The sequence below is a fragment of the Marinimicrobium sp. genome (genome assembly GCF_002695945.1).
In the GTDB taxonomy this organism is placed as follows: Bacteria; Pseudomonadota; Gammaproteobacteria; order Pseudomonadales; family Cellvibrionaceae; genus Marinimicrobium; species Marinimicrobium koreense.
This window is the reverse complement of the sequence record NZ_NZQP01000010.1, coordinates 1-44,571: the sequence shown is the minus strand read 5'-3', so window position 1 is coordinate 44,571 and position 44,571 is coordinate 1. Positions and strand designations below refer to the sequence as shown.

Sequence of the window (44,571 nt, the reverse complement as noted above, 5' to 3'; positions counted from 1 at the left end):
CGTAATGTCCTTCGTAAGCCGGGTTGGTGCCTTCGAAGCCGGTGTTGACCACCTGCATGCGCTGCATCCAGGCTTTGGCCGACGCAGGAAAATCGAACGAGGTGATTTCCCGCTCAAAACGCTTGGCGCCCTCACCCGGAAATTCGTAGCGAAAGGCCACGCCGTCATCGGAGGCGCGCAGACGAATCACCAGAGGCTCACCCTCGGCGTTGGCAAAACGCAGCGTCTGCTCGTTGGCCCGGTAGTGAATGTCGAGCTGTTTGCCCTGGTGCATTTCATAGTGGTCTTCCACCAATGTCGGCTCGGATGCGCTCGTCAGAGACAGACCTTGTTCAAAAGCAGCGCTCTGTAAACGGATGCCCAGATCCGACGGCTCGAGCACGGTTCGCTCGTCATGAAAAACCTGATATTCCGGCGCCCCCTGGGCGTTCAGCGAAACACTGACCCGGACACTACCGTCCGGACTGCTCAATGCAACGTTATTGCCTGGGCCGCTGCCAGTATTTGAGCAGGCGCCCAGACAAAGGGCCAGCATGGCCAGACTCAAAACGGATTTGTTCATGTTGCTACTCCCAATATGAAAAAAGGCCGGGGCTACCCCGGCCAGCCAGCATTAAAACTCCGCCCGTACCCCCACGGTATAACGGGGACCGGTCTGCTCTCGCAACAGAATCTGGTTGTCGTAACGCCCTACTTTCTGATACTTCTCGTCGGTAATATTTACCCCTTCGAAAAATACCGACAGGCTGTCGCTCAGACTATAGCTTACCCGCGCGTCGATCTGCTCATAGTCTTCGACATAGGTGGGCTCGCCCCCGAAACCGACCGCCGTTTGCAGAAAGCGGTCGCGCTGATTCCANGCCAGGCGGGCTTCAAAGTTGCCCCGCTCNTAAAANCCGACGATATTGTAGGAGTCNCCCAGCCCTTCGAGCGCNAAGGTCTGGCTGATATCACCGGTGTCGAGTTCAGCGTCGCTATCCACGAGCGTCGCGTTGGCGGTAAAACCAAAACCGCTCCAGNCANCTGACAGATAATCAAAGGTGTGCTGNAAACCCAGCTCAACCCCGTCAACGGTAGCATCTTCCAGNTTATCCTGNGTGCTTACTTCAAACACCGGATTACCNTCAAACAGATTATCCTGATCCTGAATTTCAAACTCCTGNCGCAGAACGGTNTTGACCAGGAAATTTTCAACCNGCTTCTGGAACAGCCCCACCGTCAGGTAACCGCTCTCCTGGTAATACCACTCATAGGCAAGGTCCAGATTGTCTGATGCGTAGGGCTCGAGATTCGGATTACCACTACTCGCCTGCAGGTTCCCTGGACGTGCGGTACCGATGGTAGTGCGCGGAGACAGGGCACCGAACGGCGGACGAGTCAGTGTTTGCGACGCGGCAAAACGAATGACCATATCGTCGTTCAGGTTCAAACGGTAATCCAGTGTCGGCAGAAAATGATCATAGGTGTTNTTGGCACTTACCACCTGCTCGTTGCCATCCACCACGTCATAGGCGGTGGGGTCACTGGGGATTTCGCGAAGATCGAGCAAAGGCGCGGAAATGCCGAACGGCGTAGTCTCCGTCTCCACGTAGCGAACACCCGCATTCAAGCTCCAGGGCATGTCACCCAGTTCACCCTGGAAATTGAAGTTGGCGTAGACCGACATTACCGTCTCATCGATTTCCGTTGAACTGGACTGCAACACCAATGCATAGCCATTGCTTTCATCCAGCGCCGCCTGGGTGGTGCCGGGCTCAAGACCGGCTGCCTCGTCTCTTGCAGCCGCTGCCTCCGGGGTTTCCAGCCAGGAGATGAGGGCATCCAGATCAGCAGTTTGCCAGGTGGCAGGGACATCAATGTCGCCATCCATGTAGTTGCCACCCTCAGCGACTATGGCCAGCAGGTCGTCGGGCACATCCGTCTGATAACCGCAATAAATACACGGGTTATCGGAAGTCCGACTGGTCGTGCTCTCCGACTCATCGGAATAATGGGCACCGAAGGTGACGGTTTTCAGGTGCTCAAAGTCGGCCTGCCACTCAAAGTCCACCCGTTGCTCAAACAGGTCGTGCTCGATATCCGCCGCACCGCCCAGCGGTCCGCCACCAATACCGCGCATGAAAAAGTGGGCTTTAGACAAACTCGTATCATTGATCTGGGCGTCCGTCACACCGCTATAGGACGGCATACCGTTCTCATCATAACTGAGCGTAAAACCGTCATCCCGGAAGCCAATCACACCCACATTGGTGCCGCCAGCGCCGCCGGACTCCGCTTTGGAATAGCTGGTATCAAACGCCACATTCCAGCCCGGCGCCAAATCCCAANCGGCGTTAAAACCAAACGCCTGGGACTCGGACGGCCGGCTACGCTCGGCCATAGTGAAATCGGTCGCCGCATTCTGGTTTTGCGTAAACGTTGTCGCCGTACGATTTTCATCGAACGTGGCGTCCGTAATAATGGAAGGCGTCACAAAGAACGTCAGAGTGTTGGACTGAGTCTGTACGTCAAAGTCGTTGAACATGGCGTCCAGCGTAAAGGTCAGATCGTCAGTCGCCTGGAACTGAAACGTACTGTTGATGTTGATGCGCTCACGCTGCTCATCAATGGGGCTGATATTCAGAACCTGGGGAATGAAGAACTGGTCGTCCGCCGAGTAGCCCTGGTCCGCCAGATCATCGGCAATCAACGTCAGACCATCGCGCGGCGCGGTAAGAATGCCGTCGGTGAGGAAACGTTCAATACGATTCTTCCGCTCTTCGTAGGTTACCGATAACAGCGCCCCCATGCGCCCATCCGCAAAGGTGTTGCTTACCATGCCGAACAGCTCGGGGGTGCTCTCNCCGGACAGATCCTCATGCAGCATCTTGGCCGAACCCACCGCCTTGAAGCTACCGATATCCAGCGGGCGCGGCGTGTGCATCACAATGGTGGAGCCAATACCACCGGACTGCAGACGCGCCTGAGCGCTTTTGTAGACGTCCACCCGCGAAACCAGCTCGGCGGGCAGNTTGTCAAAGTTGAACGACCTCGCGCCGGTGTCAGACACCTGTCGACGACCGTTAAGCAATACCGTATTGAATTGAGGACCAAAACCACGCACCGTGACGCTNTGCCNTTCCCCGCCACTTCGATCNATAGAAACGCCGGTAATTCGNTGAAGGGATTCGGCAATATTGGTATCCGGGAATTTACCCAGNCTCTCCGAGGCAATGGAATCCACCATGGCATCGGAGTCTCGCTTGATATCCATCGCCTGCTGAAGGCTGGAGCGAATACCGGTAACCAGCACTTCCTCCATACTGGTTTCCTGAGAAGCCGACTGAGCGGAAGCCTGGGCGCCGGCAAACAGTATNGTGGCAATNGTNCTACTGAGAATGGTNTTTTTCGCTATCATATTGGGACTCTCCTAAGCATTGTGTTTATTTGGATTATTAAACGCTAGCTCCGGNCGATTCACGTGNTCCGGTTGGCGCGGAACACTTAACCGTCCGGCCCGGCGATGCCGAACTGGNCGACACCACGTTAGGCGAGAGATCAAAGACTAGAGAAGCGNTCGTCAACCTACGCGAACTCTGATCCATCGCTGTAGGCTACATTAGGGGGAGGNGGGNTGGNCGTCTTGTATCTTATCGCACAAAAATAGTACTTTTTCGACAAATACAATAAATATTATAATTGANTGGCGTATAGCGCGAAGAAAGGGGTGCCACCCGCTAGCTGGCACCCAAACTCAACGCTCGCGACTTAGTGGCTGAAGCGGAAGCTCATCCGGGTGTGGTAGGTGTCTCCCGGACGCACAATCGTNGACGGGAAACGATCCTGNTTGGGCGAGTCAGGAAANTGCTGNGGNTCGACNCAGAAGGCGCCGTGACGAATCTGTTTTTGGCCTTTTCCTTCCACCGAACCGTCAAGAAANTTGCCGGTGTACAGCTGGAAACACGGCTCTTCNGTCCAGACCTCCAACACACGTCCGGAAACCGGCTCTTCGGCCCGCGCGGCAAGCACCTCACCCTGCNCACCCTGANGGTCGACGACAAAATTATGATCATAGCCACCGTTGGCGCGCTTTAGCTGAATNTCATCNNCGTCAATTTCNGCCCCAATGGNTTTGGGCTTACGGAAGTCGAAGGCCGTACCGGCCACCTCAACCAGAGGCCCTTCCGGTATCAATTTGTCACTGACCGGGGTGTACTTGGACGCGTTCAGGGTAAGCTGATGGTCGCGCACGGTGCCCTTACCCGCCAGATTGAAATAGCTGTGCTGAGTCAGGTTGACCGGGGTCGCCTTGTCCGTGGTAGCACGGTAGTCGGTNATCAATTGATTGTCATCGGTCAGCCAATACTCCACGGTGACNGACAAGNTGCCCGGATANCCCTGATCNCCATCGGGNCTGACCAGNCTCAGGCGNACGCCGGCACCACGGTCATCCTCAAACGGCTCGGCATCCCAGAGTTTTTTGTCAAAGCCCTCAACCCCGCCATGCAGATGGTTCTCACCATCGTTCTGATCCAGGCGATACTCAACGCCGTCCAACTCAAAGCGGCCGCCCGCGATACGGTTGCCAAAGCGGCCAATCAGCGCCCCGAAATANGGGGAATCCGTCAGATAAGGGGCAAGTTCATCAAACCCCATAACCACGTCGGCNACNTTGCCGTNCCGGTCCGGCGNGAACAGNTGGGTAATGATGCCGCCGTAGTTGATCAGGCGGACTTCCATCCCCTTGCTATTGCGCAAAATGAATTGNGTGACCTCACGGCCATCGGGAAGNCTTCCGAACGGGGCGGATTGAACGGGCATAGATCAGATTCCTCTGAATNGGTAAAAGTCGGCGGTCAAAGGTGAATGGTATAACAGCAGGCGGCCNGGAGGCCAGACACAAAAAAGGCCAACCCCGCAGGGTTGGCCAAGTTCGGTTTGAACGGTACGCAACCTTGATGGTTGCTCGCGCTCCTTAGAAGGAGTAGCGAGCGCCCAGGGCAAAGGTGCGGCTGATCTGCCAGTTACCGAAGGTATGCAGATCACTGTTGCCGTAACGGCTCTGGTANACCTCATCAGTCAGGTTGGTTGCATCAAAAGTCAGCACCAACTCATCGGTCGCGTTGTAGCTGAACTGGAAGTCCAGAGAGCTCTGCGGGTCGCGGTATACGCCCAGCGGGTTGGCGAACAAAGCAGCCTCATTGTTGTTGAGGAAGTCTTCACGCCATACATAAGCCAGACGGGCGTCAAAAGTATCGCGCTCGTAAGCCACCGCTACGCTGTAGGATGTGTCAGACACACCAAACATCGGACCCACTTCGTAGCTGGTCACTTCACCTTCGCTGTTAGTAACCGGGTTAACCTGCTCCGAATCCAGGAAGGTGAAACTGGACTGGACACCCAGACCGTCCCAGTAGCCTTCGAGGTTCTCGGGGAAGTAGTTGAACCCGATTTCCACACCTGACAGCTCACCATCTGACGCATTATCCGGCTGAGACAGAATNAAAGTATCTGTTTCATAACCTTCAATCTGGCGGTTCACTCGGTTACGGAAACCAACAACCAGGCCTTCGATGTCGCGCTGGAANAGAGTTACGTAGGCATTGCTGGCATCACCGAAGTACCACTCCAGAGACAAGTCGTAGTTCTGGGAAGTGGTCGGCTGCAAGTCGGCGTTACCGCCAGTCGCAGTACCATAACCAATGTTGGTGATATCGTCGAAGTAGTTGATGGTCGGATTCAGGTCCCCAAATCCGGGCATACGCAGCGTTTCACCGTAGTTAAAGCGCGCGATCAGCTCATCAGTAAGGTTGTAGCGCAGAGACAAGAAGCTCAGAAGCTCCTGGTTGTCTGTGCTGCCCTCGGTTTCAGAGAAGTCCACCTGATCGGTAAAGACGGTATCGGTGGTCACATCAACGTAGCGGAGGCCAACCTGACCATCGAGACGCTTACCAGCGATTTCGGTCTCAAACTCCGCATCGACGTACAGTGCGGTGTTGGTCTCCTCGATGGCAAACTCTTCCAGCAGCGGATCATTGGCATCCAGACCGTAAAGTCCAGTGAAGTAATCACGATTTGCCTTCAGGTAAGGGCCATCAACCACAGCCCAGGTACGGGGCACATCCAGCGCATCCATAAAGCCACTGTTGATGTACGCAATGCCATCATCTTCATAAGTGGAGAACTGGCAGTTAGCCGCATCGCCAGTAGTGTTTACGACATCACAGGGTGCTGCGTCCTGAGTACGTGCATACTCGGTGGCATCGCGCACGTCGTGACGGATACCAAAATCGATCTTCTTGAAGAACGCACCGTCAGTGAAGTACTCGGCATCGGCGGTAAAGGTAACCGCNGANCCNTCGTTNCGCNNTCCACTATCGTACATTTCAGCCATGGCGTACTGGGAAATGTCACTTTGATCGCCTTCATCGACATCCGGAGTGGCCGGGTTGTCCCGGAACTCAATGCTCGGGTTATTGCTGAAGTTGGCGTAGGTTTCATAGCGAACGTTGGTGCTGCGCATCGCAATGAAGCTGGATTCAAACTCACTGTCCTGATACACCAGCTCAGACTTCAGGTTGAGCTTATCGGTCAGCTCCCAGTCACCGCCCAGAGCGTAAACATAAGAGTCGGTTTTTCCGGTTGAGTAGTCACCGCTACCAAAGGTGAAACCATCACGAATGGTACGCTCTTTGATGACGTTGGTTCCTTCATACAGCTCAAAGGTATCGGTCAGGTCGTCGCTCAAACCACCAAGGCTACCCCACCANTCCACNAACGCGAAGTTCAGGGAGTTGAAGCCTTCATTGCGATAGCCATTGTAGAACGCTTCAAAGGTATATTCGCTGCGATCGTTTGGAGCAAACTGTAACGATACATTGGCAGCAGGGCGCTCACGTTCGCCGGTGAAGTCGGACATGAACATCGCATCGCGAGAAATATAGTAGGGAACCTGCTCACCATTGATATTGAAGGTGGATCCCGCATCGGTCGGGAGCCCACTCTCCAGCCCCGGAGTCCAGATCTCGCCGTCGGCACGTCCGTCGGTTGGCTGAATACGCTCCATCGGAGCCCAACCGGCAGGAGGATTTTCAGTAGCGAAAACCACCTGAGCGCCAGGCGTAGTAGACTGATCCCGATACTCAGTCTCACTATAGGAAACGTTTACGAGCGCACCGAACTCCCCCGCACCAGTATCCCAACGATCGCTAAAAAGCGCACTGATGGTCGGGTTCATCGCTTCCGCTTCTTCCAGATAGATACCGCGTGCAGAAACCGATACGCGAGAGCCGTCGAAATCAAACGGACGGAAGGTGTGCACGTCAATCTGGCCAGCAATACCGTTTTCGTAGGTTTCTGCTGAACGGTTCTTGACCACATCAACTCGTGAAACCAGAGTAGAGGGGATATCCGCCAGCGCAACAGCGCGGCCAGAAGCTGTGAAGATGGTACGACCGTTTACCGTGGTGCTCACATCAGTAAGACCGCGGATACTGACCACGTTGGTTTCACCACCGGCACGATCCGTAACCTGAACACCGGCCACACGCTGGAGAGACTCAACCACGTTGTTATCCGGCAGCTTACCGATATCTTCCGCCACGATGGAGTCCATGACATCCATGGATTCGCGTTTGATATCAATGGCTTTGTTCAAGCTTGCACGAATACCAGTAACAACAACTTCTTCGAGCAGAGGCTCGTCTTGGGTGTCTTGGGCTTGAGCCAGCATGGGCAGGCCAGCCAGGGCGATGGACGCAGCGATACTGCGGCTTAGTAGGGAACGCTTAAACATAATTGCAACTCTCCTGCGGGTTTCATAGTCGCACCTGAGAACTGCCGATATCGTCCGGCTCGCTCCCAAGTACTGGTTATTTTTAATAACGGAGCAAAACAATACTATCGTATGACAATAAGCCTAGCAACCCTTTTATCATACATTTATCGCTCTATTTTGGGGCATTTAAGGCAAATACTTTTGATATACCACAAATAATTTATCCTCGGACCCCACATAACGCATATTTCATCATAATATATATGATAATTAAAGCGAGCTTCTGGCCACGTCCGCTCAAACATATCCCTCCAGATCGCCATTTCGGCATCCAGCCTTCCTATATATATGTTAAATAGAGCCATCAACCTCCCTCCTCGGGGTTGAAACCCGGCATTTACCCCCCATCCCTTCATTTCCCACTCAAAAAACGGAGGTTCTCCCAATGAGCAAGACTGTGGTAATCACCGGCGCCAACCGCGGTATTGGCCTGTCCTTTGTGAAACGGTTTATTGCCCGGGGGGACAAGGTGTACGCCGCCTGTCGCCAGGCTTCGGATGCCCTGGCCAACAGCGGGGCCACTATTATTGATGGGGTGGATGTGACCGACCCAAAAGGCGTCGAGACGTTGGTGGCGGCGCTTGAAGGGGTATCGATCGACCTTTTGATCAACAACGCCGGTATCCTGCGGGACGAGCAGTTGGGGCGTTTGAACGTCGACAGTATCCGGGACCAGTTCGAAACCAATGCGCTGGCACCGCTTTTGGTGACCGATGCCCTGCACAAACAGTTGGCCAAGGGTGGCAAGGTCGCATTGATCACCAGCCGGATGGGGTCCATCGCGGACAATACCAGCGGCGGTCGCTACGGCTACCGGATGTCCAAGGCCGCATTAAACGCGGCGGGCAAGTCGCTGGCGGAAGATCTGAAGAAACAGGAGGTGGCAGTAGCCATCTTGCACCCCGGGCTGGTGGGCACCGAGATGATTGGTGGTCACGGGGATATCACGCCGGATGAGGCGGCCCAGCGGTTGGTGCAGCGGATTGATGAGCTGAGCCTGGAGAATACCGGGACCTTTTGGCATTCGAATGGGGAGGTGTTACCTTGGTAGTTGGGTAGGTTGCGTGAGCGTGGTAACGGCGGATGCGCCTTCGGCTTATCCGCCCTACGGATAGCACTGAATCCGCGTAGGGCGGATAAGCGCANAGCGCNCATCCGCCGTTACCNAAGNCNTCAAGGNTTATCNCGCAGCAGGCGGACGCCGTAGATGCCGCCGGCTATGGAGCCGGGCTTGGCTTCGAATTTGAGGGTCAGTACGCCNTCTTCGGCTTCACGGACCCACNCCACNGGCAGNTCGTAGTCCACNTGATAGAAATCCGCGCCCTTCCCTTCCGGTAANGTCACTTCGGCCAATGTCTGGCCATTGATCAGAATNTCGAATGANCGNNCGGCATCGCCNCCGAAGTAGGTGATGCGNAAGAACTTGGCNTGGCGCTGGGGATCGCGCAGCTCGTAGCTGAACCAACCGGANGCGTGGCGCCAGTGGCGNCCGAGATGAACGCCCGCCTCGGTATNNTCACCNTTGAAGAAGTGNTCCGANTCCGGCTGTTGCTCTCCCGGTGCCACTGCATCAATGGTCAGCGCGTCCANCGCCAGNCGCTCNCGCTCNGCTTTCATCCGCGCTTCGCTCTGGTCNCCATTGGCCTGNGGCCAGTANATGGTGTAGCGGCTGTCGTGCACNCGATAGAAGGGTATCAGATCCACGCTGTCCTGGTCGGCCACGTCCAGNCCGGCGCTGGCACGGAAGNTCATCGGCTGACCCGGTACCGGCGACAACTGTTCCAGAAACGCCTCTGGCTCGCTNACCATCACCGGTGTCGCCTCGGGTGGGCAGAGAGCGCCATCGGCGATATGTCCCATNCGGCTGTCATCGCTGAGGAAGTTCAGTTNCTCATTNTGAATCACATCGGTTTTGGCGGCNAACACGATGGGGCCNTGAAGNACGGCGTAATAATCCGANCCGTCCGGCANCTGNTCCANNCGGGTGGTCATGGGCAGGGTAACCCGGACTTTATCNCCCGCNTGCCAGTTCCGTTCGATGCTGACATACTCACCGGGAGAGGCCTTGGTCTCTACACGTTCACCATTGATGGACACCTCCAGCGCACCGGGCTCAACCCAGACGGGATAGCGCAACTTCAGGGCAAAACGGCCCTCGCCTTTTTCCANCGTCAGCTCGGTCACGTCGGNATCGGGNAAGGCGGTTTCNTGGGCCAGGGTGATACCGGCCTGCTCCCAGGTCANACGGGACGGGATGAANAGATTGACGTANAGATCCCGATCGTTGTGGGCGTAAATCAGTTCGCCGTATTTGAAGTGGTTTTCAATCCCCGAACCGACACANCACCACATGGCCTGTTCCGGNTGNGAGTACATCCGGTAGTGCCCCGGACGCATCGGCGTGAAATACACCAGGCCGCCNTGATCCGGGTGCTGACTGGACAGGATGTGGTTGTACAGTGCCCGCTCGTAGTAGTCGATGTATTCCAGCTCGGCGGCATCGTCGTACAGCAGCCTGGANAGCTTGAGCATGTTGTAGGTGTTNCAGGTTTCCGGNCCTTCCCGNTCGCTGACCATGGAGCTGAAATCATCGGTCGGATGGAAGTGCTCACGCACNCTGTTGCCNCCNATGGCCACGGANCGTTCGTACACCACCGTNCGCCAGAAGTAATCCGCCGCCTCAGACCATTCCGGGTCGCCCGATACTTCNGCGACNCGCTGGTAGCCCACCACTTTCGGGATCTGGGTGTTGGCGTGCAGACCATTCAGTTCATCCTGATGTTGCAGCAGCGGGTCCAGAATCTGCTCATGGGAAAACTGTTTCGCCAGACGCAGGTATTTTTCTTCCCCGGTAATGTCNGCCAGGTCGGCAAACACNTCNTTCATGCCGCCGTGTTCACTGCGNAACATNGCCTGAATCTGCTCNTCNCTCAGNCCNTCCACCAGGTCGATGGTCCAGTCCGACANCTCAATCAGCATGTCCAACGCCTGTTCNCGGCCCGCAATCAGATACGCATCGCGCAAGCCGGCGTAGACCTTGTGCACGTTGTACCANGGCACCCACTTGCCATTCAGTGCGAACAGGTCGGCGTCAATCTCGCCCCGCTCNATTTCTTCCCACANGGCTTTGCTGCCCGGCACACCGCCGAGGTAACCATTGCCNTTGGCCTGCTGGGCGCGCTGAAGTTCGTCCAGCATATAATCCANGCGACGCAGGGCTTCACCATCGCCCGTGGANGCGTAGGCTAGCGCCAACGACGTCAGGTAGTGACCACCTATGTGGCCATCCANCCCGGAGCCTTCCCAGTTGCCGTAGGTGNTTTTTTTCGGCTCCAGCCCCGCTTCGCGCAGNTAGGGNGCNAGCAGTCGGTCCGGGTCCATGGCGTAAACGTANCGCAGGTTGGTCTGTTCGGCGCGCTTGAANGGGCTGCCGTCGAGCAGGCGGACCTGGGTGAGCGGGAAGGTGTCGACGCCGGTTTGTTGCGGTTCGGCCCGATCGNTGGTTTGGGTGCAGCCTGNGNNCGANGGTGGCNGNNANTAGNGNNGGGAGNANTTTTNNCATGGTGNTTGCCANTCGTTTGGTCTGGTGTTTTTCGGGGAGGTGACGGNNGNTGCGGAGAGTTGGGTTACGGCGGATGCGGCCTTTGGCCTTATCCGCCCTACNCAGAACACGGCGGCATGCTCCGCATGCCGCCGTTATCGTNACNCGCNTTACTCTTCGATCAACACNCTCTGGTATTCATTCAATACCGCNGGATCGATTTCGGGCCAACCATCTTCGGTCCANTCGATTTCGGCGATCTTCAGTTTTTGCAGGCCTTCNTCTGCNGCTTCATANGCGTGNAANACCAGGTAGTCTTTACCATCGAAGGTGTAGGCACTGTTATGACCCAAGCCATACCAGTCTTCATTCCCTTTCAGAATGATGGTGCCGCCGCCCTCATTCATTGGCTTACCGGTTTTATCCAGATAAGGACCCGTCACATCTTTTGAGCGGCCGACCACCATATGGTANGTGCTATCGGCGCCCCGGCAGCANAGNCCCCANGAGACGAACTGATAATAGTAGTCGCCCTTTTTGAAAATAAACGGCCCTTCAATTTGGGCNGGGCCCGCCTGGGTGTCATCCACCAGAATGGAGCGATCNCGNTTGGAAATGGTGTACCACTCCTGNGGCTCNGCCGGTGCCGTCCAATCTTCATTCAGNTTGAACATNTTCATGCCGCCCCAGAAGGAGCCGAAGCTGAACCAGGCATCGCCNTTTTCATCCACNATNACGTTGGGNTCAATGGCGTTCCACATNTCCCGNTTGGGTACCGANTGCAACACCAGNCCCTGGTCTTCCCAGCCGTAATCGTCCGACTCGGGGTTNAGGGTCTTGGTGGTNGTGACNCCCATACCGGAGGTGTTCTTNCCGAAGGCNGAGACNGAGTAGTACAGGTACCACTGCTCNGTGTCTTCGTTATAGATGATNTCNGGNGCCCACAAGTGNCCATTNAACTCCGGNGCCACCTCTCTGGCCCAGTCGGGCTCGCCTTCAAAAGCACGCCCCTGACGCTCCCAGTTCACCATGTCCTCGGAGTTGTAAATGGTGATACCGGGGCCGGTACTGAACAGGTAGTACTGATCGCCCTCTTTTGCCATAACCGGGTCATGAATGCTGACCTGCTTTTGGGCCTGACACCCCACAGCGCTCAGTGCTGCCAGCGACACAACAATGCCTTTTAACCAGTGTTTAACGTTCATGGTGTTACCTCATGGTCCGTAAGTCGGTTGGTGGTCAGTCCACCATGGAGGGCTTACCAAATACCGGGAAGCCGTCCGCATCGTATTTGATGGGTTTAATGAAGGTATGGCGATCCGGATTCCACAGCGGGTCCCCTTCGATTTCGGTGTAGGTCCGGGCGTGGTACACNAGCATATCGGTCTTACCGTCTTCGGCGACGGTGAAGCTGTTATGGCCCGGGCCGTAAATGGCATTGTCCATATCGCTCTGGAANACCGGCTTCTGGGATTTGGTCCAGCTTTTNGGATCCAGCAGATCNGCGTCCTGNTCCGCCCAGATNANNCCCATNCAATAATTTTCGTCGGTGGCGCTACCGGAGTAGGTGATGAATATACGGCCATTGNGAATCAGTACGGCNGGCCCNTCGTTGACCATAAAGCCACGGGTTTCCCANTCCAGNTCGGGNATGGTCAGCAGTACCGGNTCGCCGGNNATGGCATCGGGNGNNTCCATCGGGGCGATATACAGATTGGAGTTACCCGGAATGCCGTTCTGCTTTTGTGCCCAGACGTAGTAGAGNTGGTCTTTATGGGTAAACGTTGTGGCATCCAGACAGAAGGTATCCATGCCGGTNTCNATCTGCTTGGGTTCGGTCCANTCACCTTCGAGNGGGTTAGCGGCGTCGGTGCTGACCACGTACATGCGATGCTGGAACAGCCCGTCTTTGATTTCCCGGGTCGGTGCCGCCGCGAAGTAGATGTACCNNGCCCCCTGATTGAAATGGATTTCCGGTGCCCAGATCANTTCGCTGAACGGGCCTGNATCCGGCTTGTGCCAGACGGCCACGCGCTCCGCGTCAGGCAGCTCNGCAATGGTTTTGGCNCGACGCAGCTCCAGCCGGTCGTAGGCCGGCACCGAGGCGGTGAAATAATAATAGCCGTCGGTGTGTTTGTGGATATAGGGATCGGCGCGTTGTTCGATCAGAGGGGTGAGCAGTTCGGTCATTGTTCTCTCCAGGNTGTTGTCATGGCAACATGGTATTCATTAANTCGAGGCGGTTATGGCGGATGCCGCAGTNGGCGTAGGGCGGATAAGGCCGAAGGCCGCATCCGCCGTANCCCNCCCTGGCGCATACGCCCTAACCCATCTATGAAATATTCGGATCCGCTTCGGCCAGGGCGGAATCCGCCAGGCTGTCCCGCTTCATTTCTTCATAGAANNTGTCNGTAATTTTGTACTTGAACATCAGCCCNCCCATGATGGCGTGGAACAGGCCCGGNATGANGGAGAGCATNAGNGCGATACCCGTCANGGTGAACGCGCTCTGCTCNACGTTGGCTTCGTAGTTGAAATAGGTCAGCAGCAGGCCGACNATAAAACCGGCGGCGCCCATGCCGGCCTTCTGGAAAAAGCTGATGCCACCGAACGCCAGGCCCGATACACGCTTGCCGGTTTTCGCCTGACCGTAGTCCACGGACTCGGCAATCGCGCTCCAGAACACCGGCGCGTGCAGGTCGACCACGAAGGAAATCAGGAAGTAGAGAATAAACGCCAGCCAGATATCTCCGGGCTGAACCGCGAAGAACATGATTACGCTCAATACCCCAACGGCCAACTGGGTCCAGCGNAANAGCTGGATTTTGCAGTAGCGTTTGGTAATCCAGGTNGAGGCGATCATNGCCANCAGCGCNCCNGTNACCCCGGTGGTCATNAAGGCGGAGAGCATTTTGGCATCNGCNCCCANGTAATACTTGGCGTAATAGGCGGCCACGGAGCTGCGGATCACATAGCCCAGAGTGCCGGTAAAGCACACCGCNCACAGNACCANCCACTGGTCGTTTTTCAGNAGAATCTTGAGCTGNTCNCCGAANGTCTTGTCCTGCACCTCGTGCTTCACCCGCTCGGTGGTGGTNAAGAAACAGAACAGGAACAACAGCGTACCGAGAATCCCCATCAGCCCCATGGANGCNTGNTANCCNACCGCCAGGTCACCNTCNCCCCAGGCTTCNGCCATGATCGGCACAATAATGGTGACCAGAAANGCGGCCACNTTGGCCAGNAACAGACGATAGCCGTTCGCCGACAGGCGCTCTTTCGGGTCCGCCGTCAATACGCCAATCAGGGAGATATAGGGAATAGTCACGGAGGTGAACATCACCGTCACCAGAATGTAAGTGGCGTAAGCCCACACCAGCTTGGCGTTGTAACTCCAGTCCGGCGTGGTGAACATCAGGAAGATGGACAGACCGAAGGGCACAGACAGGAATAAAAAGTACGGACGGTAGCGCCCCCAACGGGTGTCCACCTTGTCGGTGATCATGCCCATCAATGGGTCGGTAAAGGCATCCACCAGTCGAGCCACCAGGAACAGAATCCCCATATGCGACGGCTTCAATCCGAAGATATCGGTATAGAAATAGGCCACGATGAGGAACATGGAGGAGATCACCAGGTTGACCGCGGTATCACCGCTGCCAAAACCCACTTTCTCCAATACCGTCAGTTTCTGGGTTTTCATTCGCTTGGGCTCTTATTGTCAGGTGATGTCAGATACAAAAACGGCGGGCACCCGAAGGCCCCGCCGATTGGTACGCCGTTTATACGCCCTGCTTGAGGTGGTAGTAAGCGGCGTTCTGGCGCAGTTCGTCTTTGAAGGTGCGCACTTTGGTGTCGTTGTCGATCACGACCGCTTCAACGCCGGCCATTTCGGCGAAGTCGATGATCTGCTCGGTGGTCACGCCCTGGCTGTACACGCTGTGGTGAGCACCACCGGCGTGAATCCAGGCGGCGCCGGCGATACCCAGGTTCGGGCGAGGCTCCCACAGGGCCGAAGCGACCGGCAGCTTGGGCAGGTCCGCTGGCGGGGCCACGGTATCCAGCTCGTTGACTACGATACGGAAACGGGTACCCAGGTCCACGGTGGTGATGTTCATGGCCGGGCCGGGCTTGCCGGTAAACTTGAGGCGAGCGATGTCCTTGCGAATCCCGATGGTGTGCAGGGCCACTTCCAGGCGCGGTTTCTGCGCGGCGATGGTCGGGCAGATTTCCAGCATGTGGGCGCCCAGCACCTGATCCCGCGTGCCCAGGTTGTAGGTGTAATCTTCCATAAAGGAAGTGCCACCTTCTTTGCCCTGGCTGATTACTTTTACGATCCGGGTCATGGCCGCGGTTTTCCAGTCACCTTCGCCGCCGTAGCCGTAGCCTTTGGCCATCAGGCGCTGGGTGGCCATACCGGGCAGGCCGGTCAGACCGGTCAGGTTTTCAAAGTTGTTGGTAAAGGCCTTGAAGCCGCCTTTTTCCAGAAAACGCTCCATGCCGATTTCCAGGCGCGCTTCGTTTTTGATCATGGCCATCTGGTGCTCGTCTTTCAGCACCTCGTCCGCCACTTCGTAGGTCTGCAGGTACTCATCGACCAGGGCGTTGGCGTCTTCATCGCTGACTGCGTCAACGACCTCGGCCAGATCACCCAAACCAAAGGCATGCACTTCGTAGCCGAAGTGAATCTGGGCCGCCACCTTGTCACCTTCGGTCACCGCCACCTGACGCATGTTGTCGCCGAAGCGGGCCACTTTCAGAGTCTGAGACTCGGCCCAGCCCATGGCGACGCGCAACCAGTCGTCGATTTCCTGCTGAACACGGTCCTGCTGCCAGTGACCGACCACTACGCGGCGATCCTGACGCAGACGGGTGCCNATGTAACCAAACTCGCGGTCACCGTGGGCACTCTGGTGCAGGTTCATGTANTCCATGTTGATTTCGGCCCAGGGCANCTCGGCGTTGAACTGGGTGTGCAGGTGCATGTAGGGCTTGTTCAGCGCCTTCAGGCCGGCAATCCACATCTTGGCCGGAGAGAAGGTGTGCATCCACAGAATCAGACCGACACANTTGCTGTCGTTATTCGCGCGCTGACAGACNNCCAGAATNTCNTCCGGAGANTTGACNGTCGGNTGGGCGACAATTTTNGCNGANATNTTGTCCGANCCGGTCAACCCGTCGGCAATTTGCTGGCTGTTCGCCGCGACCTGCTCCAATACTTTGGGGCCGTAGAGGTGCTGGGAACCCGTGACGAACCAGATTTCTTTATCACCGTAAATTTTCATAGCTGTAATCCTGAATANGGCAGTTGCCGAAAAGGGTTAATCAATTCTGACCGTAGTAAGCNTNNTTGCCNTGCTTACGCAGGTAGTGNTTGTCGATGATGGCCTGNTTGAGNGGCTGNACATCGGGGCGCAANGTGCGNGTGAGGTAGGCCATNTTGGCCATCTCTTCCAGAATCACCGCGTGATACACCGACTGGGCNGCGTCTTTACCCCAGGTGAAGGGNGCGTGGCCGGCAATGATGCACATGGGGGTTTCCACCGGGCTGCGATCTNTGAANCAGTCGGTAATCTGTACGCCGGTTTCTTCTTCGTAGTCGCGNTTGATCTGCTCATCGCTCATCACCGCGGTCACCGGAATNTCGCCNTAGGCGTAGTCGGCGTGGGTGGTGCCNTAGCAGGGAATCGGCTGCTGGGCCTGNGCCCAGGCNGTNGCGTAGGTGGAGTGCGTGTGNGTCACNCCGCCAATGCTCTCNAAGTGCCGATACAGATGGGTNTGGGTTTTGGTGTCCGAGGANGGNCGCATNTTGCCTTCCACNACATTNTTGTCGAGGTCGACCACAACAATGTCGTCCACTTTCATATCTTCGTACGCCACACCNCTGGGCTTGATGGCCACCACGCCNTTATCACGATCGATCTGCGANACGTTGCCCCAGGTGTACACCACCAGCTTGCGGTGGTGNAGCTCCATATTGGCTTCNAATACCTGCTCTTTCAGTTCGCGGTAGCTCATTTGCGCTCTCCTTCCACAAAGGCGCCCAGCGCCTGGTAATTCTGGTACAANCGNTCATANACGGCGGCGTTATCGGCGTTCGGCGTGTAGCTCTTGCACACGGGCGAAGCCATCACCTTCTGGGCCGCNGCCACATCCGGATGAACACCGGCNATGGTGGAGGCAAAAATGGCGGCGCCCAGGGCGCAGCTCTGCTCGCTTTCCAGTACATCGATCTGGCAGTTCCAGACATCCGAACAGACCTGCATGATGAAGTCGGATTTTTTGGAGATACCGCCGATCACCACCACAGAGTTGATCGCCACACCTTCGGACTTGAANCGNTCAATAATGGCGCGAGCACCAAAGGCGGTGGCNTCCACCAGGGANCGGAAAATCTGCGGAGCCTCNCTGCCCATTTTCAAGCCGGCGATGGCCATGGTCAGNGTCTGNTCGGCATCCGGGGTGCGNCGGCCATTNACCCANTCCAGCGCGGTAATGCCCGTCTCGCCNGCGGGNATCTGGCTGGCGGCCTCGCCCANGGCGGCGAGGGTNTTGTCTTCGANCTCTTCGGCGAGNTTTGTGCGCGTNGCCTNATCAAGAGAGTNGCTGCTGGCCAACAGGGTCTGCACCGGCCAGTTGATCAGGTTGCGGAACCAGGCATAGAGGTCACCAAAGGCGGATTGACCGGCCTCCAGGCCCACCAGGCCGGGAATCACTGAGCCGTCCACCTGACCNCAGATACCGCGAATGCATTTATCNCCAATATCNTCATAGGTNGCGACGGTNATATCACAGGTNGAGGTACCCATCACCTTGGTCAGCACGCCGGGTTTGACGTTGGCCGCCACNGCGCCCATNTGGCAATCAAAGGCNCCAAAGCCGACCGGNATGCCCGCCGGCAGGCCCAGCTTGTCGGCCCACTCTTCGGTCAGGGGNCCCACNGTTTCGGCGGAGGTAAAGGTCTCNGCGGGCAGGCGATCNCGCAGCCCGTCCAGCACCGGGTCCAGNCCGGTAAAGAANTCGTTGGGNGGATAGCCNCCCCAGCTTTCGTGCCACATNACTTTGTGACCCGCCGCGCAGCGACCCGCACGGAANTTGCTCGGATGGGTGGTGCCGGTCAGTATCGCGGGCATCCAGTCACAGTGNTCGACCCAGCTGTACGCGGCCTCGGCNACGGNGGGNTCTGCTTTCATGACGTGCCAGGCCTTGGCCCAGAACCANTCGGANGAGTAGATNCCNCCTTCATACTTGAGNTANTTGGGCTCGGACTTTTCGGCCGCTGCGGTAATGGCNTGGGCNTCTTTGATCGCNGTGTGGTCTTTCCACAGCACGAACATGGCGTTCGGGTTTTCNGCNAACTCNGGCTTCAGCGCCAGCGCGACGCCTTCGCTGTCCACCGGGACCGGTGTGGANCCGGTNGTATCAAAGCTGATACCCACTACCTGCTGCGCCGCGCCGGCCGGCGCCTNTTCCCANAGGCCCTGTACNGCTTGCTCAACCCCTTCCAGATAATCCAGCGGGTGCTGGCGGAACTGGTTTTTGGCCGGTTCGGAGTAAAGCCCCTGGTTCCANCGCTTGTANGGCACCACGGTGGTGGCAACTTCCTGTCCATTGGCGGTGTCCACCAACAGTGCGCGAACCGAGTCGGAGCCATAATCCAGGCCCAGTGCATAAGACGTCATAGAACCATTACCTTTTATTTGCAGCACAGGAGTGTGCATCAGTTACCAATCTGTTTTGTATTATAATATGCGAAACCGTGTTTCTGTCAATGTTTTTCGTGGGCTCTGGCGACCAAGATGCTGGCATTGCAGCCACCCGACCAGGGAACGACCAACACCACGCGGCACCCNGTGAGCGCCCTACTCACTCGACCGAGGAATGACTTTATAAGTAATATAATATAAGGCCGTAGACGCGCAACATCAAGCCAAAAACCGGTAGCAGCCCCGTCTAAAGTTGTTGTTTTCAAGATTTTTGGCCCTATAAAACGAAAAAGGCGCCTAAATAGGCGCCTTATAGTCTTAAAAATCATATGACCAAAAAAGGATAACAGATCGCTACCGAGCCCTCTGGCGCACCGCCTCAAACAGACAGACCCCGGTGGCGACCGAGACGTTCAGACTGCTGACNGTGCCCGCCATGGGAATATTGATCAGAAAATCGCANGTTTCCCGGGTCAGGCGACGCAGCCCNTCCCCCTCNGCCCCCATGATCAGNGCGATNGGGCCNTTCAGATCACTCTGATAGACNGACGCNCTCGCNTCNCCCGCCGCGCCCACCAGCCAGATGCCGGANTCCTGGAGTTTTTTGAGGGTGCGGGCCAGATTGGTCACCGGCACAAAGGGTAGAACCTCCGCCGCNCCACAGGCCACCTTNCGNGCCACCGGGTTGAGGCCGGCNGACTTGTCTTTGGGCGCGATCACCGCATCCACCCCGGCCGCTTCGGCGGTACGCATGCAGGCCCCCAGGTTATGGGGGTCCGTCACACCATCGAGCACCAGCAGCAGCGGCGGGTGGTCCAGCTCNCTNAACCGCTGAAACAGAAAGCCTTCATCGTGGACCTGCCCGGGCCGNCAGTTCGCCACTATGCCCTGGTGGTTTTCACCTTCGGCCAGGGCATCCAGCTTGCCCCGCCCCATCGGCTGAACCGACACGCCTTGCGCCTCGGCCAGTTTCAGGATTTTCTGCAGACGCTGGTCGCCGCGCCCTTGCAGNCAGTACAGCTNCAACACCCGCTGCGGGGCACTTTTCAACAGCGCCTGCACCGAGTGCAGGCCAAAGACNATTTCACTCTTACTCACAGATGGTTCCGNCTCTGAATCTTCGATCAATCACCGGGCCGGTCATTACTGCCGCCGGCCCGACTCAACGCCCTCTGGCGNAGGCTGCACAGGTTTTCAAACCAGTGGTTATCTCTTCTTCGTAAACTTAGCCAGCGCTTTTTTAAAGCCAGCTGCCGCCGACGCAAGTAGAGACCGGCTCTCAGTCGGTTGAGTCGCTTTCTCCGATCGAACTGTTCCAGNTTTCTTCGAATGCGCAGTTTTCTGACTTTCCTGTTTACCATGACGTTGTCCGGATGAACCTCGTTTGGATGAACGGGACGGGCCACGCTCGTCGTTGCCACCCCGCGAGCGGCCACGGCCTTTGCCCTTGCCCGACTTTTTGGGGNCGGCATCCCGCCCNTCAGCGGCGGGAGGACGGGCATTGGTTTTGCCCTTGCCNCGACGGGTCGCGGTGACCGACTCCATTTCAAAATCAATTTTGCGACTNTCCAGATCGACCTGCACCACTCGCACCCGGAGCTCATCNCCCAGGCTGAACACCTTGCGGGTGCGATCGCCCACCAGTCGGTGCTGGGCGGGCTCGAACCGGTAGTANTCGTGCGGCAGTGCCGTGATATGGACCANCCCTTCGACGTACAGATCCTTCAACTCGACAAACANGCCAAAACCGACCACCGAGGCCACCACGCCGTCGAACACCTCGCCGACATGATCNTGCAGGAATTCGCACTTGAGCCAGCTGGCCACATCCCGGGTGGCTTCGTCCGCGCGCCGCTCGGTCATGGAGCAGTGCTCGCCCAGAGCAACCACATCCCCGGTTTCATAGGGGTAGATCTCTTTGCGGGACAGCGGCTTGGCACCTTCGACCCGCGCGACATTGGCGGTNTGNCGGTCGCTGCGGATGACAGACCGGATGGCCCGGTGAACCAGCAGGTCCGGGTAGCGACGGATCGGNGAGGTAAAGTGGGTGTAGGCATCGAAGCCGAGACCGAAGTGACCTTCGTTGTCCACCTGATAGACCGCCTGGCGCAGGGTGCGCAGCATGACCATCTGAATGAGATGGCTGTCCGAGCGGCCCTGAATCTGTTGCATCAGNGCCTGGAAATCGGCCGAACTCGGGTCNGCGCCGCCNCCGAGGCCAAGACCCAGCTCGCCCAGNAANTCGCGCAANTTGGCGAGCTTCTCTTCGGTCGGCCCCTGGTGCACCCGGTACAGACAGGTGATCTGGTGCTTCTCCAGAAAGCGCGCGGTGCACACGTTGGCGCACAGCATGCACTCTTCGATCAGCTTGTGCGCATCGTTGCGCTGAACCGGGACAATCCGGTCGATTTTGCGGTCTTCGTTGAAGACGATCTGGGTTTCAACGGTTTCAAAGTCGATGGCACCGCGCTCATCCCGAGCCTTGCGCAGGACCTTGTAGAGCTTATGCAGGCTGTGCAGTTGCGGCAGCACTTCCTTGAACTCCTGGCGCAGCGGATGCTCATCATCGCCATCGGCCTGAAGAATGTCCCACACCTGGTCGTAGGTCAGCCGCGCATGGGAGTGCATGACGCCTTCGAAGAACTTGTAGCTGGTGATCTTGCCCTCGGCGTCGAGATTCATCTCGCACACCATGCACAGGCGGTCGACCTTCGGGTTCAGGGAGCACAGGCCGTTGGAGATGGCCTCTGGCAGCATGGGCACCACATAGTCCGGGAAATACACCGAGTTGCCACGTTTGCGCCCCTCGACATCCAGCGCGCTGTTGCAAGGAACGTAATGGGACACATCGGCAATCGCGACGGACAGACGCCAGCCGCCGCCTTTGCGCTTCTCACACAGCACCGCGTCGTCAAAGTCCCGGGCGTCGGCGCCATCAATGGTGACAAACGGCAGGTGGCGAATATCGACCCGGTGTTGCTTGTCTTTTTCCTGCACGGTGTCGGACAGCGCTTCGGCTTCGCTCAGCGCCTCGGCGGGCCACTCGCTGGGAATGCCGTGAGACTGGATGGCCAGCTCGATCTCCATCCCGGGTGCCATATGGTCACCCAGCACCTGAATGACCATACCGGTCGCCGGGCGTTTCTTGTCCGGCTGCTGGGTAATGGCCACCACCACGATCTGACCGGACTTGGCATCACCTTCGGCGCCGGGCGGAATCAGAATGTCGTGGGTAATTCGCTGATTTTCCGGCGAAACGAACTGCACCCCGTCCTCGCGAAAGAGGCGACCGGCCAGCTGTTCCGTGTTGCGCGAGAGGACTTCAACAATCGCAGCCTCATCCTTGCCCCGGTAGGAGCCAGTGACACGGACCAGTACTTCGTCGCCATCGAACACCCGGCGCATCTGACGGTTGTGTAAATAGAGGTCATTGCCGCCCTTGGCGGGAATCACAAAGCCGTAGCCATCTTTATGACCCTGGACGCGGCCACGGATTACATCAATTTTGTCCAGCCGGGCGAAGGCGCCGCGGCGGTTGCTGACCAGCTGCCCGTCGCGGGCCATGGCGATCAGGCGCCGGCGTACGGCCTCAACCTGGTCCTCGTCGCGAAGGTCGAGCATCTCGCAGACTTCCGGGTGCGTCACCGGGCCCGGGGCGTCTTCCAACAATTGCAGAATAAATTCGCGGCTGGGCACGGGGTTATCGTATTTCTGTGCTTCTCGCTCAGCGTAGGGGTCGTGCTTCGGGTGTTTCTCTTTGCTCAAAACGGATATCCTGTAACGGAAAATGAATGCCCCTTGTGAGGGCCAATAGTAAGTCGCCTACGGATGATATGGACGGAAGCCTGAGAGGTTTCAAGGCCGAGGTAGGCGCAGAAAGAGCCCTTTTGGGGGCAATTGGTTGACTGTTTGCCGACATTATAGGCCAGTTAGGCCCATAAACCCATGGATGAGTTCAGTTTAGTCCAAAAAAATTTAATTTCCTGACATCCGAACCGTTGACAAGGCCCATATTCGACATTATAGTGCGCGTCCTCGGCTGATGACACGCCGAGCGAATCACCTGCCCAGGTGGTGAAATTGGTAGACACGCTAGCTTCAGGTGCTAGTGACCTTACGGTCGTGGAGGTTCAAGTCCTCTCCTGGGCACCACATTAAAGAACCGAGCCAAATGGCTCGGTTTTTTTATGCCCACTCGAGGACCAAGGTCCTCTAGTTCTCCGCGTGCTGTGTGACTGTCGGATTACGGCCGCTGGCCTAATCCGACCTACTGGGCTGCTGGGTGGTTTTCATTCTACGAGTAGGTCGGATTAGCCCCGCAGGGGCGTAATCCGACAATGCGCCGACAGTACTTACTGCAGGTTGAAGTACAAGGTGGGGGCCCGTTTCGGGTCGTCCGCCTGACTGTCGTAGAAGGTGGCCTCCAAAGCGCCGAGCGGACGGATCAGCAGCCCCTTGGTGGTGCCATCCAGCAGACGCTGCATGACTGGTCGTGACAGGGTTATGTGGGTTTTTCCTCCGCGCTCCGCGGCCGGCTCTACGTCAAACACCATCTGGCCGTTGACCAGGGTCTCCAACGGTTCTTCGCGCGCGAACCCCTGAAAGGTGAGTTCTTTCTGATCCCATTGCTCCGGGCCGCCCATGACTTCGAACACCCGGATTTTATCGAACTCGACGCCCAGGTCTTCCTCATAGGCGGCGACGTAGTTCCCTCCCTTCTGCACCGACTGGGTGGTAAGCTCCAATACGCCCGCCCCGTCGGCTTCAGCGTTATTTAATGCCGACAGATCCCAGCGCAGCAACACCCACTGGTCGGCGCTGACCGTCAACACGGGGACCTTCGTTCCTTTCTCCTCTGTATGCCAACCATCAAAGTTGACCATCGGGTAATCCCGGTTCAGGACAACGTCGTGATCAGCGGGGCGATGCTGGGTGAAGGTATCCAGTGCCGGGATGGGCGGATGGTACACCAGCGGTTCTCCCACATCCGCCTCGGCATCGGCCGCCCGCACTACGTCTGCACGGTAGTAGTCCACGTCCACATGGTACTGGCCGAGGCCCCAGTCAGTGGCGCTGAGCTGGACATTCAGGTCGTCGCCCGGCACGGCATCCAACCCTTCAGTGGTCATACTGATGGTGTGCCACTCGGTGGTATTGGGAATGTCGTATTCCCGCAGGTGTTGATGAAAATCCGTGGTGCGTTGGGTATTGATCATGAAGTTTACCCGCCGCGGCGCATCACTGACGCGGATACGCGCCTCAATGCGCAGCTCGTAGTCGGGGCTGGCGAGTTTCTCCATATCCAGATGCGGTGCGACATTGCGTTTGATGATGGACCACCAGACGTTGTGCTGATCATCGGTGGCATCGACTTCCATGCGTGCATGGCCGTCGAGCGGGACAAAGTTCAGGCGCGCGTCACCGTCGCCGGTGAAGTACTGCCAGTCGGGGTGTATTTCATTGCCCTCGAAGTGATCGACGAATTGGGCGTGGGCCGCCGGGGCCAATAGAGTGACAAATAATATGGAAAGGGGAGCGAGAGATTTCATGCTGGCCTTTTGCTGTTCTTGGTGAGATTAAAAGTTGTCGGATTACGGCCGATGGCCTAATCCGACCTACGGGGAACGGGCCGCTTGGTAGAGTTTGTCGGATTACGCCCCTGCGGGGCGAATCCGACCTACTCGGTGTTGGCGGGCGCTGCGCAGTGTTTGGCGATGAATTCTGAGTGCTTCGGCATATACTCCACGGATTTGTTGATCACATTGCGAATACTCTCCAGGCGTCGGGCAATTTCATCTTTCGACAGAGTATCTACAATCGGGTGGTAGCCTTCCGCCTTCAGGCCCTGACCGTGCATCACCTCCAGCCAACTGGTCTCGTTGAACAGTTCTTCATTGGTGCGGAAGATGCGACCGTTTTTCCGATAGTGATTCATTTTCTGTTTCAGGGTATCGGGTACATCCATGGTCCGACAGTAATTCCAGAACTCGGAGTCGTCGCGCTGGGTTACGTGATAGTGGGCGATCAGGAAGTCCCGGATGCGGGTATATTCGAAATCCACCTGGCGGTTGTATTCGTCGATATCTTCCTGATCAAAATTCCGGTTTGGAAACAGGCTCATCAATTTGGCGATCCCGGACTGCACCAGATGAATGCTGGTGGACTCCAACGGCTCCATAAAACCACTGGCCAGCCCCAGTGCCACACAGTTTTTATTCCAGAATTTCAAGCGTTTTCCGGTGGTGAAGCGAATGAACTTCGGATCCGCCAGCGGCTCACCATCCAGGTTCTTCAACAGGGTATCCGCCGCTTCATCGTCACTGATAAATTGACTGCAATAAACATGGCCGTTGCCGGTGCGATGCTGCAGGGGAATTCGCCACTGCCAGCCCGCCGAATGAGCGGTGGAGCGAGTATAGGGCACCGGCTCCGCCACTTTAGCGCAGGGGACGGCCACCGCGCGATCGCAGGGCAGCCAGCGCGACCACTCCTCGTAGCCTGTTTTCAGTGCCTGCTCGATCAGCAGCCCCCTGAAGCCGGAGCAATCGATAAACAGATCGGCTTCCAGGGTTTCACCGTCATCCAGGGTAATTGATTCGATAAACCCGTCACCCGGACGGAGCGATACCCGCTCGATTTTGCCTTCCCGACGACGCACTCCGCGCTCCATGGCATAGTCTCGCAGGAACATGGCGTAGCGGGCCGCATCAAAGTGAAATGCATAGGCAATACGGGATAAGGGCGAATTCCCCGCATCCACCGGACGCATGAACCGCCCCTGTTCGACCGCCTGACAGTTCAGCGTGTAGGCGTCGATATTGGGGGCTTCGCCGGCCTGGAACAGTTTTAGCCAGTAGTGGTAAAACTGCACTCCCTCCATATCCTTGCCGACTTCACCAAACGCATGAAGATAACGCTCGCCAATGTGCCCCCAGTTGACGAACTGAATCCCCAACTTGAAGGTTCCCTGGGTGCGTCGGATGAATTCATTCTCATCCAGGCCGAGCATCTGGTTGAACAGCTGAATCTGGGGGATGGTAGCCTCCCCTACGCCGACCGTGCCGATCGAGTCCGACTCCACCAATTGGATGTCGCAGTACTGGTTCTTCAGAACCTTGGCCATTGCCGCTGCGGCCATCCAGCCGGCGGTGCCACCACCGACGATCATCACTTTACGAACACGGTTGTCCATCGTCATTACCTCTGTCAATCACACNACTGCCGGGCAGTGGTGNTGAATCACCTGTTTCAGGGTCGGCATGCGTTCGGCCGCCGATACCAGTGTGTCATAGATACGTTGATGNTTGCGCCGCANGTCNTCCGNCGACGCCTCCGCNAGCAGATTGTCCGCCGAGGCGGAACGCCAGCCCAGCCCGATCAGCAATGCCAANTGGGTTTCATCCGGCAGGGGCTCCTGATCCCGGNGCCAGAGCCGGCCAAAGGATTCAAACACCTGAAGGCGCCAGCGCAGCGATTCNGNCACCGCCTCTGANCGGGGGTCNTCAGCGAGNANCAGNAANTCGTGCAGNTCCCGCCAGCTTTCAAACAGCGCCCGGTCCCGTCGATTGAANTCGCTNCGAAGCGCGGGCCGACCGGCCGCANCCGGCAANAGCTCAAGCCATAGCAGGAGTGACTGACAGGCACGATGCCACTCCGAACAGAGCAGTTCCCCGGGCTGTCCCGCCGCCCGGCCCAGGGCCAGGCAGTTATGCCGCCAGGGCGTTNCGCGNTGCCCCCANTGCAGCGGATATTTCACCCAATCGCAGTCTTGGGATTGCATTTTTGCTGTGGCTTGCTCGGCAGNCTCACCCGGCGATACCCATCGCTCCACGACCCCGCTTTGCTGAGTATCTNCCGCGCGCTGCCAGCCCCAAACCTGTTGAGTCAATGTACTGTAGGGCATCCAGTCCAAGGTTGTTCCACCCCGGCCCACCCAGTGGTGCGNCCACAGAGCGGACGCCTCCTCAAATGGCACGCCCAAACCCTGCCCAATCAGTAACGCCTCGTCGCCCGTCGCGTCCAGGTAAAAATCNCCCTGCACCGACTCGTCATCATCCAGGCGTAAACGCTGAATGCCGAACTGCGGATCCGCTTCGACGCTCAACCGGGTGCAGCGTACCGCAGACACGCCCAGAGANTCCGCATACTCGGCCAACAGCGNTCNCATTNCGCNTTTGTCGAGGNTCATCCCGTAGCGCAGNGTGGATTTGACCGAGCGAGGATCATTGACCGGGAAATCAAACCGCCCCCGTCGCGCCGCCTGGGTAGCCAGGAAATGCTCATTAAAACGGGCCTGCTTGTCCGGGGCGTAGGCCCGGAAAAACTCATGCTCGAAACTGGCCGGCGCGGCCGGGATTCCATGGCGGCCATAGGGCATGAAGAATTCGCCCTTGGTCCCCTGNCCCANGACNCCGAGAGAAAACAGTCCCTGGGCGCGAACCATCAGGTCCCGNTCCGGNAACCCGACCATCGCCAGCCACTCCAGAAAAGGCGGCTGAGCGACTTCCACGGGTGAAACATCGTCTTCGCCCGTGCGAATCCAGGTCACNCGNNCGCCATAGCGGGANAGAAACCGNGCCAGTGTCACCACNGTCCCGGCGGCGACCAGTCCGTTACCCACGACCACAAGGTGCTCCAGGTTGGCNTTATCCATAGCGGCCTCCGTATAGACTCATGGGAGCCGCCGCACTGGGTGCAACACCTCCACGGGCCAACACCTCCCGATGCAGAGGCAGGGCCTGGGCAGTGCGATTNAGNTGNTTCGCCAACTGCTCCAGCGGCCCCTTGAGCGAGGCAANCGGTTGCTGGGCGACNCGAGGGTCAATTGCCTCGGGATTCAGCCCCTGCCCCAGATAAACGGCGAGCCAACTGGGAGGCGCAAACAACCCCTGATCGTAAAACTCGATCGCCGCAGATTCCTTGAAAAGGGCAATTTTTCGCTGCAGGCCCTCGGGTACCGACATGTGGGCACAGTCCTGCCAGAATTCCGAGTCTTCGCGTTGATTGAGGTGATAGTGCAGAATGATGAAGTCCCGAACCCGCTCATACTCCAGACTCATCCAGCGGTTGAACGCCTCGCGCCCCACCGCGCCACTTTCGCTATTGGGGAAGAATTCCACCAGTTTGAAAATGGCCATTTGAATCAGGTAGATACTGGTGGACTCCAACGGTTCCAGAAAGCCGCTGGATAGCCCAATGGCAATGACGTTTTTATCCCAACTGCGCGCCCTCGCCCCCGCCTCAAAGCGAATCAGGTTGGGGTCGCTCTGAGGTGCGCCATTGAGCGAGCCAATCAATTGGGCGCAAGCCTCATCGTCACTGATGGACCGACTGTCGTATACCTGGCCATTACCGGTNCGCTCCTGCAAAGGGATACGCCATTGCCACCCGGTGGTGGTAGCCGTCGAGCGCGTGAACGATGGCGGCTCTGAAAGCGCACCACTGGCGATCGCCACGGCCCGGTCACAGGGGAGCCAGTGCTTCCAGCTGTTGAATGGCACACCCAGTGTCTGCCCCAGTAACAGCGAACGAAAGCCGGAGCAGTCAATAAACAGATCACCCTCGATGCGCTCTCCGGACTCCAGAGTGAGCGCCGCAACACCACCATCAGACTCGCGCGGAATAACCGACTGTATCCGACCTTCGGTGCGGGTAACACCACGCTGCTCCGCATACGCACGCAGATACCCTGCGTAGCGGGAAGCATCCAGGTGGAACGCATAACCATAGCCGAATTCAGAGTGCTCGGGCGGCGGCGCAAAGCGGCCGAGCCGGGCGGCCTGTGCCGCCAGAGAAAATGCATCCAGGTTAAGCTCGGGCCACTCATCCCGGGTGCGCAACCAGTAATGATGGAAGTCGATGCCGTCGATATCACCACCAAACGCACTGAAGGGATGCAGATAACGGCTGGTCTCGCGTCCCCAGCCAACAAATTCAATGGCCAGCTTGTAGGTCGCCTGAGTCGCGTGAATGAACTCGCGCTCATCAATGCCCAACAACGCGTTGAAATAGCGGATGTGTGGAATCGTAGCCTCACCGACACCGACGGTGCCGATCTGCTCGGACTCAATCAGTTGCAGGCTTACACGGGAGGGTAGCAACCGTGCCAATGCCGCAGCGCTCATCCAGCCCGCCGTGCCGCCGCCCACGATGACAATACGCTGGGGTCCTACCGTCATGCTGATTGCCTCACTGCGATTATTATTCAATACCGGCATTATCCCGACTCAGCAGAGCCTGAGCAAACCATAAAAAAAGGCGCAACCGATTAAGGTTGCGCCTTTCTTGGCCCGGGTCCAGCCGTGTGTTTAGAACACGGCTTTCACGGTCAGAGCCACACGACGGTCATTGACGAACCAGGAGCGGCCGGTCTCGCGACCTTCACCATCCAGTGTCATCAGGGTTTCCGTCTGGGTGTTGGCCAGGTTGGTACCCTGCAGGCCGATGGAGATTTCATCGGTCAGCTGGTAAGTCACCGAGCCATCCAGGAAGCCCGCGTCGTTGTTCCAGATCGGCTGGCCACTGATCACGTCACGAGTGGTCACCAGATACTTGGAGCGCCAGTTGTAAGCCAGGCGCGCCGACCAATCGCCCTTCTCATACATCGCTACGAGGTTGGCGGTGTGCTCAGACTGGCCACGCAGGGGAAGACCAGACAAGGCCGCCGGATCGAATGCTTCCAGACCAGGCTGCGGCGTCGGGTTATCTTCCGGGTCCGCTTCGGTGGCGATACCGCTGCCAGAGAAGTTCGGAATACCTTCGGAGTCGATGTAGGTATAGTTCGCCTGGATACCAAAGCCATCAAACGGTTCTGGCAGCATGTCGTAGAACTGCTGGTAAGCCAGCTCGATACCCTGCAGCTTACCTTCCTCACCGTTGCGGGTGGTGGTGAACTCAACCGTCTGAGTCGTTCCGGTGCTCGGGTTGGTGAAGGTTCTCGGCAGCGCACCTTCGATAAAGAAGTTCTTGAGATCTTTATAGAAGATACTGGCAGTCAACGAACCGACCGGTGCGAAGTACCACTCCAGAGAGGCATCCCACTGAATGGACTCCATGGGCTGCAGCGCCGGGTTACCACCGTTACCGGTCCAGACGACATCGCCGACTGACAGGATGTCGGTACCGCTGTCTTCGGGTCCGGGTTCAACCGGGGCGTCTTCATCGATCGGCACACGGGTGGTGTTCAAGCCACGAGCACCCAACACAGCCTGGTTACGCACTTCCGACATATCCGGCAGCGCAATAGCCTTGGACACGGCAAAACGGCTGATCAGATCGTCGGTCAGCTCAACCTTCAAGTTGAAGCTTGGCAGTACACCATCCCATTCAGCGGTTTCACCCAGCTCGTTTTCGTCGTAGTCGTTACCGAAGGCTTTCTCGGTATCGCTCAACCAGTTGTTGGCATCGCGGGAGTAGGACAACAGAGTGTTGACTTCATCCAGCCAGTCCTGTTCCGACTCAAACAGCGCCGGATCGAACGGTCCCACCTGATCTTCCGCCCACTTGCGGATGGCGCCGCGGTCGGNCAGATCGGTTGGCGCACCATCCGGATACGGCTGNCCNATCAGGTCAGGGAANTGCACCGAACCGGCCGCATCGCGGGTCAGCTCAACATAGCGCANNCCGATGTTACCGCTGTAGCGNANANCAGACGCATCGGAACCGAAGTCCAGACGAACATAAGCCGCNTTGTTGGTTTCGGTGGTGTCATAAACTTCTGCCGGAGCAAAATAAGTGCCCGGAATCACCTCATCACGAGTGGCATACGGCTCCCAGACACCCTCGGCGCCCGGGTTGTTCTGGGGCAGAGTACGACCGGCGATGACGTCTTTCAACAACTGTTCGGAGGGGAAGATGAAGCCGTCACCGGGGATAGCCACTACGTCACCGCGGTGGAAGTCGGACCAGTCGACATATTCAAAATCGTCGCGGATTTCCGGGTCGAGCTCGGACAACCACAGCGCACCTTCGCCACCGTTCGGCGCCCACTCGGCACCGATGTGACCCCAGTTATAGGAGGTGCTACGAACGATCTGGTTACGCTCGGCATAGCGCACACCGGCCTTGACAGAGCGGAAGAAATCGCCATTGTCGAGGTAGTGGGTCATGTCGAACCGGGCAGCCCGGGATTCACCCTCGGAGCGCTCGTAGTGGTCCATGGCCGAACGCAGCCAGTAGGAATCCAGATCCTGGAAGTAGTTGCTGTCGCCTGCCGGGTCGTTGGAGAAACCCGGGAAATCGGTGTCGTACCACTCAGGATTGGCGTCGCGACGACCATCCCAGGGTTCAACAATGGCCAGGCGAGGCGTATCACCCAGCAGGCTGAAGTTCTGCAGCGCGTACAGGCCGCTAGCAACCTGCAGGTCGTCATCTTCGGTGGTGGCATCGACAAACTGTAAATCACCCTCGAATTCCCACGCGTCGCTCGGAGTCCACTTCACGTTGAAGCTCAGATCGTCCACGATGGTGCGGGTGTCTTTGTAGCGGGTATCGGCCTGGAACTTCTGACCGAAGTAATCGTTGGTGGTGGCATAGCCTTCCGGCGCATCGCCNTCACCTTCCCANCCGCGGGGNACACGGCCTTCACCGCCNCGCCAGCCNCCACCGTCGGTGATATAGCCGGANTCAAAGATNCTGTCGCTGTCGAACGCAAACTCGGTGCCAGGGTACGGACGGGCACGNCGGCTNTCNCTCACGGTGCCATCGTCATTCTCTTCACCGTAGCCACCCTGGTANTTAACGGCATTCTCTTTCCAGCTCAGACGGGCGTCGGAGCGCAGGAACTCGGCGGTCGCTTCCAGGGTTTCATCGGGGCTGGCCCACTGAACGGCAGCGGCAAAGCCCTGACGGACCCGGTCATCTTCTTTGGTGAAGAAGTTCGAACCGTTGGTCATCCACACTTGGCCATCNTCCATNGCAACGCTCTCGGGCGCTCCCAGGGTGGCTGCCTGGTACTTCACGAAGGCATCACTCTGGATACCGTGGGAGGTACCGATCAGCTCGGANTAGGANGCGTTNACCAGNANNCCGAACTCACCCAGGTCNTCCGTCANCCAGCGGTTGCTGTACAGCGCGGATACCGTGGGGGAGGCCTCTTCGGCCATATCGCCATAGGAGACATCGCCGGTAAAGGCGATCATCTGGCCATCCTGATCGAAGGGTTTACGNGTTTTCAGNCTNACCGTACCACCAATACCACCTTCAATCATGTCGGCAGACTGGTTTTTGTACAGGTCAACACCGGCCATCAGTTCCGGCGGCACGTCCTGGAAGTTCAGGCCACGACCGGAGTTGGCGGTAAAGGAGTCGCGACCGTTGAACTCGCTTCGGGTGGCACTCATACCGCGAATTACCGCGCCACTGCCTTCAACACCGAAGTGATCCGGGTCATCCGGGGCCTGGAAGCGCTCAATCGATACGCCGGGCATACGCTGCATGGCTTCGAGCACGCTGCGGTCAGGCAGTGAGCCGATGTCTTCTGCNGAAATGGCATCGACAAAAGTGTCTGCGTTNCGTTTGATGTCCTGGGCGTTTTCCAGGTTCTGGCGNACGCCGCTGACGACGATTTCTTCTAGGAGAGGAGACTCTTCAGACGCGTTTTGCGCCAAAGAGGGTGAACCCATTGCCATAACACACATGGCAAGCATCGACTTTTTGAAGGTGATGCCTTTCTTAACGTTGTCGCGATAAACCATAGCGCTTTACCCCGTTGTTATTATGTAACACAGTATCGACCGGCAGCGCGCCCAGAGGAACTCAACTGCCTGCAAACACTTACCTGATTATTCTGTAATAGTCATTCAGACCACTATATCGATAGTGCACCATGTTCAACTAATAGTCAAATAGTAAATTAGACGAAAATGTGGCATCTGTAACCTCCCTTTATGAGACCTGTCTNTCAGCCTTGAATACTGCCTGATACNCCGTTTTGTCATACAATACGGACCAACACTCGACCTTTATGCCTTGCATCGCTATAATCGCGGCACCCGCTACCCCCTCCGGTTCTGAGCGGATAGCGGACCGTTCCTAGAAGGTTTCAGGAAGATTTGCGCAAAATCACTACTATTTACTAACCACCAATCGGGATGTGTACTGTGGCCANCAACAATCCATCTACTACGCGACCACACAGCCGAGTCGAACCCCTGAACGAGCCGGACAACGTTCTNCCGGGGCTTTCCATCGACAACCTGATTTTCGGCCTGGATCACGGCCAGCTCAAAATCATGCTGGTCAAGCACAATGTGGGCCCNGGCAAAGGCAAGTGGGCACTTCCCGGTGGGTTTATCAAACAGAATGAGAATCTGCGCGACGCCGCCGCCCGCCTGCTGGAAGAGCTGACCGGGGTGCGCGACCTCTACCTGGAACAGTTGAAAACCTTCGGTCGGGTGGACCGCTTCCCCAACGAGCGGGTGGTCACCATTGCCTACTACGCCCTGGTAAGCGCCGANAACTACACNCTGGTGGCNGGCCGGAATACGTCCGACGCCATGTGGTTCGACGCCAAGGACCTGCCCGAGTTGATTTACGACCACTCCGAGATCGTCGATCACGGCCTGAACTTCCTGCGCCACAAAGTCTGCCACGAGCCCATCGGCTTCAACCTGCTNCCGGAGAAGTTCACCCTGCTGCAACTGCAGGAGCTGTACGAGGCCATCCTGGACGTCAAGCTGGACAAGCCCAACTTCCGCCGCAAGATGATGAAGATGAACCTGCTGGCACCCTGCAACGAAAAGCAGAAAGGCGTACCGCACCGGGCGGCAAACCTGTACCGGTTCGATTCGGCGGCCTATGAGCGCCTGACCGATAAAGGGTTTTCGTTCGAGTTTTGATAACCCCGAATCCCGGGCATCGGTGGGTGACGGTCCGAGGCCTCCGAGACGTCGGACCGATCCTCCCTATGTCAAATACGGCACCAAGCGTTATGTAGGGTGAATCGATCCGACGTTCCGGAGTGCCAGGCATCTGCCACTTCCAGCCCCAAAAGCTTTCCCCGAGTTTTCACCCTTGAAGATTTTTTCCTCCCCCTTGTAATCCATTGCTCAGTCCTTTAATCTTATTGTTTGTTTGACTAGAAGATAATATGCGGTTCATCCGCATTGACCAACGGGTGTTTCCTACTATGCCGTTTTCCCGCCTACTGACAGGCGCACTTGTCTCAGGTTTACTGGCCGGGACCGCTGCACCGACTCTCGCACTGGAAGGCCCGGACTACGTCAGCCACAGCCCGTCGGCCGGCGCCCTGAGCCTGGTCGGCAAGGAACACATCGCCAATCTCTACGTCGATCCCAATGATGATCCCGGCGTTCGCCGCGCGGTGCGCGATCTTCAAGCCGACATCCAGCGGGTGACGGGAAAGCAGCCCCAGATTGTGCGCAGCACCGAAGGGCTCGGCAGCCATGGGGTGATCATCGGCACCCTCAGCGGCAGTTCCCTGATTCAACAGCTGGTTGAGGCCGGTAAGCTGGATGTCNCCCNTATTGAGGGCGAGTGGGATGCCTACCATATGGAAGTGGTGGAAAACCCCCTGCCCGGCCTGGACAAGGCGCTGGTGATTGCCGGAGCCAACAAGCGCGGCGCCATCTACGGTACCTACGATGTGTCCGAGGAAATCGGGGTGTCTCCCTGGTACTGGTTCGCCGATGTACCCGCACAGCAACACGACCACCTTTACATCGATGGTCATCTGAACCTGCAGGACCAGCCCAAGGTGAAGTACCGGGGCATCTTCATCAATGATGAGGCCCCCGCCCTGACCAGCTGGGTGCAGGAAAACTACGGCGACTACAACCACGACTTCTACGAACACGTGTTCGAGCTGATTCTGCGCCTGAAAGGCAACTTCCTCTGGCCCGCCATGTGGAACAACGCCTTTGCCGACGACGATGAGCAGAACATGATTCTGGCGGACGAGTACGGCATTGTGATGAGCACCTCCCATCACGAGCCGATGATGCGCGCCGACAAAGAGTGGAACCGCTACGGCGAAGGCGCCTGGGAATACTCCACCAACCCGGACAACCTGTACGAGTTCTGGGTGGATGGCGCCGAGCGCAACAAACCCTACGAAAGCGTCTACACCCTGGGCATGCGCGGCCAGGCCGACACCCCCATGAGTGAAGGCCAGAATATCGAACTGCTGGAGCGTATTGTCGACGACCAGCGCGAGATTCTGAAAAACGTGTTTGACGATCGCCCCATTGAAGACGTTCCCCAGGTCTGGACACTCTATAAAGAGGTTCAGTACTTCTACGAAAAAGGCATGCGGGTACCCGACGACGTCACCCTGCTGTGGGCGGACGATAACTGGGGCAACATCCGCCGTCTGCCGACCCCGGAAGAACGCGACCGCAGTGGCGGCGCCGGTGTGTACTACCACTTCGATTATGTGGGCGGGCCCCGCTCCTATCGCTGGATCAACGTGACCCCGATCGCCAAAGTCTGGGAACAGATGAATCTGGCCTGGGAGTACGAAGCCGACCGCATCTGGATCGTCAACGTGGGCGACATCAAGCCCATGGAATACCCCACCGAATTTTTCCTGCGCATGGCCTGGGACCCGGAGTACTGGAACCGCGAGCGCCTGCCGGAATTCGGACGCCTGTGGGCCGAGCGGGAATTCGGCGCCGAGTTCGCCGAGCCCATTGCCGAGCTGGTGACTGGCTACACCCGGCACAATGGCCGCCGCAAACCGGAGCAACAGAGTGCCGATACCTACAGCCTGTTGAACTATCGTGAAGCCGAACGTATCGAGCAGGAGTTGGCCACACTCACCGAGCAGGCCAACGCCATTTATGCGCAGTTGCCAGAGGCTCGGCGCGATGCCTTTGATCAGTTGGTGCGCCACCTGGTACGCGCCAGCGCCAACGTCACCCGCATGTATATCGACCAGGCCCGCAACCAGTTGTTTGCCGAGCAGGGTCGGGCCAACGCCAATGACTACGGGGAACGGGCCCGGGAGCGCTTCCGCCACGATGCCGAGCTGGAGGATCATTACCACACCGAGATCAGTGACGGTAAGTGGAATCATATGATGTCCCAGCCGCGCATTGGCTACACCCACTGGAACAACCCGCCGGAGAACACCGCGCCGCTGATCTACGACTACCAGCCCCACAGCAAACCCGACATGGGCGTGGCCGTGGAAGGCATGGAGAAGGCCTGGCCGGTACCCGGCGCCTACACCCTGCCCACCTTCAGCCCCTATGGCACGAAAAGCTACCGGATTGAGGTGTTCAACAAAGGCACCGCACCGTTCGACTTCAGCGCCGAACCCAGTGATGAGTGGATTCAGGTCAGCCAGCGCGAAGGCACCGTGAACGAGCTGGTCACCCTGGAGGTCAGTATCGACTGGGATCAGGCACCGGCCGGCTCCCACCAGGGTCACGTATTTGTGAAGGGCACCGGCTGGGGCGGCGCCCGCGTGCAGGTGGAAACCTTCAAACCCGCCCCCCGCGTGGCCAGACAGGTGAAAGGCTTCGTCGAAACCAATGGCTACGTCAGCATTGAAGCCGGGAACTTCCATCGTAAACAGGACCGGAGTGGGCACCGCTGGGAGGTGATTCCGCAGCACGGGCGCACCCAATCGTCGATCAGTACCTTCCCGATTTCGGACACAGAGTTTGAAGATCCGGCCGAAAGCCCTTATGTTGAGTACGACATTTACTTCTTCAGCACCGGTGAATTTGACGTACACGGGCTGTTTGCCCCCAGCCTGAACCTGGTGCCGGGGCGCGGCCTGCGCTATGCCATCGCCTTTGATGACGCCGAGCCCCAGGTCGTGGACATCCTGGAAGACCTGAGCAGCGAAGCCTGGGAAACCGCCGTCAGTGACGGTGTGCGTCGCTCGGTGAGCACCCACACAATCCGCGAGCCGGGGCTGCACACCCTCCGGATCTATCGGGTCGACCCGGCGGTCACGCTACAGAAGTTGATGATTGACACCGGTGGTCTGAAACCCAGCTACCTGGGGCCACCGCAGAGCGAACGCCGCTGAGCGCGCAAAGGACGACAACGAATGAGCATGACACTATGAAGATTACCGACGCCAAAGTCATACTGACGTGCCCGGGCCGCAACTTCGTGACGGTGAAAATCACGACCGAAGACGGCCTCTACGGCATTGGAGATGCGACCCTGAACGGCCGGGAGAAATCCGTGGTCTCTTACCTGGAAGACTACGTGCTGCCCGCCCTGATCGGCCGCGATGCCCAACGCATTGAAGACATCTGGCAGTTTGTCTATCGCGGCCCCTACTGGCGTCGCGGTCCCGTGGGCATGACGGCGCTGGCGGGTGTGGACGTCGCCCTGTGGGACATCAAAGCCAAAGCGGCCAATATGCCCCTGTACCAGCTCCTGGGTGGCCGCAGCCGCGACCGCATCATGACTTACACCCACGCCAATGGCGAGGACATTGAAGCGACATTGGCCGCCGTTGAAAAAGCCCGCAAACAGGGCTATCAGGCGATTCGCGTGCAGTGCGGCATTCCCGGCATCGACAAGATTTACGGCGTGCCCAAGGGCGGAAAGGCCTACGAGCCCGCCGATGCCGATCTGCCCTCGGAAGAGAGCTGGTCCACGCACAAGTACCTGAACTTCATTCCCCGGGTGTTTGAGGAAATCCGCCGCGAATTTGGCCCGGACCTGCACCTGNTGCACGACGTGCACCACCGTCTGACGCCGATCGAAGCCGCGCGCNTGGGTAAAGAGCTGGAGCCCTACCACCTGTTCTGGCTGGAGGACGCGGTACCGGCAGAGAACCAGGACGTGTTCAAGCTGATCCGCCAGCACACCACCACCCCCCTGGCGGTGGGCGAAATCTTCAACAGCATTCACGATTGCCGCGAGCTGATCCANAACCAACTGATCGACTACATCCGCACCAGCGTGGTTCACGCCGGCGGGATTACCCAGATGCGCCGTATTGCCGACTTTGCCAGCCTCTGGGGTGTGCGTACCGGCAGCCACGGAGCGACCGATCTGTCTCCGGTGTGCATGGGCGCGGCCCTGCACTTCGATTACTGGGTGCCCAATTTCGGCGTGCAGGAGCACATGCCCCACAGCGAGCTGATGGAGTCTGTGTTCACCCGCGCCTACCAATTCGAAGACGGCTTTTTCACGCCGGGAGAGACTCCTGGCCACGGCGTGGACATCGACGAAGTCGAGGCGGCGAAGTACCCCTACAAGCGGGCCAGCCTCCCCGTTAACCGACTGGAAGACGGAACGCTGTGGCACTGGTAACTCAGCCCGGCGCCGTTCCGTTCGACGTTTGACTCAATAGATGATTGACCAAAAAGAGAGATATCACGTGACCGACACCAACCCCAAATCTCAGCAGAAGTTCTCCTCGGCGCCACTGGTGACGCACATGTACACCGCTGACCCGTCGGCCCATGTGTTCGAGGGAAAAATCTACATCTACCCGTCTCACGATGTGGAGGGCGGGGTGCCATTCAATGATGACGGCTCACACTTCTGCATGGAGGACTATCATGTGTTCTCCATGGACAAGCCCTTTGGGCAAGTGACCGACCACGGCCTGGCGCTGTCGGTGAAAGACGTACCCTGGGCGGCCCGCCAGATGTGGGCGCCGGACTGCACTGAGAAAGACGGCAAGTATTACTTCTACTTCCCCGCCAAAGATCCGGACGATGTGTTCCGTCTGGGTGTTGCCGTTGGCGATCGCCCGGAAGGCCCCTTTGAGCCGCAGCCCGAAGCCATCAAAGGCAGCTTCAGTATCGACCCCGCCGTGTACAAAGACGGTGACGACTACTACCTGTACTGGGGCGGCATCTGGGGCGGCCAGTTGCAGCGCTGGGTCAACGGCACCTTCAGCCAGCAGGACCAGTACCCCGCCGACGACGAGCCGGCCCTGTGCCCGAAAGTCGCCAAGCTGCGCGACGACATGCTCGAGTTCGCCGAAGAGCCACGGGATATTCTGCTGCTGGATGAAAACGGCGAACCGCTGAAAACCGGCGACAACGCCCGGCGCTATTTTGAAGGCCCCTGGGTACATAAATTCAAGGACACTTACTACTTCTCCTATAGCACCGGCGACACTCACTGCATCGCCTATGCCACGGGTGACAGCCCCTATGGGCCTTTCACCTACAAGGGCATCATGCTGGAGCCGGTGCTCGGTTGGACCAACCACCACTCAGTGGTGGAGAAGGACGGGAAGTACTACCTGTTCTACCACGACTGTGAAATCTCGGGCGGTGAGACGCACCTGCGCAACATCAAGATGGCCGAGTTGATTCACAACGAAGACGGCAGCATCCAGACCGTGAGTGCGTTTGAGAAGTAGTCTCGTAGGTCGGGTTAGCGCGCAGCGCGTAACCCGACATCCCGCACCCAGCGTCGGATTACGGCCTGCGGCCTAATCCGACCTACTTCTTCTTGGCCAACGGATTCGGCAAATCGGTAATGGTTCCGGCCGCCAACTCCCCGGCCAGACCCACCGTCTCGTGCAAGGTCGGATGCGCGTGCACCGTCATCGCCAGATCTTCGGCCGAGGCGCCAAATTCCAACGCCAGGCTCAACTCACCCAGCAACTCCCCGGCATTCAAGCCGACAATACCGGCCCCCAACAGCTGATCATTCTCCTTACGGTAAATCAGCTTGGTCTTACCTTCACTGCGGCCGGCACCCAGGGCCCGACCACTGGCCGCCCAGGGGAACACCGCCGTGCGATACTCGACGCCCTGCTCCTTCGCCTCTTTCTCGGTCAGGCCCACCCAGGCCACTTCCGGATCGGTATAGGCAATGGAGGGAATGCAGCGCGGTTCCACAATATGGTGGCCGGCAATCACCTCGGCGGCGGCATGGCCCTCGTGGCTGGCCTTATGCGCCAGCATCGGCTGGCCAATGATGTCGCCAATGGCGTAAATGTGCGGCACATTCGTCTGCAGCTTCTCGTTGGTGTGGATAAAGCCGCGCTCATCCACTTCAACGCCCGCCTTGTCGGCGCCAATTTTCTTGCCGTTGGGCGCGCGGCCCACCGCCACCAGAATGGCATCGTAGTTCTGGTCCTTGTCCGGCGCGTTCTTACCCTCAAAGCTCACCTTAAGGGCCGTCTTGTTGGCCTTCACATCGGTAACCTTGGTGGACAGCATCACATTGAAGTTGTCCTTGTTGTACTTGCTGTACACCTGCATCAGGTCTTTGTCCGCCGCCGGAATCAGCTGATCGGCGAACTCCACCACATCCACGGTACTGCCGAGGGCTTTGTACACCGTTGCCATTTCCAGACCGATAATGCCTCCCCCGACCACCAGCAGCTTTTTGGGCACCTCGGGCAGCTCCAGCGCGTCGGTGGAATCCCACACCCGCGGGTCGTCATGGGGAATGAAGGGCAGCTTCACCGGCTGGGAGCCCGCGGCGATGATCGCATTCTCAAACTCCACCTCAGTGGTCTTGCCATCGTGGGTGACTTTCAGTTTGTGGTCGCTTACAAACTCGCCCACGCCCTGCACCACCTGTACCTTGCGCTGCTTGGCCATACCGGCCACGCCCTGGGTGAGTTTACCCACCACGCCTTCTTTGAACTTGCGGATCTCATCCAGATCGATCTTGGGCTTGGAGAAGGTCACGCCGATGTCCTTGCCGTGGGTGCCCTCATTGATCACCTGAGCGACGTGCAACATCGCCTTGGAGGGAATACAGCCCACATTCAGGCACACGCCGCCCAGGCTGGGGTAGCGTTCCACCAGGACCGCGTCCAACCCCAAATCCGCCGCCCGGAAGGCCGCCGAGTAGCCGCCTACGCCGCCACCCAATACCAAAACCTGTGTCTTCAGAGTGTCTGCCACGGGAACTGTCTCCTGTTGTCGGTTCGATGCAGCCCCTGATACTAATGACTCTGGACCCAAAAGCCAATAAACTGGCCCCCGACAGCCAGAAACAACCATAAACGCGCCCAGGACAAAGGCCACGGCATGAGCGAACCCCGCGGACAATTTTCCTCCAAAATCGGCTTTCTGATGGCCGCCTCCGGCTCCGCGGTGGGGCTGGGCAATATATGGGGTTTTCCCACCCAGGCCGCCAGCAACGGCGGGGGCGCCTTTGTGNTGGCCTACCTNGTGCTCGCCTTCCTGCTCGCCTACCCGGCCCTGATGGCCGANCTGGTGATCGGCCGCCACGCCCGCGCCAATATCGTCACCGCCCTGGACCANNTNGGCGAGCGCCCCNTCACCAAGCNCCTCGGCCGCGCCGTGGGCTACTANGGCGTGCTGATNGCCGGGCTGATTCTGAGCTTNTACGCCATCGTCGCCGGGTGGATGCTGGCGGAGTTCGGCAAACCCGTGGCGCACCTNATCGGNTGGAGCNGCGCCGAACANTGGCTGGGCGGCGANAGNCTNGNCCGCAACCTGCTGGTGTGCGGCATCTTCACCGCTTTTACCGTGGCCATCATCGCCAAAGGCGTGGAAGATGGCATCGAAGCCTGGTCCACCCGACTGATGCCTCTGCTGTTTATCATTCTGCTCGGGCTGATTCTCTACGTTCTGGTGCAACCCGGCGCCACCGATGGCCTGAAAACCTACCTGATCCCCGACTTCCGCCAACTGGCGGACCCCGGCCTGCTGCTCAGCGCCATGGGCCAGGCGTTCTTCTCGCTCTCGCTGGGCGTGGGCACCATGCTGATCTACGGCTCCTACCTGCGCAAAGACGACAGCCTGCCGCGCATGGGCGCCGCCGTCACCCTGCTGGACATCAGCATCGCCTTCACCGCCGGGCTGCTGATTCTGCCCGCCATGTACGTCGCCCAACACCAGGGCATCGTCATCTACGGCGATAACGGCGAACTGCTCGCCGGGCCCGGTCTGATTTTTCAGGTGCTTCCCAGCCTGTTCGCGAACATGGGCGGGGCCGGTACCTGGCTGAGCATCGCCTTCTTTGCCCTGATGAGCATCGCCGCCCTCACCTCCTCTATTTCCATGCTTGAAACGCCGGTCTCGGTGGTCACCGAACGCACCCGCTTGAAGCGCACCGGCGCCGCCTGGAGCATCGGTGCCCTCATCTTCCTCATAAGCGCGCTGATCATCGCCAACATGAGCACTCTGTTCGACGCCACCGTCTCGCTCACCACCGAATACAGCCAACCGCTGCTGGGCATCGCCCTATGCCTGTTCGTCGGCTGGATCATGCACCGCAACCACCTGCTCAACGAACTCAAAGCCGGCCACCAGGACATCGAGCACAGCCTGTTCTGGAAAATCTGGCCCTTTTACGTGCGCATCATCTGCCCACTGCTGATACTTCTGGCCTTTATACAGACCTTGCGATGAACCCTGACCTGAATCCACAAGACCTGCTCGACGCCGTCAACCAGACCATGCCCTTTGGTAAATACCAGGGGCGCAAGCTGCTGGAACTGCCGGAACCCTATCTGGTGTGGTTCCATGGTCAGGGGTTTCCCAACAGCAAATTGGGGCGGCAGCTGGCGTTGATGTATGAGGTGAAGGTGAATGGACTGGAGGGGATGTTGCAGGAGTTGGTGCGGTGATGACGTTAAAATCTTATTCCTGTATATCGGGGATTATGCGGGGAAACTGCCGGATTTCGTGCTGGAGGTTTTATGCCAAATTTCTCTAAGGCAGGTATGATAGGGGCTTGGAGGCATGCTACAAAAGGTGTCAAGGAACGCGTAGGCAAACTTACTGATTTAAAACAGGCAATTTGCCTTTGAATAACATTGTTAAATTTCAATGGGGGGCCCCGATGGAGGCAAAAGATATAATCACGCTTGCCATTTCGGGAGGTGCGCTGACTGTTTCACTTATTTCATTGTATTTCAGCCTTTTTTATAAGCGGTTTTCTCTTGTTGGAACCCTTGCTGCATGGAATCCGAGAACTGAGAACTTTGCGAACTCTCAAGCCTGTGAGATTGCAATTTCAAATACGGGGAATCGAGAGCTCGTCCTTAGAGAAATCGAGATGCTGAGCTTCCCAGAGATAGAAGGTGAATTATTCCCCATTTTGGAGTCAGAACAGGTTCCCACTGTCCTGAAACCTGGCGAGATGAAACTATTGACGTTTCCGATAGCAGACCTTTACCTGCAAAAGCTCGAGAAAGAAAATAGGATGCTTCGGCTAAATTTCCACATCTTTACAGCTGAGGCCACGCTTAAACTGGCGACGAAGGACTTGACCCCGCCCATTGGTGGGACAGATATACCAGACTCTGACTGGAAGCCATTCAAGCTAAAGTAAAACTTAGCAATGCCAATCACAGCGACGTTAGATTTTGAGGTCAATATGCCCAATGGAATACATGAAGAGACGCTAATTCTTGCTCGAGAAGCTCTCGATGCGATACAGCTAGGGAAGCCAGGTTCAACCTCATTGGCAATTAGAAAATTAGATCTCGCTTCTGACCTAATAGACGATAAGAAACTGAAGCGGTGGTGCGGCTTTCAATTGGGGCGATACGAAACTGGATTGCCTTATCCGGAGGATATTGATGAAGAATACGTACGCCAACTCGCCGGCAAGATTAAAGAGCTCAAGCTTCCTCTTACGAATGAAGAGATACAACCTAGATTGTCAATATCAGGCGGGGCATTTAAAAGCATCGAGTTCATTGAGCATGTCCTGGCGAGATTGAATAGGGAAAAGTCCGGAAATGATGGTGTTTTTTACCGAACTAATCTCCAAGGCACAATATCCGCATCCTCTAATGAAACATACTCTTGGGCGACACGCCTATACAAAACGCTTAACTTTGGAGAAATACCTAGCCGACAGTTCAACGTAATTCGTGATCGAGTGGACACACTTCTTCTAGATACTTGCCCGAGCGCAATTGAAAAATTTATGTCCGCATATGAGCGGCTGTCATCGACGTCATCTGAAGATTGGTCGCACGCCTTAACAGCGGCCCGACGTGTTATAAAAGATGTGGCGGACTCGATTTACCCGCCAAGAGAAGCTAAGCTTGGAGAGCGAAAGTTAGGAAACGACCAGTATATCAATCGGTTGTGGGCATTTCTGGACGAAAATGCAAAGTCTGGCTCCGATAAAGATCTGGCAAAGGCACATATAAACTACTTGGGGTCGTTCATTCAGCGCTTAAATGACAAGGCATCAAAGGGGGTGCACTCGGATGTGGGGTACTCTGAAGCAGTAAGAGCCGTACTCTACACATACTTGACACTGGGCGATATTCTAGAGTTGTCGGGAGATGCATTAGAGAAGAAAGCAAAAGAAGAGGGAAGGGTCAACCTAAACACTGCTGAGTTAATTGACCTTAAGGCCGTACCAGGGATCTCTGAGGGGTTGGCAAAAGAGATAATTAAGAAGCGAGCAAAAAGCAAATTTAGAGCGTTCGAAGAGCTCCAAGAATTTTCTGGGGTGGGCCCAAAGACTGTGGAAAAAATTAGGCATGGCTGCGTTATCTATTGAATTGTAGTAGTTCAGACTTGATCTGACAGTTACCGGTTTTTCCGATGGTGTCTGTCAGGTCAAGTTCAGCCTACGAACTTTTCCTTCCAGATTCGTTTGCC

General features: G+C 57.5%; 27 protein-coding genes, 1 tRNA gene and 1 pseudogene. 10 read left to right on the top strand and 19 right to left on the bottom strand.

Annotated elements, in window-relative coordinates; all coding sequences use genetic code 11:
• The 4 genes from CMG77_RS00750 to CMG77_RS00735 all read right to left on the bottom strand — a co-directional run.
• On the bottom strand, positions 1-562 hold a 562-nt coding region (locus tag CMG77_RS00750; protein ID WP_286903430.1), incomplete at its 3' end, for a glycoside hydrolase family 97 N-terminal domain-containing protein.
• Between the two features lie 51 nt (positions 563-613).
• Positions 614-3,301: a TonB-dependent receptor gene (locus tag CMG77_RS00745; protein ID WP_502691705.1), complete on the bottom strand. Its 2,688-nt coding sequence runs from the start codon at positions 3,299-3,301 to the stop codon at positions 614-616.
• Between the two features lie 446 nt (positions 3,302-3,747).
• Positions 3,748-4,800 (bottom strand): aldose epimerase family protein, encoded by a 1,053-nt coding sequence (locus CMG77_RS00740; RefSeq protein ID WP_286903428.1) that lies wholly within the window; start codon positions 4,798-4,800, stop codon positions 3,748-3,750.
• A 154-nt stretch (positions 4,801-4,954) separates the two neighbouring features.
• Positions 4,955-7,711, bottom strand: coding sequence for a TonB-dependent receptor (locus CMG77_RS00735; protein WP_502691704.1), 2,757 nt, complete (start codon positions 7,709-7,711; stop codon positions 4,955-4,957).
• A gap of 490 nt (positions 7,712-8,201) precedes the next feature.
• Here CMG77_RS00735 and CMG77_RS00730 point away from each other — a divergent pair, with 490 nt between their 5' ends.
• Positions 8,202-8,867: an SDR family oxidoreductase gene (locus CMG77_RS00730; RefSeq protein ID WP_286903426.1), complete on the top strand. Its 666-nt coding sequence runs from the start codon at positions 8,202-8,204 to the stop codon at positions 8,865-8,867.
• 122 nt (positions 8,868-8,989) lie between these two features.
• Here CMG77_RS00730 and CMG77_RS00725 read toward each other — a convergent pair.
• The 9 genes and pseudogenes from CMG77_RS00725 to rnr form a co-directional block, all read right to left on the bottom strand.
• Positions 8,990-11,488 (bottom strand): annotated as a pseudogene (locus CMG77_RS00725) (beta-L-arabinofuranosidase domain-containing protein).
• A 39-nt stretch (positions 11,489-11,527) separates the two neighbouring features.
• Positions 11,528-12,562, bottom strand: coding sequence for an arabinan endo-1,5-alpha-L-arabinosidase (locus CMG77_RS00720; protein WP_286903425.1), 1,035 nt, complete (start codon positions 12,560-12,562; stop codon positions 11,528-11,530).
• A gap of 34 nt (positions 12,563-12,596) precedes the next feature.
• A complete protein-coding gene (locus CMG77_RS00715; protein WP_286903424.1) occupies positions 12,597-13,547 on the bottom strand; it encodes a glycoside hydrolase family 43 protein in 951 nt (316 codons plus the stop codon).
• Between the two features lie 142 nt (positions 13,548-13,689).
• Positions 13,690-15,060 (bottom strand): MFS transporter, encoded by a 1,371-nt coding sequence (locus tag CMG77_RS00710; RefSeq protein WP_286903423.1) that lies wholly within the window; start codon positions 15,058-15,060, stop codon positions 13,690-13,692.
• A gap of 79 nt (positions 15,061-15,139) precedes the next feature.
• Positions 15,140-16,642: an L-arabinose isomerase gene (araA, locus tag CMG77_RS00705; RefSeq protein ID WP_286903422.1), complete on the bottom strand. Its 1,503-nt coding sequence runs from the start codon at positions 16,640-16,642 to the stop codon at positions 15,140-15,142.
• Between the two features lie 40 nt (positions 16,643-16,682).
• Positions 16,683-17,375: an L-ribulose-5-phosphate 4-epimerase AraD gene (araD, locus tag CMG77_RS00700; protein ID WP_286903421.1), complete on the bottom strand. Its 693-nt coding sequence runs from the start codon at positions 17,373-17,375 to the stop codon at positions 16,683-16,685.
• A complete protein-coding gene (locus tag CMG77_RS00695) occupies positions 17,372-19,039 on the bottom strand; it encodes a ribulokinase (RefSeq protein WP_286903420.1) in 1,668 nt (555 codons plus the stop codon). Before CMG77_RS00695 ends, araD begins: the two co-directional genes overlap by 4 nt.
• A 378-nt stretch (positions 19,040-19,417) precedes the next feature.
• Positions 19,418-20,161: a 23S rRNA (guanosine(2251)-2'-O)-methyltransferase RlmB gene (gene rlmB / locus CMG77_RS00690; protein ID WP_286903419.1), complete on the bottom strand. Its 744-nt coding sequence runs from the start codon at positions 20,159-20,161 to the stop codon at positions 19,418-19,420.
• Positions 20,162-20,269: 108 nt separating this feature from the next.
• On the bottom strand, positions 20,270-22,828 hold the full coding sequence (rnr, locus tag CMG77_RS00685) for a ribonuclease R (RefSeq protein WP_286903418.1): 2,559 nt from the start codon (positions 22,826-22,828) through the stop codon (positions 20,270-20,272).
• 300 nt (positions 22,829-23,128) lie between these two features.
• Here rnr and CMG77_RS00680 point away from each other — a divergent pair.
• A tRNA-Leu gene (locus tag CMG77_RS00680) sits at positions 23,129-23,215 on the top strand.
• A 200-nt stretch (positions 23,216-23,415) separates the two neighbouring features.
• Here the strand turns inward: CMG77_RS00680 and CMG77_RS00675 are convergent.
• The 5 genes from CMG77_RS00675 to CMG77_RS00660 form a co-directional block, all read right to left on the bottom strand.
• Positions 23,416-24,612, bottom strand: coding sequence for a hypothetical protein (locus CMG77_RS00675; protein WP_286806060.1), 1,197 nt, complete (start codon positions 24,610-24,612; stop codon positions 23,416-23,418).
• A 128-nt stretch (positions 24,613-24,740) separates the two neighbouring features.
• Complete coding sequence (locus tag CMG77_RS00670; RefSeq protein WP_286806062.1) at positions 24,741-26,255, bottom strand: tryptophan halogenase family protein; 1,515 nt, start codon at positions 26,253-26,255, stop codon at positions 24,741-24,743.
• A gap of 18 nt (positions 26,256-26,273) precedes the next feature.
• The gene (locus CMG77_RS15665; RefSeq protein WP_353743435.1) at positions 26,274-27,716 is read right to left on the bottom strand and encodes a tryptophan 7-halogenase; all 1,443 of its coding nucleotides are present in this window, start codon (positions 27,714-27,716) and stop codon (positions 26,274-26,276) included.
• Positions 27,709-29,241: a tryptophan halogenase family protein gene (locus tag CMG77_RS00665; protein ID WP_286903417.1), complete on the bottom strand. Its 1,533-nt coding sequence runs from the start codon at positions 29,239-29,241 to the stop codon at positions 27,709-27,711. The genes CMG77_RS15665 and CMG77_RS00665 overlap by 8 nt, the downstream gene beginning before the upstream one ends.
• A 129-nt stretch (positions 29,242-29,370) precedes the next feature.
• A complete protein-coding gene (locus CMG77_RS00660) occupies positions 29,371-32,685 on the bottom strand; it encodes a TonB-dependent receptor (protein WP_502691703.1) in 3,315 nt (1,104 codons plus the stop codon).
• Positions 32,686-33,153: 468 nt separating this feature from the next.
• On the opposite strand from CMG77_RS00660, the gene CMG77_RS00655 reads away from it, so the two are divergent.
• From CMG77_RS00655 to CMG77_RS00640, 4 genes are all read left to right on the top strand, one after another.
• Positions 33,154-33,900, top strand: coding sequence for an NUDIX hydrolase (locus tag CMG77_RS00655; RefSeq protein WP_502691702.1), 747 nt, complete (start codon positions 33,154-33,156; stop codon positions 33,898-33,900).
• Positions 33,901-34,151: 251 nt separating this feature from the next.
• Entirely contained in the window at positions 34,152-37,064 is a 2,913-nt protein-coding gene (locus CMG77_RS00650) for a glycosyl hydrolase 115 family protein (RefSeq protein WP_502691701.1), read from the top strand.
• A gap of 35 nt (positions 37,065-37,099) precedes the next feature.
• Entirely contained in the window at positions 37,100-38,308 is a 1,209-nt protein-coding gene (manD, locus tag CMG77_RS00645; protein ID WP_286903413.1) for a D-mannonate dehydratase ManD, read from the top strand.
• Positions 38,309-38,435: 127 nt separating this feature from the next.
• Positions 38,436-39,374: a glycoside hydrolase family 43 protein gene (locus tag CMG77_RS00640; RefSeq protein WP_286903431.1), complete on the top strand. Its 939-nt coding sequence runs from the start codon at positions 38,436-38,438 to the stop codon at positions 39,372-39,374.
• A gap of 82 nt (positions 39,375-39,456) precedes the next feature.
• On the opposite strand, the gene lpdA is transcribed toward CMG77_RS00640, so the two are convergent.
• Positions 39,457-40,878 (bottom strand): dihydrolipoyl dehydrogenase, encoded by a 1,422-nt coding sequence (gene lpdA / locus CMG77_RS00635; protein ID WP_286903412.1) that lies wholly within the window; start codon positions 40,876-40,878, stop codon positions 39,457-39,459.
• Between the two features lie 126 nt (positions 40,879-41,004).
• Between lpdA and CMG77_RS00630 the strand changes: the two genes are divergently transcribed.
• The 4 genes from CMG77_RS00630 (at position 41,005) to CMG77_RS00615 (ending at position 44,470) form a co-directional block, all read left to right on the top strand.
• Positions 41,005-42,354: a sodium-dependent transporter gene (locus CMG77_RS00630; protein WP_286903411.1), complete on the top strand. Its 1,350-nt coding sequence runs from the start codon at positions 41,005-41,007 to the stop codon at positions 42,352-42,354.
• Positions 42,351-42,572 (top strand): DUF3820 family protein, encoded by a 222-nt coding sequence (locus CMG77_RS00625; protein WP_286806076.1) that lies wholly within the window; start codon positions 42,351-42,353, stop codon positions 42,570-42,572. Before CMG77_RS00630 ends, CMG77_RS00625 begins: the two co-directional genes overlap by 4 nt.
• Positions 42,573-42,751: 179 nt before the next feature.
• Complete coding sequence (locus tag CMG77_RS00620) at positions 42,752-43,279, top strand: hypothetical protein (RefSeq protein ID WP_286806077.1); 528 nt, start codon at positions 42,752-42,754, stop codon at positions 43,277-43,279.
• A gap of 45 nt (positions 43,280-43,324) precedes the next feature.
• Positions 43,325-44,470 carry a ComEA family DNA-binding protein gene (locus tag CMG77_RS00615; protein WP_286903410.1) on the top strand — a complete coding sequence of 382 codons (1,146 nt, stop codon included), beginning with the start codon at positions 43,325-43,327 and terminating at the stop codon, positions 44,468-44,470.
• Positions 44,471-44,571 lie beyond the last annotated feature (101 nt).

Bases quoted from the DNA above. Each gene is read 5' to 3' on its own strand.
- CMG77_RS00730 (WP_286903426.1), top strand. From the start codon at position 8,202: ATGAGCAAGACTGTGGTAATCACCGGCGCCAACCGCGGTATTGGCCTG.
- CMG77_RS00675 (WP_286806060.1), bottom strand. From the start codon at position 24,612: ATGAAATCTCTCGCTCCCCTTTCCATATTATTTGTCACTCTATTGGCC.
- CMG77_RS00670 (WP_286806062.1), bottom strand. From the start codon at position 26,255: ATGGACAACCGTGTTCGTAAAGTGATGATCGTCGGTGGTGGCACCGCC.
- CMG77_RS00640 (WP_286903431.1), top strand. From the start codon at position 38,436: ATGTACACCGCTGACCCGTCGGCCCATGTGTTCGAGGGAAAAATCTAC.
- CMG77_RS00625 (WP_286806076.1), top strand. From the start codon at position 42,351: ATGAACCCTGACCTGAATCCACAAGACCTGCTCGACGCCGTCAACCAG.
- CMG77_RS00615 (WP_286903410.1), top strand. From the start codon at position 43,325: ATGCCCAATGGAATACATGAAGAGACGCTAATTCTTGCTCGAGAAGCT.